This window comes from Pseudomonas sp. SR18 (assembly GCF_023701505.1).
GTDB lineage: Bacteria > Pseudomonadota > Gammaproteobacteria > Pseudomonadales > Pseudomonadaceae > Aquipseudomonas > Aquipseudomonas cyclaminis.
Window position 1 is genome coordinate 112,783 of sequence record NZ_JAMQAU010000009.1, and the last position, 57,671, is coordinate 170,453.

45 protein-coding genes (2 of these 45 only partly in view) are annotated in these 57,671 nt (G+C 61.5%); 14 read left to right on the forward strand and 31 right to left on the reverse strand.

The window, feature by feature from the left end:
* Positions 1 to 92, forward strand: the 3' end of a protein-coding gene (locus tag NDJ82_RS15290; RefSeq protein WP_191958226.1) for an OpgC family protein. Its footprint begins 1,033 nt before the window's first position; only the last 92 of its 1,125 coding nucleotides appear in the window; its start codon lies off the left edge, out of view; the stop codon is at positions 90 to 92.
* A 47-nt stretch (positions 93 to 139) separates the two neighbouring features.
* On the opposite strand, the gene NDJ82_RS15295 is transcribed toward NDJ82_RS15290, so the two are convergent.
* Together NDJ82_RS15295 and NDJ82_RS15300 are read right to left on the reverse strand one after the other, a co-directional pair.
* On the reverse strand, positions 140 to 1,552 hold the full coding sequence (locus NDJ82_RS15295) for an amino acid permease (RefSeq protein ID WP_099583520.1): 1,413 nt from the start codon (positions 1,550 to 1,552) through the stop codon (positions 140 to 142).
* A 268-nt stretch (positions 1,553 to 1,820) separates the two neighbouring features.
* Entirely contained in the window at positions 1,821 to 6,443 is a 4,623-nt protein-coding gene (locus NDJ82_RS15300; protein ID WP_250925784.1) for an RNA-dependent RNA polymerase family protein, read from the reverse strand.
* A gap of 184 nt (positions 6,444 to 6,627) precedes the next feature.
* Between NDJ82_RS15300 and NDJ82_RS15305 the strand changes: the two genes are divergently transcribed.
* Positions 6,628 to 9,723, forward strand: a complete 3,096-nt coding sequence (locus tag NDJ82_RS15305) for a transglycosylase domain-containing protein (RefSeq protein ID WP_250925785.1) — start codon at positions 6,628 to 6,630, stop codon at positions 9,721 to 9,723.
* 66 nt (positions 9,724 to 9,789) lie between these two features.
* Here the strand turns inward: NDJ82_RS15305 and NDJ82_RS15310 are convergent, their stop codons facing one another.
* The 6 genes from NDJ82_RS15310 to NDJ82_RS15335 form a co-directional block, all read right to left on the reverse strand.
* Positions 9,790 to 10,272 (reverse strand): CS1 type fimbrial major subunit, encoded by a 483-nt coding sequence (locus NDJ82_RS15310; RefSeq protein ID WP_099583549.1) that lies wholly within the window; start codon positions 10,270 to 10,272, stop codon positions 9,790 to 9,792.
* A 5-nt stretch (positions 10,273 to 10,277) separates the two neighbouring features.
* The gene (locus tag NDJ82_RS15315) at positions 10,278 to 11,039 is read right to left on the reverse strand and encodes a pilus assembly protein (RefSeq protein WP_099583523.1); all 762 of its coding nucleotides are present in this window, start codon (positions 11,037 to 11,039) and stop codon (positions 10,278 to 10,280) included.
* 61 nt (positions 11,040 to 11,100) lie between these two features.
* Positions 11,101 to 12,336 carry a hypothetical protein gene (locus NDJ82_RS15320; RefSeq protein WP_250925786.1) on the reverse strand — a complete coding sequence of 412 codons (1,236 nt, stop codon included), beginning with the start codon at positions 12,334 to 12,336 and terminating at the stop codon, positions 11,101 to 11,103.
* Between the two features lie 36 nt (positions 12,337 to 12,372).
* Positions 12,373 to 13,125: a hypothetical protein gene (locus tag NDJ82_RS27520; RefSeq protein ID WP_352230441.1), complete on the reverse strand. Its 753-nt coding sequence runs from the start codon at positions 13,123 to 13,125 to the stop codon at positions 12,373 to 12,375.
* A gap of 503 nt (positions 13,126 to 13,628) precedes the next feature.
* Positions 13,629 to 16,148, reverse strand: coding sequence for a CS1-pili formation C-terminal domain-containing protein (locus NDJ82_RS15330; RefSeq protein ID WP_250925788.1), 2,520 nt, complete (start codon positions 16,146 to 16,148; stop codon positions 13,629 to 13,631).
* A gap of 119 nt (positions 16,149 to 16,267) precedes the next feature.
* The gene (locus NDJ82_RS15335) at positions 16,268 to 16,768 is read right to left on the reverse strand and encodes a CS1 type fimbrial major subunit (RefSeq protein WP_250925789.1); all 501 of its coding nucleotides are present in this window, start codon (positions 16,766 to 16,768) and stop codon (positions 16,268 to 16,270) included.
* A 501-nt stretch (positions 16,769 to 17,269) separates the two neighbouring features.
* Here NDJ82_RS15335 and NDJ82_RS15340 point away from each other — a divergent pair.
* Both NDJ82_RS15340 and NDJ82_RS15345 read left to right on the forward strand, forming a co-directional pair.
* A complete protein-coding gene (locus NDJ82_RS15340; RefSeq protein WP_112193654.1) occupies positions 17,270 to 17,818 on the forward strand; it encodes a PadR family transcriptional regulator in 549 nt (182 codons plus the stop codon).
* Positions 17,815 to 18,582: a siderophore-interacting protein gene (locus NDJ82_RS15345; protein WP_250925790.1), complete on the forward strand. Its 768-nt coding sequence runs from the start codon at positions 17,815 to 17,817 to the stop codon at positions 18,580 to 18,582. Before NDJ82_RS15340 ends, NDJ82_RS15345 begins: the two co-directional genes overlap by 4 nt.
* Before the next feature lies 1 nt (position 18,583).
* Here NDJ82_RS15345 and NDJ82_RS15350 read toward each other — a convergent pair whose 3' ends face one another.
* Positions 18,584 to 19,207, reverse strand: a complete 624-nt coding sequence (locus tag NDJ82_RS15350) for a Pr6Pr family membrane protein (protein ID WP_191947191.1) — start codon at positions 19,205 to 19,207, stop codon at positions 18,584 to 18,586.
* A 4-nt stretch (positions 19,208 to 19,211) separates the two neighbouring features.
* The gene (locus tag NDJ82_RS15355; RefSeq protein WP_016977534.1) at positions 19,212 to 19,445 is read right to left on the reverse strand and encodes a VF530 family protein; all 234 of its coding nucleotides are present in this window, start codon (positions 19,443 to 19,445) and stop codon (positions 19,212 to 19,214) included.
* 150 nt (positions 19,446 to 19,595) lie between these two features.
* Between NDJ82_RS15355 and NDJ82_RS15360 the strand changes: the two genes are divergently transcribed.
* Positions 19,596 to 21,614: a TonB-dependent receptor gene (locus tag NDJ82_RS15360; RefSeq protein WP_191958218.1), complete on the forward strand. Its 2,019-nt coding sequence runs from the start codon at positions 19,596 to 19,598 to the stop codon at positions 21,612 to 21,614.
* A gap of 382 nt (positions 21,615 to 21,996) precedes the next feature.
* Complete coding sequence (locus NDJ82_RS15365; protein ID WP_250925791.1) at positions 21,997 to 24,408, forward strand: glucose/quinate/shikimate family membrane-bound PQQ-dependent dehydrogenase; 2,412 nt, start codon at positions 21,997 to 21,999, stop codon at positions 24,406 to 24,408.
* A 721-nt stretch (positions 24,409 to 25,129) separates the two neighbouring features.
* On the opposite strand, the gene NDJ82_RS15370 is transcribed toward NDJ82_RS15365, so the two are convergent.
* The 6 genes from NDJ82_RS15370 to NDJ82_RS15395 all read right to left on the reverse strand — a co-directional run bounded on the left by NDJ82_RS15370 (position 25,130) and on the right by NDJ82_RS15395 (position 33,929).
* The gene (locus NDJ82_RS15370; protein WP_099583533.1) at positions 25,130 to 25,549 is read right to left on the reverse strand and encodes a group I truncated hemoglobin; all 420 of its coding nucleotides are present in this window, start codon (positions 25,547 to 25,549) and stop codon (positions 25,130 to 25,132) included.
* Positions 25,549 to 26,406, reverse strand: a complete 858-nt coding sequence (locus NDJ82_RS15375; protein ID WP_250925792.1) for a DUF3034 family protein — start codon at positions 26,404 to 26,406, stop codon at positions 25,549 to 25,551. Before NDJ82_RS15375 ends, NDJ82_RS15370 begins: the two co-directional genes overlap by 1 nt.
* Positions 26,407 to 26,415: 9 nt before the next feature.
* Positions 26,416 to 28,764 (reverse strand): bifunctional diguanylate cyclase/phosphodiesterase, encoded by a 2,349-nt coding sequence (locus NDJ82_RS15380; protein ID WP_112193645.1) that lies wholly within the window; start codon positions 28,762 to 28,764, stop codon positions 26,416 to 26,418.
* Positions 28,748 to 29,416 carry a methylamine utilization protein gene (locus tag NDJ82_RS15385; RefSeq protein WP_502941240.1) on the reverse strand — a complete coding sequence of 223 codons (669 nt, stop codon included), beginning with the start codon at positions 29,414 to 29,416 and terminating at the stop codon, positions 28,748 to 28,750. Before NDJ82_RS15385 ends, NDJ82_RS15380 begins: the two co-directional genes overlap by 17 nt.
* Positions 29,417 to 29,611: 195 nt before the next feature.
* The gene (locus tag NDJ82_RS15390; protein WP_250925793.1) at positions 29,612 to 31,948 is read right to left on the reverse strand and encodes a putative bifunctional diguanylate cyclase/phosphodiesterase; all 2,337 of its coding nucleotides are present in this window, start codon (positions 31,946 to 31,948) and stop codon (positions 29,612 to 29,614) included.
* Positions 31,949 to 33,017: 1,069 nt separating this feature from the next.
* The gene (locus tag NDJ82_RS15395) at positions 33,018 to 33,929 is read right to left on the reverse strand and encodes a LysR family transcriptional regulator (protein WP_112195727.1); all 912 of its coding nucleotides are present in this window, start codon (positions 33,927 to 33,929) and stop codon (positions 33,018 to 33,020) included.
* A gap of 204 nt (positions 33,930 to 34,133) precedes the next feature.
* Here NDJ82_RS15395 and NDJ82_RS15400 point away from each other — a divergent pair, with 204 nt between their 5' ends.
* Both NDJ82_RS15400 and NDJ82_RS15405 read left to right on the forward strand, forming a co-directional pair.
* Positions 34,134 to 34,532, forward strand: coding sequence for a helix-turn-helix domain-containing protein (locus tag NDJ82_RS15400; RefSeq protein WP_099586840.1), 399 nt, complete (start codon positions 34,134 to 34,136; stop codon positions 34,530 to 34,532).
* 58 nt (positions 34,533 to 34,590) lie between these two features.
* Positions 34,591 to 37,353, forward strand: a complete 2,763-nt coding sequence (locus NDJ82_RS15405) for an ATP-binding protein (RefSeq protein ID WP_250925794.1) — start codon at positions 34,591 to 34,593, stop codon at positions 37,351 to 37,353.
* On the opposite strand, the gene NDJ82_RS15410 is transcribed toward NDJ82_RS15405, so the two are convergent.
* Positions 37,300 to 38,769, reverse strand: coding sequence for an ATP-binding protein (locus NDJ82_RS15410; RefSeq protein ID WP_250925795.1), 1,470 nt, complete (start codon positions 38,767 to 38,769; stop codon positions 37,300 to 37,302). The genes NDJ82_RS15405 and NDJ82_RS15410 overlap by 54 nt on opposite strands.
* A 150-nt stretch (positions 38,770 to 38,919) precedes the next feature.
* Positions 38,920 to 39,870 carry a GlxA family transcriptional regulator gene (locus NDJ82_RS15415; protein ID WP_112195733.1) on the reverse strand — a complete coding sequence of 317 codons (951 nt, stop codon included), beginning with the start codon at positions 39,868 to 39,870 and terminating at the stop codon, positions 38,920 to 38,922.
* Between the two features lie 181 nt (positions 39,871 to 40,051).
* Here NDJ82_RS15415 and NDJ82_RS15420 point away from each other — a divergent pair, with 181 nt between their 5' ends.
* The 6 genes from NDJ82_RS15420 (at position 40,052) to NDJ82_RS15445 (ending at position 45,174) form a co-directional block, all read left to right on the forward strand.
* Positions 40,052 to 40,774, forward strand: coding sequence for a pirin family protein (locus NDJ82_RS15420; protein ID WP_158877992.1), 723 nt, complete (start codon positions 40,052 to 40,054; stop codon positions 40,772 to 40,774).
* 146 nt (positions 40,775 to 40,920) lie between these two features.
* Positions 40,921 to 41,229, forward strand: coding sequence for a hypothetical protein (locus tag NDJ82_RS15425; protein ID WP_250925796.1), 309 nt, complete (start codon positions 40,921 to 40,923; stop codon positions 41,227 to 41,229).
* Positions 41,230 to 41,538: 309 nt separating this feature from the next.
* Positions 41,539 to 42,255 (forward strand): winged helix-turn-helix domain-containing protein, encoded by a 717-nt coding sequence (locus NDJ82_RS15430; RefSeq protein WP_099586846.1) that lies wholly within the window; start codon positions 41,539 to 41,541, stop codon positions 42,253 to 42,255.
* A 4-nt stretch (positions 42,256 to 42,259) separates the two neighbouring features.
* The gene (locus tag NDJ82_RS15435; RefSeq protein WP_250925797.1) at positions 42,260 to 42,952 is read left to right on the forward strand and encodes a YuxH family protein; all 693 of its coding nucleotides are present in this window, start codon (positions 42,260 to 42,262) and stop codon (positions 42,950 to 42,952) included.
* Between the two features lie 32 nt (positions 42,953 to 42,984).
* Positions 42,985 to 43,542 carry a winged helix-turn-helix domain-containing protein gene (locus tag NDJ82_RS15440; protein ID WP_191946264.1) on the forward strand — a complete coding sequence of 186 codons (558 nt, stop codon included), beginning with the start codon at positions 42,985 to 42,987 and terminating at the stop codon, positions 43,540 to 43,542.
* A gap of 240 nt (positions 43,543 to 43,782) precedes the next feature.
* Complete coding sequence (locus NDJ82_RS15445) at positions 43,783 to 45,174, forward strand: undecaprenyl-phosphate glucose phosphotransferase (RefSeq protein ID WP_099586849.1); 1,392 nt, start codon at positions 43,783 to 43,785, stop codon at positions 45,172 to 45,174.
* A gap of 57 nt (positions 45,175 to 45,231) precedes the next feature.
* Here NDJ82_RS15445 and NDJ82_RS15450 read toward each other — a convergent pair whose 3' ends face one another.
* From NDJ82_RS15450 to NDJ82_RS15510, 13 genes are all read right to left on the reverse strand, one after another.
* Positions 45,232 to 47,307 carry a YjbH domain-containing protein gene (locus tag NDJ82_RS15450; RefSeq protein ID WP_250925798.1) on the reverse strand — a complete coding sequence of 692 codons (2,076 nt, stop codon included), beginning with the start codon at positions 47,305 to 47,307 and terminating at the stop codon, positions 45,232 to 45,234.
* Complete coding sequence (locus NDJ82_RS15455; RefSeq protein WP_250925799.1) at positions 47,304 to 48,071, reverse strand: capsule biosynthesis GfcC family protein; 768 nt, start codon at positions 48,069 to 48,071, stop codon at positions 47,304 to 47,306. The genes NDJ82_RS15450 and NDJ82_RS15455 overlap by 4 nt, the downstream gene beginning before the upstream one ends.
* On the reverse strand, positions 48,068 to 48,721 hold the full coding sequence (locus NDJ82_RS15460; protein ID WP_250925800.1) for a YjbF family lipoprotein: 654 nt from the start codon (positions 48,719 to 48,721) through the stop codon (positions 48,068 to 48,070). The genes NDJ82_RS15455 and NDJ82_RS15460 overlap by 4 nt, the downstream gene beginning before the upstream one ends.
* 12 nt (positions 48,722 to 48,733) lie before the next feature.
* Positions 48,734 to 49,846, reverse strand: coding sequence for a polysaccharide biosynthesis/export family protein (locus NDJ82_RS15465; protein ID WP_250925801.1), 1,113 nt, complete (start codon positions 49,844 to 49,846; stop codon positions 48,734 to 48,736).
* Positions 49,847 to 49,933: 87 nt separating this feature from the next.
* Entirely contained in the window at positions 49,934 to 50,173 is a 240-nt protein-coding gene (locus NDJ82_RS15470) for a hypothetical protein (RefSeq protein WP_224793926.1), read from the reverse strand.
* A gap of 180 nt (positions 50,174 to 50,353) precedes the next feature.
* A complete protein-coding gene (locus NDJ82_RS15475) occupies positions 50,354 to 51,763 on the reverse strand; it encodes a mannose-1-phosphate guanylyltransferase/mannose-6-phosphate isomerase (RefSeq protein ID WP_250925802.1) in 1,410 nt (469 codons plus the stop codon).
* 25 nt (positions 51,764 to 51,788) lie between these two features.
* Positions 51,789 to 52,247, reverse strand: a complete 459-nt coding sequence (locus NDJ82_RS15480; RefSeq protein WP_099587033.1) for a GDP-mannose mannosyl hydrolase — start codon at positions 52,245 to 52,247, stop codon at positions 51,789 to 51,791.
* A gap of 5 nt (positions 52,248 to 52,252) precedes the next feature.
* On the reverse strand, positions 52,253 to 53,461 hold the full coding sequence (locus NDJ82_RS15485) for a glycosyltransferase WbuB (RefSeq protein ID WP_099586854.1): 1,209 nt from the start codon (positions 53,459 to 53,461) through the stop codon (positions 52,253 to 52,255).
* Complete coding sequence (gene fcl, locus NDJ82_RS15490; RefSeq protein ID WP_250925803.1) at positions 53,461 to 54,438, reverse strand: GDP-L-fucose synthase; 978 nt, start codon at positions 54,436 to 54,438, stop codon at positions 53,461 to 53,463. Before fcl ends, NDJ82_RS15485 begins: the two co-directional genes overlap by 1 nt.
* A gap of 2 nt (positions 54,439 to 54,440) precedes the next feature.
* The gene (gene gmd, locus NDJ82_RS15495) at positions 54,441 to 55,562 is read right to left on the reverse strand and encodes a GDP-mannose 4,6-dehydratase (RefSeq protein ID WP_250925804.1); all 1,122 of its coding nucleotides are present in this window, start codon (positions 55,560 to 55,562) and stop codon (positions 54,441 to 54,443) included.
* Positions 55,563 to 55,631: 69 nt separating this feature from the next.
* On the reverse strand, positions 55,632 to 56,567 hold the full coding sequence (locus NDJ82_RS15500; RefSeq protein ID WP_250925805.1) for a glycosyltransferase family 2 protein: 936 nt from the start codon (positions 56,565 to 56,567) through the stop codon (positions 55,632 to 55,634).
* Position 56,568: 1 nt separating this feature from the next.
* Entirely contained in the window at positions 56,569 to 57,546 is a 978-nt protein-coding gene (locus NDJ82_RS15505; RefSeq protein ID WP_250925806.1) for a nitroreductase family protein, read from the reverse strand.
* On the reverse strand, positions 57,543 to 57,671 hold the final stretch of the coding sequence (locus tag NDJ82_RS15510; protein ID WP_099586859.1) for an LbetaH domain-containing protein. Its footprint extends 423 nt past the window's final position; 129 of the gene's 552 nt are visible here — the last part of the coding sequence; the start codon falls outside the window, past its right edge; it ends in the stop codon at positions 57,543 to 57,545. The genes NDJ82_RS15505 and NDJ82_RS15510 overlap by 4 nt, the downstream gene beginning before the upstream one ends.

Consider the following 57,671-nt stretch of genomic DNA (forward strand, 5'->3'; position numbering starts at 1 on the left):
CTCTGGCAGGCACTGCCTTGATGGCCTTGCTGGGAGCCTGGCTGGAGTTCAACAAACGCCTGAACCAATCTACAAAAATGGCCCAGGCCTGAAAAACAAAAAGCCCCGATCAAGGGGCTTTTTGTTGTCCGTCTGGCTATCAGGCCGCTGAACGCACCGCCGCGTTCGTCGGCTGCAACTTGAACACATAGAACAACACCGTCAGCAGCACCAGGAACACCGGCCCCACATACAGTGCAATGCGCGTGTCCGGGAAGTACGCCATCAAGCCCACCACCAATACCAGGAAGGCCAGTGCCAGGTACGAACTGACCGGGTACAGCCACATGCGGTACTTGAGGTTTTTCTGTTCGGCCGGGCTCAGGCTCTTACGGAACTTGAGCTGGGCCAGCAGGATCATCACCCAGGTCCAGATCGCGCCAAAGGTGGCAATGGAGGTCACCCAGACGAAGACTTTTTCCGGCACCAGGTAGTTGAGCAACACGCCCAGCAACAACGCGCCGATGGACAACAGCAGCGCCTTGCGCGGAACGCCGTTGCTGGAGGTGGTGCCGAACGCGGCCGGGGCCTGGCCGTTCTGCGCCAGGCTGTAGAGCATGCGCCCGGTGCTGAAGATGCCGCCGTTGCACGACGACAGCGCCGCTGTGATCACCACGAAGTTGATGATGCCGGCAGCGGTCTTGATGCCCAGGCGCTCAAAGGTCATCACAAACGGGCTGCCCTGGGTGCCGATTTCGTTCCATGGGTAGATCGACAGAATCACAAACAGCGCGCCGACATAGAACAACAGAATGCGCCAGAACACCGAGCCGATGGCATTGGGAATGGTCTTCTGCGGGTTCTTCGCTTCACCGGCGGTGAGGCCGATCATCTCCACACCCAGGTAGGCGAACATCACCATTTGCAGAGACATCAGCACACCCTGCACACCATTGGGCATGAAGCCGCCGTGGGCCCACAGGTTGGAAATCCCCAACGCCACGCCATCGTTGCCAAAACCGAACGCGATGATGCCCACGCCGCCGATCACCATCGCAATGATGGTGACGATCTTGATCAACGCGAACCAGAATTCGAACTCACCGAAGGCCTTGACCGCGATCAGGTTGATGGTGCCCATGCTGATCAGGGCCGCCAGGGCCCAGATCCAGCGCGGCGTATCGGGGAACCACACGCCCATGTACACCGCCACGGCGGTGATCTCCGCCACGCAGGTCACCAGCCACAGGAACCAGTAATTCCAGCCGGTCAGAAAACCCGCCAACGGGCCGAGGTAATCCTGTGCATAGCGACTGAAGGAGCCGGCCACCGGATTGTGCACAGCCATCTCGCCGAGGGCGCGCATGATCACCAGGATGGCCAGGCCACCGATGATGTAGGAGAGCATGATGGCCGGACCGGCCATTTCGATGGCCTTGGCCGAACCGAGGAACAGGCCGACACCGATACAGGCGCCGAGCGCCATCAGGCGAATATGCCGCTCGCCCAGTTCGCGTTTGAGCGGGCCGCCCGAAGCGGTCTCGCCCTGGGGCAGGTGATTGCCGACTGGCATAGGGATACAACCTCGTCTTGTTATTGGATATGAGCCTGCGACTCCGATACCTCGCGACGGGTCTGTCATGAGGTACGGTTCCCGGTTCACTTCTTGGGTAAACCGGTCTGGCCGGGCCAGATCAGGGAGTGCAGTATAAAAAGCTCAACCCAGTGATTTTCACTCTATAAATGGCAATATTCAGCGGGAGTTCCCGTGTAAATCCGATTGCACAGTTGGAGTATCGCACAGCAATGGTGCGCCATTTCACGCAAATACACGCCTGCGCCTACCACTCCTGCGTCCACAACGGCGCGTCGAAAAACAACTTGCGCGCCATTTTCAGGTTGATCTCGCCGCGATGAATCTCCAGTGTCTGCACCGCCCGCCCGCCTTGCCCGGCCTGAATGCGGGCAAAAGCCTGAGCCTGGACCTGTGCCTGGGTCTGTTTGCCCATGCGATGCTGCGCCGGTGTCTTGAGGTGCGCAGCGGTGAAATGATCGTCCGGTCCGGTCTGGCGCTCATAGTGAAAGTGCCCGTAGCACAAGGCCTGCCGCGTGTGCACATCCATCACCACATAGGTCTGCAACCAATCATTGGCGTTGGCGGCCAGCGCGATCCGCCCGCCTTGGCGCAAAATGCGCGCCTCACGGTGGCTGACCAGCACTTCCAGGCCCGACTGAGTGGGCGCACGCGCCTTGATGGCATTCAGGCGAGCCTGCAAACCCTGCTCCGACAAACGACTGGCCCCAGCTCGCAACTCGTCGGCCACGGTTCTGGCCCGAGCCTGTTGGGTAGCCGCCAGGGGGGCCGGCTCGGTGTGCTGCAGGCGTTGGTGGATGGCGTCGGCACACTGGCGCAACGTGTCGGCGCGCTGCTCCAGAATGTCCTGCAGCGACTGGGGCTCGTTGGCGTTGCGCGCCATTTTCAGCACTTCGGCAATTGCCTGCTCCACTGCCCCCTGCAACGCCTTGCCCTGTTCAATCAAACGGTTGAGGTTGGGCAGCGGGGCAGCACCTTTGGGAGCAGGCTTGGTGACGGGCTCCCACACCCCATCGGCGGCGTGGGTAAACGAAGCGATCACGGTGTCCTGGTTATCCATCACCTCGGCCAGCTCGACCGGCTGTTCGTCCGTCGCCAACGTGAGGCGGGCGACATACATGTCCTGGTTGCGGGTGCGGATGATGCTTTTGCGTACCGCACGAGGGGCGGCAGCAGGGGCCGAGGCAGCGACCGGCTCAGGGTTCGCGGTGGTCAGGGCGGCGGCCAGTTGACGCTCGGTTTGCGCGCGCAGTTGAGTGAACAAGCGTTGCAATTTATCCAGGTAGCCCAGGTGGAATTTGTCCGGCTCCATCGCTCGCCAGAATTCGATGCGGTCATCGGTCAGCGCGTAGACGCGGCTGAAGCTCTCCAACAACTCGATACGCAACTGCGGGCTCTGGGGCGCCAGCTCGTCCAGTTGCGCCAGGGAACTGCTGGCCCAGCGTGCGCGATGAACCGTGTCATCCAGGCTTTGGAAGAAATCATCGGCCAGCCTCGGCCCTTCGGCTTTGAGCGCCACCGCCCACAGGGTCGTCACCTGCAATGACTGCAACTCCAGTACCGTCGGGCCTGTCGGCTGGTCCAACAGCAACGCGCGGGCCTTGTTCTCCCCGTACTTGGGTACGCGCTTCAATTCCTGCAGGAAATCGAGTTCTCGGACGCGCAAGTCGATGGCATTTTCATTGCTGTCCGCCACCTGTCGCATACACTCGCCCAAGGTGCGGTGAGCCTGTTGATTGATATCCGACAGGGCCTCCTCCGCTGTCTCGAACTGCACCTGGTCCAGCAGCGACAAGATCCTGGCATTGATAGCGGCGGTCGTATCACGGGCCAGCGACTGCAACTGCCACAGGTTACGAATCAGCCCCTCAAGCGACGTCGACAATTCACCTTCATAGCCCGGGCGTGGCTTGAGGGCGCGCAAGCCTTTGAGGCTCTGCAACTCCAGCAATGAAGCGTCCAGCTTGTTTCGCAGCTCTTGAGCATATCGGTCGGCGGCCGTGGCGCGCTGCTGTTCGGTCATGCGCGGGTCGGCACTGGATTTCAGCTGACGAGCCACGGTCATTGCACGATTCGCCGCTTCCCGACGCTGAGTGTATTGACGGTACTCCCGTTCCAGTTGCTCGTAGCGCGACGCCGTGTCCGGCACAGCCACCGGCTTGTCAGCCTGCCCTCCCAGCAGGCGCAGGCGCAAATCCACGTCCCAGACGCGAGTGTCCAACAACCTGAGCCATGGCCCCAGCTCGCGACCATCGGCACTGATCACCCGCACACTGTTATCAGTGACCTTGACCCGGTACACATGGCCGCGCACCGGCACCTGCCACTGCGGCGGTTGTGCGGCGGCGTTGAACAACACCCCATCGAGCCGCCCGCCGACCTGCGCCCCCGGCAATCGCTCAGACAAGGGCAGTGCCCTCAGGCTCAGCCGTTCGAGCCGGGCTTGCAGGGGCGGCGTGAGGGTGTCGCGTGCATTGCTCCAGCCACTGGGCGAGCGCAAGGGCACGCCGAGCGGGCCGCGGACCACGGTCGTCGGCGCAACTCTTGGCGGTGTCGGCTCGAAGGCCGGATGTTGCAACGCCAGCGTCGATGGCCATTCGTGGGGCGACGCCCGATGCGCCAGAATCAGCACCAGGTTGGTCAACAGGTCCATGACCCCCTGGGCCTGGGCTGCCGCGTCATCGCTGCTGATGGCGTGCACGTCCTGATAGACACCGTCCATCACCTGAACCATCCACCCCGCCAGCGCCACCGGCCCCCTGACAAAGGGCAAAACGCTGTTGAACAGCAACCACCCAGCTTCTTTCAACGTCATCCAACGCTGCTCGGCGTTGGACACCGACTGGCGCTGCGCCAGGCTGACCAGCGCCTGAACCGTGGCGGCGAACACCTGAGGCAACGGGTCACCGCTCTCCAGGGATTTGCTCAGTTGAGCCGGCGCCGGGCGCTCGGGGGTGCTGAACTCATCGCCGGGCAGAAAGTGCCGCACATGCGGTTCCTGAAAACCGCCATTGGCATACACCGCCCGGCGCGTCGCAGGCAGCCAGGCCAGCACCATGTCCTGCAAGGGTCCCGGTGCCTTGATCGCCTCGAACAAGGCTTGGGCGGATGCAAACTCTCGCAGGCAGGGGCTGAACAACGGTTGGTAGAGCACGTGCGGCCCCAACTCGGAATGCCGGGCGCCAATCACATACATATTCACCACCGTGTCCGGGGTGGACGTGGGCGTGGCGCTGAATGCCAACGGCCATAACGCCGCCTCAGGTTGCTGCGTCACGGCGGCCTGCACCAGGCGATACCCGGCCTCGGTCATGCCGTTCTCGGCGTTGATCTTCATCTGCACCGCCAGCAGCGGCAATTGGGCGCGCACTTGCTGGATAAACAACGCTTCGCGGCGCAACCGTTCGGCGCCATCGTCTATCAATGTGTCCTTGAGCAACTGCGGGTACGACTGGCCAATATCCACTTCGGTCACGCAGCCCTTCAGCAACGTCGCCGTCAGCCAGGCAGGCGCGGGATTGCCCTTGAGGGTGATCGCTGATGGCAAATGAGGGAAACCACCGAGATTCTCCAGGGCCAGGTCCGTAAGGCTCAGGGTCACGTGACGCACGTCACCGCTGGCAAAGCCGCCCGGCGTCATGGCTGCGGTCACAATCCGGTAGGTCAGCTTGATGTCATCCGGCTCGACGCCGTTGGCCCTGCGCTCCTTGAGCAGGCACTGCGTCAGGGCTCGCGCGGCGAAGGTCCGAATCGGCGCGATGCCGTCAAGAAAAGTCCGCCCGCCCGCCGAAGCCTGCGCCACGACCAGAACCTCAAGCGCGCGGGCATAGGCCAGGCTGTCTGCCGTCGACGCATGGATCAGCCACAGCGGCAGTTGGTCCTGCAGCCGTTGCTGAAACGGCGTCAGCACTGATTCGAACCAACGCATAGGGTCCGTCACATAGTCGAGCATCTGCTGGAATTGGCTGGGCGTACGCGGCACGGTGCAGTCGATGGCCAACACATCCGCCCGCTGGCGTTCGGCATAGCTGGCGGCCAGGGCGTCGAACGGATCGCCCCAAGGCTCCTGAACAAACCATTCGAGCGCCTGACCGGCCAGACGCTCGTTCAGGTAGTCGGGGATCAACGCCTCGATGTCCTCCAGGCGCGTAAGCGGCTGAACGCCCGTCGCCAGGCTGAAAAGCAACAACGTACGCAACTCGGCGCCGAACAACCGATGGTCGAGGATCAACAGCGGCAGCATTTGCGGAGTCTGCAGCGTGCCCTTGGGCCGGACGTGTACGGTCCAGACCTGCAACGAAGCGCCGTGAAGGCTCCATTGCCGATCAGGACGAGTGGCACGTAATTCCGTGGCTGGAAAAACCTTGGCGAATTGCTGCGCATCCATGCCCGGTGGTGGCGAGCTGTCATACAGCAACGCCAGGCAATCGTCGGACAGATAGCCCCATCGCGTCATGTTCACCGGCAGCGTCTCACGCCACCAGCCCTGCAGTCGTGCAAGCCAGGCGTCCAACAGGTTCGGCCCGAGTTGGTTGACGAGGTTTTCAATGTCCGCCAATGGCGGGCCACCCTTCACATAGACTTCGCGCTGGTGCAAGAAGACTTGATCGTAACCCTCGACATACCACACTGGCCGTGCGCTGGTGAGGCGCAGCACGACCTCGTCCGCAAGGCGGCTGTAGAGGTGCTGCTCGGCTTGGGTTGGGGTGCCGATGGCGACCCGCTCGGCGAGAAAGTTGCAGCTGCCAAACCGTCGATCCAGCGTGGCCTGTACCTGCTCGATCGCCACCTCCCGCAGTGTTGGGGCGTCAGAAAACAAACTGACGACTTGCTTGATGTGGCCGCGACGTAATGAAGGTGTTTCCGGCATGGGGTGGGCTTCCTTATGACGGCCCCGGAGTTGGGTCCGATAAACCCTGTACGTTAAGGAAGACCGTCGCCCCGACTGTGGTAGCCGGATAGCGCCGCCCACGCCGACAATTTTCTCGGCTGCGCCAATCAGCGTCTAAGCTTCAATCAAGTCCGATCAATCTGCCGGGATGGATCAATCGACTATGGGCGCTTTATGGCAAACCGATTCGACCAAGGCTGCGGCTCCCGCCGACAGCCTGGATGAACAGCCATTGCCACGACGCCCCCGCAAGCCGTTGTATCGGTGGCGAATGGTGTGGCTGCTGCTGGTAATCGCGCTGATCGCTGCGGGTTACGCCGCCCAGCGCGAAATGCGCACGTCGCATTGGCAGGCGCAGCAACTGAGTCACCTGGCCGCGACGCTCGGCTACACGCTGGAGCCCGGCCCCAGCGATGCCATGGTCTATCCCGGTGAAGGCCCCTTCGACAAACGCCTGGGCTACAGCGACCTGGATGAATTCCTGCCGCGCCTGCTCAAGCGCAATTACCTGATTGATCGTCAGGCGCGGTTCTCAGCGCCGTTGATGGCGTACACCGAGCGGGGCCTGTTCGTGCCCTATGCCGAGAAAATCCAGGCGGGCCTGTCGATCAGCGACTGCCGAGCCGAGCCGCTGTACCGCTTCACCTATCCACACCAGTCGTATCAGGACTTCGCCGCGATCCCGCCGGTGGTGGTCAACAGCCTGCTGTTCATCGAAAACCGCGACCTGCTCGACCCGGCGCAACCTGAAGCCAACCCGGCGGTGGACTGGCCGCGTTTCGCCAAGGCAGCCTGGTCACAAGTGGCCAAGCTGCTGCATTTGCCGGGGCAGACGGCGGGCGGCAGCACCCTGGCCACCCAGTTGGAAAAATACCGCCACTCGCCCGACGGCCTGACGTTGTCCGGCGGCGAGAAACTGCGCCAGATGTTTTCCGCCAGCGTGCGCGCGTATCAGGACGGCCCGCAGACCTTGCAGGCACGCCAGAACATCGTGCGCGACTACCTCAACAGCGTGCCGTTGTCCGCCGTGCCCGGCCACGGCGAAGTACATGGCATGGCCGAAGGCCTGCGGGTGTGGTACGGCGCCGACTTCAACCGCACCAACGCGCTGCTCGCCGACAACTCCGCGCAACACCTCGCGCAAAAAGGTGTGGCGCTGCGCGAGGTGTTGTCGTTGATGATCGCCCAGCGTCGGCCTTCCCATTACCTGTCCAAAGGCCACGCCGAACTGGAAACCCTGACCGACAGCCATATCCGCCTGCTGACGCAGAACAACGTCATCGAACCGGCCTTGGCGGACGCCGCCCTGGCCAGCCGGGTGAGTTATCGCGACTGGCAGCAACAGCCGACGATGCAACCGATTGAAACCAACAAAGGCATCAGCGTCGCCCGCAGTCGCCTGGCCGCCCTGCTCAACCGTCCGCTGTACGACCTGGACCGCCTTGACCTGACCGCCACCACGACCTTGCAGGACGATCTGCAAAACCAGGCCACGGCCTACCTCAAGCACCTGGCAGATCCCGCCTTCGCCGGCCAGATCGGCCTGCTCGGCCCGCGCCTGCTGACGCCCGCCAGCACCGCGCAAGTGCGCTACAGCTTCACCCTCTATGAGATGACCGCCGACGGCGCACGGGTACGGGTACAAACTGACAACACCGACCAACCCTTCGACATCAACGAAGGCAGCAAGCTGGAACTGGGCTCCACCGCCAAGCTGCGGGTGCTGACCACCTACCTGCAAATCATCAGCGAGCTGCACGACCGTTATGCCGACCAGACCCCCGCCGCGCTGAAAACCGTCAGCGTCGACGAGCAGGATCGCCTATCGCGCTGGGCCGTGGATTACCTGGCGCAAAACAGCGACCGCAGCCTGCCGAAGATGCTCGATGCGGCGCTCAACCGGCAGTATTCGGCCAGTCCCGGCGAGCGCTTTTTTACCGGCGGCGGCCTGCATCACTTCAATAACTTTCGCAACGAAGACAACGGCCGCAACCCCACCTTGCGTGAGGCCCTGCGTGAGTCGATCAACCTGCCGTTCATTCGCCTGATGCGTGACCTGGTGCGCTACAGCACCTATCAAGGCCCCAACAACAGCGCCGAGCTGCTCAAGGATGACAACGACCCGCGTCGCCAGGAATACCTGGCCCAGTTCGCCGACCGCGAGGGCACTACTTTCCTGCTGCGGTTCTGGAAGCGCTACCGCAATAAAGACACCCAGGCCCGGCTCGACACCTTCCTCGACAGCATGCACCCCACCGCCATGCGCCTGGCGGCGGTGCACCGTTATCTGCTACCGCAGGCCAATCAGGACAGCTTCAACCGTTTCGTGCGCGCGCATCTGCCCACCAAAGCCCCGGAAAAACTCACCGACGAACGCCTGGCCAAGCTCTACAAGGATTACGGCCCCGGCGCCTACGACCTGCCGGACCAAGGCTATATCGCCAAGGTCCATCCATTGGACCTGTGGCTGCTCGGGTACCTGCTCAACCACCCCGACGCCACCTTCACCCAGGCCGTCGCCGCCAGCGAGCACGAGCGTCAGGAGGTGTATGGCTGGCTGTTCAAAAGCCGCCACAAAAGCGCCCGGGACAGCCGCATCCGCACCATGTTGGAGATCGAAGCCTTCCTCGACATTCATCAACGCTGGCAAGCCGTCGGCTATCCCTTCGACCACTTGGTACCGTCCCTGGCCACCGCCATTGGCAGTTCGGGCGACAGGCCCGCAGCCCTGGCGGAATTGGTGGGAATCATCCTCAACGATGGCGTGCGCCAACCGACCGTGCGTATCGACAGCCTGCATTTCGCCGCTGGCACGCCTTATGACACCCGCCTGGTGAACAACCCCGACAAGGGCAAACGGGTGATGCCCAGTGAAGTCGCCAGCGCCTTGCGCTCGGCCTTGTCCCAAGTGGTGGACGACGGCACCGCCAAACGCGTGGCCGGCAGTTTCAAACTGGCGGACGGCACGCCGCTGGTCATGGGCGGCAAGACCGGCACCGGTGACAACCGCATAGAAGCCATCGGTGCCGGCGGGCGCCTGCTCAGTTCCAAATCGATCAACCGCACCGCCACCTTCGTGTTCTACATCGGCGAGCAGCACTTCGGCACGCTGACCGCGTTTGTGCCGGGCAGTTCGGCGCAACAGTTCACCTTCACCTCCGCACTGCCCGTACAGGTCCTCAAGGGCATGGCGCCCTGGCTGACACCTTATCTGCAACCCGGTGGGCACACCTTGTGCCAAGTATCCACGACACAATAAACGTCACAGTAGCCGAGCAAGCCCGCTCACCACAGGGTTCTGTGTCAGCCTTTAAGCGTTGTTTAATTACGGCGCCAGGAAATCGAACACCAGATGCACCGTGCCGTAATAATCCCCGCCCCGGTAGCCGCCTTCGGGCTTGATCGCGGCGATGTCCAATTCGGCACGGCGCCCTACGCGAGCGTCATCGGCATTGACCACTTCAGTGGCGTCCAGGGTCAAGGGCACCCGGTTGAACAGCACTTGCAAGTCGATGCGGTTGCGCCCGTTGAACAGGTAAGGCTCTGCCCCCAAGCGGGCTGCAACGCCGCCGTTGATATTTTTCACGTCGAAGTTCTTGCGCAGGCGACTGAGTTCAGAGGTCACCAGGTTCCAGGCGAGCAATTGGTCCTGGCCCATCCAGTCGGGCTCCGATGGCAGTACATAAGCCTCGTGGACCGGGATCGTCACCGACACATCAAAGGAATGGCGCTCCTGAATCGCTCCGGCATGTGTGCCAACCACCGTCAAGGCGGCCAGCACAGCGAGTCTTGTCAGTTGCTTGAACATCATGATCACCCGTTACGTTTTTCGAACTTCAGCGGTTTTTTGCCCTGCCCTTCAACCAATACAAAGTTGTAGCGCCGGCCCGGTTTTTTCTCGAATTTCAACTGGCGTCCCGGCAGGATGTGGTGCTTGGTAGTCGGCACGCAGTCGGTGGCATTGCTCGCCGAACAGTCATGAAACTCGTCCAGCACCACCACACTGTTACCGGCGTTGCGCAGTCGGTACTCATCCGGGGTTTCATTGATCTGGGTATCGAAGCGGGTGTCCTTGGGGCGCACGAAAAACACCGTGCCGTAGCCGGTCATCACGTTGATCCCGGCAGCCAGGTCATCCTTGTATTCGGCCTGTTCCTCAGAGCTGATCCCGAAGTTGTCGTCTTTTTCCGGCACCACGGGGATAAAGCGCAGGCGGAAATAGCGCTCCTTGTCCCGCGCGCCCATGTACAACAGCCGTGTGCCCTGGCGCCCGTTCACCGGCACGATCAAGCGCGCCGGGCTGGCCATCAGGCCATCGCGGTTGGTGGTCACGCCTTTATCGTCCACCTGCGAACCAACCGGTACTTCTTTAGAGGTGCCGTCCTCGCTGTAGACAATCTCCAGCACATTGACCTTGACGAACGCGGTGCTGGTGCCGCCGTTGAACACACGCTTGAGGTATGAGCTGCGCTCACCCTCCAGGTAGTCGTACACCACCCCGACATTGATCTGCGGCCCGGCATGGGCCGTGAGCGACAACAGGCACAACCCGATCCATAACACTGCACGCTTCATGTTTACTTCACCTCATTGATTGAATGCGGCGGGCCTGGCCCGCCGTTGTTACGGGGCCGACCTAAATTTGTGAATCCCACATCACGGTCGCTACACCTGAGTAGGTACTGCCCGGCTGCTTGAGCATTTCGCCCATGTCGTCACGCAACACTTCAAAGTGCAGGGTGCCGGGCCGGTCGTTGACGTAGAACAGCGGCTGGAACAGTTCGGTACCGCTGCCATCCAGGCGCAGCGGGCGTCTGCGCACCGCCTGGTCGCCCTGGCCGTCGATGCCGCCGGGCAGGGTCACGGCCACCTGCACCGGCACTTCATCGCCGGTGCCGTTGCGCAAGCCACAGGTGTTGCCCATGACAATCGAGCACTCCAGCTGCATCTTGAAACGCGAACTGGCGGCGATCCTGAAGGTTTGATCGCGGTACAACCGTGCCGGTGTGCGGCCGCGATTGAGCCAGGCTTGCCAACCACCTTCGGGGATCAGTTCGATGCGGTTGCCGCCGGGCGGGATGTCGACCCTGAGGGAGTGCTCGACACTCAAGGCAAAGTTGAACGTAATAGCGTTCTGCACGGGAATGACCACATCGCCAAAATCAAAGTCCGCGCGGGGGCCCATCGAATAGGTGAGGCTTCCTCGGTACAGCCCCGAAGACATACCCAATGGGTTAGGGGTCTTGATTTCGTAGGCGTACTCCATCTGTGCAAGGTTTATATAAGAAAGATCCTGCGCAGTTTTTCGGCTGCACGCTCCCGCACCTTCGGGCACCAGCCAAAAATAGGCAGCAGCATTAGTGCTGGCCACCAGGAAGCCGGTACTTACACATGGGCTCGGAGCGTTCGTCCATACTGGCTGCCATGCCTGACCCGGCGGCGCCCAGGCGTTGACTCCTGGAGGACGTGGAACGTCCCATGGCGTACCGATACCGGCCATACGCATCTGGACTGTTTCGGTCTCACCGGTCATGACATGTGTGACCTGTAAGTCCCGCCAGTCGGATGGCACCTTCACCATAAACCCTTGCCGCTCATCCTCATGATTGGCCAAAACCGGCGCAATCGTTCTCGCCCGGAACTCAGGCGCCCTGAGACTGAAAATATTCAATTGCTTGCAGCGGGAGGGCATATGGTTTGCGCAGACCGTGCTCAGAGGCGTGGTGTTTTCGAATTTGTTCTGCATCGGGTTAGCTGGATCCGGCCTGAATACCGCCGTGATTTCCCGGGTGATACCGACCGCTGATGTGCTGAACAACAGCGCTGCGCCGATGACCCCCAATTGCTTGATCACTGTGTTGCTGCGTTTCATCGTGAGTTGTCTCGTCATTGATTGATCGTGGCCGCTCTAGACCTGCGAATCCCAAATCACGGTCACCACACCTGAGTAGGTACTGCCCGGCCGATTGAGCATTTCGCCCATGTCGTCACGCAACACGTCAAAGTGCAGGGTGCCGGGCCGGTCGTTGACGTAGAACAGCGGTTGGAACAGTTCGGTACCGCTGCCATCCAGGCGCAGCGGGCGTCTGCGCACCGCCTGGTCGCCCTGGCCGTCGATGCCGCCGGGCAGGGTCACGGCCACCTGCACCGGCACTTCATCGCCGATGCCGTTGCGCAAGCCACAGGTGTTGCCCATGACAATCGAGCACTCCAACTGCATCTTGAAACGCGAACTGGCGGCAATCTTGAAGGTTTGGTCGCGGTACAACCGGGCCGGTGTGCGGCCACGATTGAGCCAGGCTTGCCAACCGCCTTCGGGGATCAGTTCGATGCGGTTGCCGCCGGGCGGGATGTCGACTTTGAGGGCGTGTTCCACGCTCAGGACAAAGTTGAGGGCTACCGTGTCGATACTCGGGATCAGCGCATCCCCCATATCAAAGTCCATCCCCCGCCCAATGGAGTAAGACAGCGAGCCACGGTACTCACCGGCGCGCATGCTCAACGGGTTGGGGGTACGCAGTTCATACACGTAGTCAATGCCACTCCAACGGAAGTAAGGAATCGTCAGCGACGGCGTTCTTGCACAAGCCCCGCCCCCCTCGGGCATCAACCAGAAAAACTGGGCATAAGAGGCACCCGCCGCCAGGAAATTGGTACTCATGCAGGGGGCAGGTGCCGATTGCCACATCGATTGCCAGCTAGCCCCAGGCCGGGCCCAGGCACTCACCCCGGGTGGATAAGAAAGGTTCCAACTACCACCGATACCGGCAATGCGTATCTGGACGACTTCCGTCTCACCTGTGCTGTGGCGCACCTCCACATCCCGCCAATCTGAAGGTAGGGTGAGCATGAACCCCTGCCGGGGGTTTTCATGATTAGCTTCAATCGCCTGTTTCGTAACGAACGAAAGCCCTGGAAGCCTCAGGCTGAAAATACCCAACGCCTTGCAACGTGCAGGCATGAAGGAGACGCAGACACCCGCTTGGGGCGTTTTATTCTCAAAGCGGTTGACCATCGGGTTAGACGGATCCGGGACAAACGTCGCCCGGATCTCCTGAACCGCAGCCTGCGCCGACAAACTGAACAACAGCGCCGCGCCCATCGCCCCGATCTGTGTGATCACTGTATTGATGCGTTTCATCGTGAGTTGTCTCGTCATGGCACTCAACCGGCGGTCTGCGCGCTGAGTGTGTTTTCAGCCAGGGTGTCCGGCGTGCAACGCAGGTCGCCGATCATCAACACATCGTTTGCATTGGCGGTGGTGGCCGGGTCCAGGCGGAACTGACACAGCAGTTGGTTCTGGTAGCGCACTTCCAGCGTCGGCGCGCTGGCACTCATTTCCATCGAGAAGAACCCGTCCGCTTCGCTCACGCCACGGCTGGCGTGGTTGATCACGTGGTGGCCTCTAAGCGGCTGCCCCTGGGCATCGAGCAGGCGCCCGAGCACGCTGACGGTTTTCATCACGGTGATTTTTCGGTAGTCCACCCCGCCTTTGTTCAGGTGGTACGTGGCGCGCGCCGGCTGGATGTTGGCGGCCGGCGGATGGTTGCCTTCAAAGTCGAAGTTCACGGTGCTGCTCTTGTAGGCCGACACCGGCACAAAGTTGCGCCCAGGCCGTAGGATCGCGCCGCCGCCACTGAAGTCATCGGCGCGCAGGGCAATGCTGTCCAGGTCGGTCTCGACGTCGATGATCATGCCCGCGCCGTTGCTCTGGTATTGGCTGGTCAGCAGCATCTTGTCGGCGCCGGCAACGAAGGTGCTGTTCAGGTTCAGGCCGCCGCTGATATCACCGTTGAACGAGCTGCGCTGGACAAAGCCGTCGCCGCTGACCACATCGGTGTCGAAGCTGGCCATGCCGGACAGCCCCACCCCGTAGGTGTCGGTGATCGCCGTGGCCGAGACGCTTTGCAGTACATGACCGTTGAGGTCCTGGCGGTAGGTGACCGAGGCGTTGTTATCGCGCCCCCCTTCACGGGCGGTACGGCTGCCGATGCTGCCGGATATTTGCCGCCCATCGCTGCCCAGGGCCAGGCTCAGGCTCAGGTCGACGCCGCGATTGCGCTCGTTACCGGTGCCGGCGCTGGCGGGACGGTCGAACACCGAAAGCCGCCAGTTGGCGTCGCTGCCCATCAAGGTATCGCGACGGCTCCAGCCCAGGTCCACACCTGCGCCCTCGGTATTGCCTTCGCTGTGGGACAGGCGCACGTTCCATGAGTTTTTGGTGTCGACATGGTGGTTCACCGAGAGCGCCGAATTGCTGGTTTGCCCCACGAAGGTATTGCGCCGCAGGCGGGTGCCGTCCGGCAGGGTTTCGTAGGTGTCGCGGGTATCGAGCCAACTGCGGTTGTGGCTGAACACCAGGTTGGTGGCGCCGAAGCTATAGAGCCCTTGCAGGTCCATGCCGGTGCCGTGTTCGCGGGTCTGGTAGACATTGGCGTAGAGACTGGTATTGCTGGCTACTGTCCAGTCCGCCGAGCCGCCATATTGCAATTGCTCGCGCACTTCACGGGCCGACAGACCGAGAATTACCCGTGGATGCACCAGGTAGTTGACGGAGGCGCCGGCGGTGATCGCGCCACTGGCCTGTTCGTCCCAGTTGCTGAACAACTTGGTTTCACGCCCGGCGAACACGTTGTAGCGCCAGCGATCATCAGCGTTGCGCCAGTTACTGGGCTTGTACACCAGCTCCTGGGTGGTGCTGACGGTCAGGCCGTCTTCCACCAGACGCACCTCCACTTCATAGATGCCACCGGGCAAGGGGCGCGTGTCCAACGTCTGCAAGCCGGCCGACACCGCCTGAGTGTTGATCAGCAGGCCATTGCGGTAAATCTCCACGGCGGCCTGGCGGTTGGCGGTGACGTAGATCGGGTACACGCTGGGTTTGCCGCTGTTGATGGACAGGCTGTCAGAGCTGCCATACATGACACCCAGCGCCGTGTCGGGGCTGGCGCCAAAGCTGCGCAACTGCCGCGTCAGGCCATCGGAATTGGGGGTGAAATGCCCCAGGCGCAAAAACTGGCCTTCCAGTTCACGCTGGGTATACAGCTCATGGATCGCGTGGCGCAGTTGCTCTTCGTCGCCACTCTGGCGCGCCAGTTGCAGGTTGAACACCTGGGTCCAGTTACCCAGGCTGGCGCTGGCCTGCAAGCCATAACGTCCGCCCAGGTCTTCGTCCTGGCCGCCGTTGAGGTTGAGCTGATTATTGATGATCAGGCCCCGGCTGCCGCCTTCGGGCTGCTGGTAGTAACGCGGCGCATCACCGGTGCGTTCGACGTTTTGGGTGATGATCGACAACTGCGAGCTTTCCAGGCTGTAGTGCATCGACACCAACTGCTGCGGGCACGATTGGGTACACGCACCCAGGGGCAGGCCCTTTTCCAGCAAGCCTTGCCAGGTATCACGGGTAGCGGCGGGCACCTTGCTGTCGCCCGACTCAGTGAACTCAAGCAGCGTCACGCGCTCATCGCGAGACAGGACAATCAGCGCCTCTCCCAGCAATTGCTGATCAAGCTCGACCCGCACAGCCAGTGGCACATCAAAGAAATGGTCGACAAACCCCGCCGGCAAACCCTGGGACTGGGTGAGCAAGTTGGCGGGCGTCACGGCGATGGGTGTCGGCGCAGCCAAGGCACTCGTACAAATCACTAGCGCAAGCGCAACCGCGATGGGCGTCATCGGGAACATGAAAGCAATACTCTGAGAGCCAAGAGACAAAGTGATAAACAGGCCGGACTCCCGGTGGACAGAAGCCCGGCCTGAGCGCCAATGCCCGAGAGCGCAAGGCTCATCGGGCACTTACGCCATCAGGGAGCAGGCGTTGGCAGTACGGCGTCGAACACCAGCGCCACGGCGGAGGTGTAGGCACCGCGCTGGGTCTCCGTAGGCTTGGCGGCCGCGATGCGCAGTTGAGCCCCGACGCCTGGGGTCGAATCAGCCTCGTTCACCACTTCTTTTGGCGTGCCATCCAGCTCCACGCCGTGCAGGGTGGTAGTCAGCAGGATGTTTTGTGCAGGGGTACCGTTGAACAACACCGCCGGGCCACCTTCGATATAAGCGTGGACCGAGCCGTTGGTGTTCTTCAGGTCGTAGATGGCGGTCAACGGTGCCAGCTCACCACTCACCAGGTTGTAGCTCATGGTTTCGTCCCGACCAAAGTTGGGATCACGTGGCTGAGCATGGAACACGGTGGTCGGAATGTTGGCCTTGATGTTGACGGTGTGGTTGGCCTCGCCGGCTGCGAATGCAACCGACGAACTCAGTGCCAGAACGGCCAGGGGGGCAGCAATCACAAACTTCTTGAACATGGTGGATACCTGTTTCTTGGGTATTGGATTAACCACCACAAGTTGAACTTGACGTTAACAAACAAAATCAACCTGCAATGAGAGTCATGACTGCCCGCAAGTGGTCAGCACAACACCCAGGTATGATCCACCGATTTCAATTTCAAATATGCCAGCAACTTCCCATAAACACGTAGCCCTTACACTACGCGGCTTGCGTGAATTTTATGGCAATTTGCCAAAACTTTAAAAGTATCCGTAAGATTTGTACTACACAACTACCCGACACTAAAACAACTTGAATAGCCTGTAAGAACAGTACCACAAAGATAATAAAAAACGGCCAAGCCTTGCATAAAAAACTAGAGCAGCAACTCTAATCAATAGTTATAGCGCAAACGTTAAAAGTTGCACTGCACTTGCCCCATGCACCTAGGCGAATGACCGTTGGTCGCCCAGGCATACCCAAACCATAAGATATATCTTACGTTATGTCTAAACCTGCAAAGAGAGCGCACAGAAATGAGAGACCCTCATCACCACCGAGACCACGGTGACAGCCACGACGGCTTCGAAAAACGCCCCGGCCGTGAACGCGGCGGGCGTGGCCCCCGCGTCTTCGCACCGGGCGACCTGAAACTGCTGCTGCCGGCGCTGATTGCCGACCAGCCTTGCCACGGCTACGACCTGATCCGCCAGATCGAAGCCCTGTTCGACGGCGCCTACAGCCCCAGCCCTGGAGTGATCTACCCCACCCTGACCTTTCTTGAAGAAAGCGAATTGATCACGGGCGACGCCGAGGGCGGAAAAAAACGCTACACAATCACCGACGCCGGTCGTCTCTTCATCAGCGAACAGGCGATTGCGCTTGAGGGTATCCGCATGCGCATGGATGTGAGCAAACGCTCGCTGCGCGGCCATGACCGCCCGCCGCAAATCCATGAGGCGGTGCATAACCTGCGCCACGCTCTGCATTCGCACCACGGGCGCTGGAGCCCGGAAGAAATCCAGCGTGTCGCCGCGTTGCTCAACAGCACCGCCCAAGCCATTGCCGACGGGAAAGCCCAATGAATACGCAAGTCATCCATCGCGTTAGCCACGAAATCAAATTACGCCGCCTCGACGTACTGCGCGTGGTCGACATCACGCCGCGCATGCGCCGCGTCACCGTGGGCGGGCCGGAGCTGGCAGGCTTTATCAGCCTGGGCAGTGACGATCACATCAAGCTGCTGTTTCCGCAGACCGCCGCCGAACGGGATGCCCTGGAAAGCCCGACGTTCAGCCTCAAGGGCGACGGCCCGCAACCACCCATGCGCGACTACACGCCGCGCCGCTATGACCTGGGCATCGGCGAACTGGACATCGACTTCGTGCTGCACGGTGATGGCCCTGCGTCGACCTGGGCCGCACAAGCCGCAGTCGGTCAGCGCCTGTACATCGGCGGGCCGCGCGGCTCGATGATCGTGCCGGATATCTTCGACAGCTACCTGCTGATCGGCGACGAAACCGCGGTGCCGGCCATCGGTCGCCGCCTGGAAGAACTGCCGGCGGGGCGCAAGGTCTTGGCGGTGATCGAGATCGAAAATGCCGCGGAGCAGCAAACGCTGCGCAGTGCTGCCGATGTGGACGTGATATGGGTGGTGCGCGGCCAGGACACCCTGCTGGAAGTGGTGCAGAACCTGACGCTGCCCGGTGGCACGCTGTACAGCTTTGTCGCCACCGAAACCAAGCTGTCGCGCCAGGTACGCCGGGTGCTGCTGGACACCCACAAGGTCAATGAAGAGTTCCTCAAGGCCGTCGGTTACTGGCGCGCCGAAGGCAGTGAAGAAGATTGAATCAAGTAGGGGGCTTGATGACTTTATCCAGCCCCACCACTGCCAGCGCAATCGCCACAAACCCCGCCAGAATCCCTCCGGCATTCACGAACACCTGTGGATAACCGAGGGTGCCGACGTCAATGAACGGGTACTGATACTGCCCGAGCAAATCCCCGCGCAGCAGCGCATAAGCGAAATACACCAGCGGGTACAGCACCCAGGCGCCGATGTGCTTGAAGCGCAACGTACCCTTGGGCACACACCGCCACCAGTAGATAAAAAACAGCACCGGCATCACGTCGTGGAGCAGTTCGTCGGCGATGAACTGAAAGCCTTCGGGCTGCCATAAATGCCGCAGCAACAGGCTGTACGCCAACCCCACCACCAGGATGCTCACAGCGATCCCACTGCTGATCGCCGGCCTGAGAAAAAACCGCTTCGCCGCTGAATCCCGTTGGACCAGGGCATAACTCAATACCACCACCGCCAAGGTGTTGGTGAGCACCGTGAAGAAACTGAAAAAGTTGATCAACCCGCCCAGCAGGCTGGCGCCGGCTTCCCAGCGCGAATAGAAAATCAGGTACTGCTGAGTCGCCAACCCCATCCAACCGGCCAGTGCCGCTGCCGCTATAAACCGCTTCATGGGTTCAATCCAGCGGGCGTTTGGTGCGCATCAGCTTGACGTACAACCCTTCGACTTTTTCCCGCGCCCACGGCGTTTTGCGCAGGAACGTCAGGCTCGACTTGATACTCGGGTCGCTCTTGAAACACCGCACATCAATGCGCTCGGCCAGGCCTTCCCATTCGTAGTGTTCCACCAGGGTAGTGAGGACGTGCTGCAGGGTGACGCCGTGAAGGGGGTCGTTGCTTGTCGCGGTCATGCCGGGCCTATGAAAAAAGTAATCACGAAGGCGCACACCTTATCACCCCGCCCACCCACTGATAAAAAGTTCCCGTGGATCACGAAAAAGAGATGTTATATTGTAACTATAACTTTCAAATCTTTTCGTCGTTTTGCCAAGGAATGTCCGATGTCCCTCTCTTCCCTGTGGCGCTTGACCCCGCTTGCCGCCGCCCTGCTGATCTGCTCCGAAGCCCACGCGCTGGAACTGCAACCCCAAGTCATCACCGGCAACCCGCTGGGCAGCGAGCAGCTCGCCTCACCGACCACCGTGCTGGAAGGCGACGACCTGACCCTGCAACAAAAAGGCAGCCTTGGCGAAACCCTGAACAAGCAGCCGGGCGTGTCGTCTTCGTACTTTGGCCCAGGCGCCAGCCGGCCGATCATTCGTGGCCAGGACGGCGACCGCATTCGCATCCTGCGCAACGGCGTGGGCGCGCTGGATGCCTCGTCGCTGTCTTATGACCATGCGGTGCCGCTGGACCCGGTCAACGTCGAACGCATTGAAATCGTGCGTGGCCCGGCCGCGTTGCTATATGGCGGCAGCGCCATCGGCGGCGTGGTCAACACCTTCGACAACCGCATCCCCACCGAGGCCATCGAAGGCATTCACGGTGCCGGTGAATTGCGCTACGGCGGCGCCGACACCACCCGCAGCAGCGCGGGCAAACTGGAAGCCGGCAACGGTACGTTTGCCTTGCACCTGGACGCCAATGCGCGGGAATTCAACGACCTGAAAATCCCAGGGCAGGCCCGCAGCCGCCACGCACCGGACAGCGAAGACGGCCCCGGCAAGAACGGGCGCCTGGGCAACAGCGACGGGCGCCAGGACGGCGGCGCGGTGGGCGGTTCCTACACCTGGGATGACGGTTATGCCGGGCTGTCCTACAGCAGCTACGACAGTAACTACGGCTCGCCTGCCGAACAGGCAGTGCGCATCCGCATGAAGCAGGATCACTACGCCTTTGCGTCCGAGATCCGCAACCTGCAAGGCCCGTTCACCTCGGTGAAACTCGACGCGGGCTACACCGACTACGAGCACCGCGAAATCGAAGGCGGCGAAACCGGCACGATCTTCAAGAACAAGGGCTATGAAGCCCGCGTGGAAGCGCGTCACCAGCCCATCGGCCCGTTCAACGGCGTGGTGGGCGCCCAGGTAACCCGCAACGAATTCTCGGCCCTCGGTGAAGAAGCCTTCGTGCCGCAGACCGACACCAACGCCGGCGCGCTGTTTATCCTTGAAGAAATGCAGGCCACCGAGCGCCTCAAGCTCAGCCTCGGCGGGCGCCTGGAACACACCAGCGTCGACCCGGACGCCAAGGGCAACGCACGTTTTGCCGGTGCCGACACATCCAACGACTTCACCGCCGGCAGCCTGTCGTCGGGCGCGGTGTATACGCTGACGCCGATCTGGTCCCTGGCCGCGACCCTGGGCTACACGGAGCGCGCGCCGACCTTCTACGAGCTGTATGCCAACGGCGCCCACGTCGCCACTGGCACCTATGAACTGGGCGACGCCAACCTGAAGAAAGAAAAAGCCGTGTCCAGCGACCTGGCCCTGCGCTTTGACAATGGCACCCACAAAGGCAGCTTCGGCGTGTTCTACAGCCGCTTCTCCAATTACATCGGCCTGCTGGGCACCGGTCGTACGCTGAATGATGACGGTGAAGAAGACGCGGGTGGCATTCCCGAGTACGAATATTCCGGCGTGCGTGCACGCTTCGCCGGCTTTGAGGCACAGGATCACATCAAGCTCGGCGAAGGCGCCTACGGCAAATTCGCCCTGGAGTTGTCGGGCGACTACACCCGTGCCACCAACCTGGATACCGGCGAAGCCTTGCCGCGCATTGCACCGCTGCGCTTGAACAGCGGCCTGCTGTGGGAACTTGACCGCTGGCAGGCGCGCATCGACGTGGAACACGCAGCGGGCCAGGGCCGAGTACCGGATAACGAAAGCGGCACTGATGGCTACACCACTTTGGGCGCGAGCGCGGGTTACCACTTCAACATGGGCGGCAGCCAGTGGCTGGCGTTTGTGAACGGTGAAAACCTGACCAACCAGACCGTGCGCTATGCCAGTTCGATCCTGCGCGATGTGGCGCCCGCCCCGGGCAGGAGCGTGCAAGTGGGCCTGCGCACCAGCTTCTAAAAACACTGGAAATCTCCTGTGGGAGGAGGCTTGCCCCCTCCCACATTCATTTTTTGCAGCGACACTTCGTCACTGTTACCAAATCTGAAATGATGCATCTTGCGATTCAGGCTTTCTCTAAACGCCTCCGCGCTTTATCCTTCGCAACAATCTGAAACGTTTCACCTCCCGGTCGACCCCATCTTGCTGAATATTCCTAGCCATCAAGACAGCGCTGTCTTACACCGAGCTGCGCCCAAGGATAAATCGCCGGCCTGTGGATAACCCTCCCGATCCTCAGAAAAACCGAATTAACGCTGAACCAAGCCTGTGCCGAATCGTCATCTACAGTGAGTGAAGCACGGGGTTACACAATTATTCCAACGTCACGGAGAAACACACTATGAGCACTGATGGTGCTTCAAGCCCAAGCCGCCTGCTGCCCAGGTTGCTAGGCGTCTTGCTGCTGATCATGGGCCTGGCCCTGCTGGCCGGCGGTATCAAGCTGACAATGCTCGGCGGGTCGCTGTACTACCTGCTGGCCGGTATCGGCATCGCCCTCACCGGCGTCCTGCTGCTGGCGACCCGCCGTGCGGCGCTGGGTCTGTACGCGCTGGTGCTGCTCGCCAGTACCGTGTGGGCATTGTGGGAAGTCGGCCTGGACTGGTGGCAGTTGGTGCCACGCCTGGCGCTGCTGTTCGCCCTGGGCATCGTCATGTTGCTGCCGTGGTTTCGTCGTCCGTTGCTGCGTGGCCAACCTGCCCCGCTGGGCACTGGCGCGCTGAGCGTGGCCGTGGTGTTGGCCGGCGCTGCCGCCCTCGCCAGCCAGTTCACCAACCCTGGTGAAATCAAAGGCCAACTGGACCGCGACGCGGTGCCGGGCATGGCCAATGCTGCGCCGTCCCAGGCTGATGGCGACTGGAATTCCTACGGTCGCTCGTCCTTCGGTGACCGTTACTCGCCGCTGGCGCAGATCACCCCGGAGAATGCCCACAAGCTGGTGCCGGCGTGGACCTACCGCACCGGCGACATCCCTGGCCCGAACGATCCAGGCGAGACCACCGCGGAAAACACCCCGCTGAAAGTCAACGGCATGCTCTACGTGTGCACCCCGCACAGCCAAGTGATTGCCCTGGACCCGGACACCGGCAAGGAAATCTGGCGTTTCGATCCGAAGATCAGCAGCCAGGGCGCTGAGAACTTCAAGGGTTGGGCGCACATGACCTGCCGTGGCGTGTCGTATCACGATGACGCCGCCTACGCGTCCGAGCAGAGCCCGACCGGCAGCGCCAGCCCGGCCGCCGCGCCGAATGCCTGCCCTAAACGCATCTTCGTGCCGACCGCCGACACCCGCCTGATCGCCCTGAACGCCGACACCGGCAAGATGTGCGAAGACTTCGGCGACAAAGGCCAGGTCGACCTGCGTGCCAATATCGGCAGCTTCGCCCCAGGCGGTTACTACTCCACCTCGCCACCGGCCGTGACCAAGAACCTGGTTGTGATCGGCGGTCACGTGACCGATAACGTCTCCACCGACGAGCCAAGCGGCGTGATCCGCGCGTTCGACGTGCACACCGGCAAGCTGGTGTGGAACTGGGACAGCGGCAACCCGGACGACACCACCCCGTTGGCCGAAGGCAAGACCTACACCCGCAACTCGCCGAACATGTGGTCCATGTTCGCCGTGGATGAAAAACTCGGCATGCTCTACCTGCCGATGGGCAACCAGATGCCCGACCAATACGGCGGCGACCGTACCGACGATTCCGAGAAATATTCCGCCGGCCTGACCGCCCTGGACATCGACAGCGGCCACGTGAAGTGGACCTTCCAGTTCACTCACCATGACCTCTGGGACATGGACGTGGGCGGGCAGCCGTCGCTGATCGACATCAAGACCGACGCCGGCGTGAAGCAGGCCGTCATGGCATCGACCAAGCAAGGCAGCATCTACGTGCTGGACCGTGCAACCGGCCAACCGGTGGTGCCGGTCCATGAAGTGGCCGTGCCGCAAGGCGCAGTCGCGGGCGACCGTACCTCCCCTACCCAGCCGAAGTCCGAGCTGAACTTCATGCCGCCGCCGCTCAAAGAGCGCGACATGTGGGGCGTGACGCCGTTCGACCAACTGCTGTGCCGCATCGATTTCAAATCCCTGCGCTACGACGGCGCGTTCACCCCGCCATCGCTGCAAGGCTCGATCGTTTACCCAGGTAACTTCGGCGTGTTCGACTGGGGTGGTATTTCCGTCGACCCGGTACGCCAGATCGCCTTCGTGAACCCTAGCTACATGGCGTTCAAGTCCAAGCTGATCCCAGCCGCCGACATCGCCAAGCAAGGCCCTCGCGTCAGCGAAACCGAAGGCGTACAGCCGAACAAAGGCGCGCCGTACGGTGTGATCCTCGAAGCCATGCTGTCGCCAATGGGCCTGCCGTGCCAGGCACCGGCGTGGGGTTATGTGGCGGCGGTCGACCTGACCACCCACAAAACCATCTGGATGCACAAGAACGGCACCGTGCGTGACAGCTCGCCGGTTCCGATCCCGCTGAGCATGGGCGTGCCTAGCCTGGGCGGCACCTTCACCACTGCCGGTGGCGTGTCCTTCCTGAGCGGCACCCTCGACCAGTACCTGCGTGCCTACGACGTGAAAAACGGCAAGCAACTGTGGGAAGGCCGCCTGCCAGCCGGCGCGCAAACCACACCGATGACCTACACCGGCAAGGACGGCAAGCAGTACGTGCTGGTCGTGGCGGGTGGTCATGGTTCCCTGGGTACCAAGCAGGGTGACTATGTGATGGCGTTTAAACTGCCGGATTAAGCTTTATCGGCGGTAAAAAAAGGCGGCTACCCTAAACAGGTAGCCGCCTTTTTCATAAACAACACAGATCAATATGTGGGAGGGGGCTTGCCCCAATGCCAGTCAGTTAAGGACGAACACCGTACCTGTGGCGAGGGAGCTTGCTCCCGCTGGGCCGCGAAGCGGCCCCAAGAATGGGACTGCTGCGCAGTCCAACGGGAGCAAGCCCTTATCAAAAATAAAATAAGTTACTGATTTTAAAGAGTTAAAAATCACCTCTAAAACTGGGGTTTTGTAGGCGGCCCCAGTTTGTTGCGCGACAGCGCTACGTCGAAGAGGTAGTGCCCCTCACATTTTGAATGGTCACTGGCATGAAATACCGGTCGGCTCTAAGGCCGCCGCGCTCTTGCTTTTGATCTCGGGTCGCCCCGTTAACCACGCTGGCCGAACGCAGGCTTTGGAGCGTGGGTAACCCGGCAGGACGCCGGGTTAGCCGCGCTGGGCCAAGGATGGCCCATCGCGGCGGCCCACGCTCCAAAGCCTGCGTTCGGGCATGCCGAGCCTAGGCGAGGCACCGAGTGGTGGGGCGAGAGCCTTTTGCTTACTTTTGGGCTCTTCCAAAAGTGAGCCGCTGTAAGAGCGGAACCGTAGGTGGTCGTTACCTAAACAACGGATATGTACTCAGACCCATCGCCATCGGGGGCAAGCCCCCTCCCACATTTGAACCGTGGTGTTCAGGTGACTAGTGCTCGATCACTTCCCCACGCATCACCGCCAACCGGGCAATCAACCGATTCTGCACCGGCACCGCAATGCCTTCGCTGTCCATCGCCTTGATCAAATCCTCCACCAGCGCATTGAAGTCACTGCGGCTCACGTTCTGGCCCTTGTGACTCTCGGCCATGCTGTCGCCGGTGTAGGTGCACGGCCCGCCGGCTTCGACGCAGAACTGTTCGATCAATTTGTTGCGCAGGCGCTGGATATCGACGCGCCGGAAGCGTTCGACGATGCGCTCATCCCGGGCGATGTTGAGCAGCATGCCTTCGACAATCCGGGTGATGCCGGGCATGGCGCCAAGGTCGCGGTACAGGCTGTCGTCCTTGGGCGGTTGCTGGGCGCAGGCGCTGAGCAGCAGCACCAGGGCGATCGGTAGGAAACGCATCAGAAACTCCCTTGCACCGACAGGTAGGTGCCGTTCTGGTTATCCAAGGTGGCGATCTCCCCAAGCCGGGCATAGGCCAGCACAAACGACAGATGCTTGGTGGGAAAGTAGCCGACAAACACATCGGCCCAGTCGCTTTCGCCTGCGAACGACAGGTTGTCGGGTTTCTCGCGGTACTCCACGCCCACCGCCCAGCGCGGGTTGAACAGCAGCGCCACCGAACCTTCCTTGAGCAGGCTGCGACTGTCACGGCGGTCGCCGCCAAAGCCTAGCAGACCGGTTTCGTTGGCGCGGCTGTAGCGCAGGCTGCCGTTGACGAGCACGTTGTAGCCGAACGCGGCGCCCATGAACAAACGGCTCGCGGCCAGGTAGCCTTCCACGTCGCTGTCGCGCCTGGCACCGACCAGGCTGGGGATGTCGAAGTTGGTCTGGTGCTTGTATTCCAGGCCGAGGGACACCTGGGGCAAATGGTCGTAAATCACATCACCGAACAGGCGCACCTTTACGCCGAGCACATCCTGACCAAGATTGTCTTCCGGCAGATTGAGCTTGTGCACCAGGCTGCCAAGGTCAAAGCGCTGGCGGGCGAAAGACACTTCGACGCGGTTGTCATAGGCCAGCGCCAGCCCCGCCACGTCCAGCCGATAGTCCGGCAGGTTGACCGTGGTGGCGAACGCCGTCGCGCCCCATTCGTGCTGTTCACCGTAGCCGGCCAGTACCGCCCACGGCGTGATACCGCCGCCCGCCGTGCCCTCGATGCTGCTGGCACCGCCGGTGGCGATCAGGCGGCCGTTATCGGCCAGGGTGGTTTGCACAGTCAGGGCGACCAGGCAGCCGAGCAATAGAGAAAGACGCACGTCAGCCACTCAATGAACCAGGGAAGTTTGCGCACTGAGGGGCAACGCCACCCAGGCTTCGAAAGCGTCGGCGCTCAAGGGCCGGCTGATCAGGTAACCCTGGGCCGTGTCGCACTGCCAGCGCTCCAGCAGACGCAGGCTGTGGGCGTATTCAACGCCCTCGGCGACCACTTTGAGGCCCAGGTTGTGGCTCATCTCGATGGTGGAACGCACGATCACCGCATCCTCACTGGTTTCATCGAGGTTACGGACAAAGGATTGGTCGATCTTCAACTCTTGCACCGGCAGGCGCTTGAGGTGAGCCAGCGACGAATAGCCGGTGCCGAAGTCATCCACCGACAGACTGATGCCGCAATCACGCAGCAGGTGCAGGACTTTCAGCGCTTTTTCCGGCTCACGCATCACTGCGCTTTCGGTGATTTCGAACACCAGTTGCTCCGCCGGCAAACCATAGCGACGCAGCAACGCCGAGACGCGGTGGGCCAGCTCATCGCCGAGTAAATCGTCCGCCGAGATGTTCAGCGACAACTGCAGGTACAGGCCACGGCGGTTCCATTCACACAGCTGACGAATGCCCTCTTCGATCACCCAGTGAGTCAGCAGTTGAATGCTGCCGGAACGTTCGGCCAGGGGAATGAATTCCGCCGGCGAGACCATGCCGAACTGCGGATGCTGCCAGCGCAACAGGGCTTCAGCCTGACGTACGGTGCCCTGGCGAATGTCCAGCTTGGGCTGGTAATGCAGCAGCAACTGGCCCTGGTTAGGCGCGTGGCGCAGGTCGCGGATCAGGGTGATCTGGCGACGGTGCGCCAGGTCACGGCCGTGCTCGTAGATTTGCAGGCGACCGGGCATTTGCGCGGCGTCTTTCATGGCGATGGCCGCACGCTCAAGCAGGGTGTGCGGGCTTTCGCCGTCGGCCGGGAATGCCGCGATACCCAGGCGACAGTCCAGCGCCAAGTCATGGCCGTTGATGCGCTGGGGGCGCAGCAACAGTTGTTGGAGTTTGTCGGCCATGCCCACCGCCTCGTCGCTGCCGGCGCCTTCGAGCAATAGCAGAAACTCGTCGGCGATCAGGTGCGCCAGGGTATCGCCAGGACGCAGTACCGCCTCCAGGCGACGGCAGACGGCCAGCAGCAATTGGTCCACTGCATCCGGCCCGGCGGTTTCGCTGGCGGCGCGCAGGTTGTCGATGCCCAGGTAGATCAAGGCGACCGGTCGATTCAACGCAATGGCACTGCCCAGGCGCTCCATGGCCAGTGCGCGGTTCGGCAGGCCGGTGAGGCGATCATGCAGGGCATTGTGGGCAAGCTGCTGTTCGCGCTCGGCGATGCCGCTTTGCATGGAGTTGACCGCACTGGCGAGCAAACCCAGCTCGTCGCTGCGGGCCAGGGCAACGGGCGTCTGGTAATCGCCCTGACCAATACGCTCGGCCGCCAGCGCCAAGGCCTGTACCGGACGCGACACGCTACGCGCCAGCAGCAAGGCACCCATCAGCGACGCCAGTAACGCGACCAACGCAATGACCAGGATCTTTTCATCCAACGGCACAAAGGCTTGCATCGCCGCGTCCAGCGGGCTTTGCAGCAAGGCCAGGACTTTGCCGTTTTCATCACTGGCCAACACCAGCGACTGACTGAGGAAGCTCTGTTCCAGGTGATCGGTGGTGGACACGCCTCGGCGCGTGGAATCGCCCTGCATCAGTGCCTGGATGCTCTCGTGCAGCGCTTGGGGTTGGGTGGTGACCAACTCGCCAGGCTGGTCTTTCTCGATCGCCAGGAACGACACTTCCAGGTTGCTCAACGAACGCAACTCACCGGCGAACGCGCCGTCCATGCTGAAGCCCATCACCACCCGCGCAATCGGCAGCGGCGCCAGCACCGAGGCTTCCACCAGCAGGTGCGGCTTGCCTTGCAGCGGCACGATCAGCATGGCCTGGCGATTGCGCCGGGCTTCGCGCAGCGACTGGTCATAGGTGAAGGTCGAGCCTTCGGGCACTTCGCTCAGAGTACTGGCCAGGACTTTGCCGTCCATGCCCAGCAGGATCATGTCACTGGCGTTGATGCGCTTGCCGTGATTGAGCAGCACCGAGCGCATCGTCGCCGAGTCGCCGCTGGCCACGGCATCGCGAAAACCGAAGTCGGCCGCGAGCAGTTGCACGCCGTCGGCGAGGCGCCGACCGCGTACGTCCAGCAAGCGTTCGAAGACCCGCGCCCCCACATCCAGCTGGGCCAGCGCCTGGCTGCGCACCGCTGAGCTGGTGGCTGCCTTGACGCTGAAATACAGCGCACCGATCACCACCAGCAACAGCAGGATCAGGACGCTGGCGACCCGCGCCTGGAAACTACTGCGCAGTTTCACGGGCAGCTCGATTGAAGGCATCACCAAAGGCGCTTGGCGTGGGCGGAAGGTCTTCGGACGCGGGCTCCAGGGCCAGCACTACGTTGTGGCTCAGGCCTGCGGCGGGCACGTGCAAGGTGCCGCCGTCCAACGGCTGCATATCCTTCAGTTGCGGGTGCCACAGGGTGGCGTGGTAATCACCGGGCGCCAACTGCTCAAGGTGTACCTGGCCCTGGGCGTTGCTGACGCCAAAGTGCGGGTCGTCGGTGACGTAGATGTAGCCGAGCATCCAGTCATGAATATTGCAGCCGAGCACCACCACGCCGGGTTTGTCGAACAGCAACGGCTCGGCGGGCGTGCCTTCGTACAGGCGCAATTCGAAACGTTTGGCCGTAGAAAAGGAATACACCTGATGCCGGATGTTATCGCTATTGGGGAAACGCACCTGGGTGCCGGTATGGACCGCCAGCACATGGGGGGCGAAGCGCTGGCCACGTTGGTCCATATTGGCCGTGAGCACGCCGGCCGATGCGGCGGGCGGGCCTTGCAGTGTGACTATCGCATCCGCCACCGGGCTGCCATCGGCCTGCTTGAACGACAGGTCCAGCGTGGCCGCCGAGGCAGAGCCCGCCAGCATCAGCATCAGGGAGATCGAAGGAAAAATTCGGGCCATGGTCGATCCGCAAAAAATGGAAAATGAGCGGCCAGCCTTGGCACAGCGATGTGCGGTCATGATGCCGCAATCAAGGCATAATGCCATCACTCAATAGCGCTGGATACTTGACCGTTGGTCGGTAAATAACTGTGCAAACGGTCAAGCCTTGTAAAGCCTATCGGCCTGGACCATAGAAACTGTAGCAGCGGGTCATCAGACCTGCGCGTGCTCGCAGCGCATCCACCTCTCGAACGCCATTGCATTCAGTGGCCGGCTGATGAGGTAGCCCTGGGCCGTGTCGCAGTTCCACTGTTTGAGCAGCTTGAGACTCGGCTCGAACTCCACGCCTTCGGCCACCACCTTGAGCCCCAGGTTGTGGCTCATTTCGATGGTGGAGCGCACGATCACACCATCGCCCGTGGCGCTGTCGAGGTTGCGCACGAACGACTGGTCGATCTTCAACTCCTGCACCGGCAGACGCTGTAATTGCGCCAGCGACGAATAGCCGGTGCCGAAGTCATCCACCGACAGGCTGATGCCACAGTCGCGCAGTTGCTCCAGCACGCTGAGGGCCTGCTGCGGGTTGTGCATGATCGCGCTTTCGGTGATCTCGAAAATCAGTTGCTGGGCCGGCACGTTGTAGCGCGTCAGCAAAGTGGTGACACGGACCGCCAGTTCATCATCGGCCAGGTCGTCCACCGAAATATTCACCGACAGCTGGATAGGCAGTCCGCGCTGCGCCCATTCGCCGATCTGGCGGATCGCTTCTTCAATCACCCACTGGGTCAGGCCGCCCATGCTGCCGGTGCGTTCGGCCAGGGGGATGAATTCGGCGGGCGACACCAGCCCCAGCGTCGGGTGCTGCCAGCGCAGCAAGGCTTCGGCCTGGCGTACCTGACCGTGCAGCAGGTCGAGCTTGGGCTGGTAGCACAGGTACAACTGACCTTCGACGACCGCACGACGCAGGTCGCGGATCAAGCTGATCTGGCGTTGGTGTGCCAGGTCGCGGTCCTGTTGGTAGACCTGCAGATAGCCGGGCAGCGTCGTTGCATCGTGGCGCGCAATCGCGGCGCGGCTGATCAACTCTTCCACGTGCTGGCCGTCGGCGGGGTACGCGGCGATGCCGATACTGACCTCGTGGCGCACTTCGTGACTGCCGATGCGCTGGGGTTCGGTGAGCAGCGCGTAGAGGCGGTCGGCGCGGGCCACGGCGCGGTCGATCTCGGTGTTTTCCAGGAGCAACAGGAATTCGCTGCCGGTGATGCGTGCAGCCGTGTCGCTGGCCAACAGGCTCATGGACAGACACCGGCTGGCTTCGCGCATCATTTCTTCCACGCCTTGCGGGCCGAAGCCTTCGTTGATGACGCGGTAGTTCTCGATGCCCAGATACAGCAACACCACCGGCCGCCGCGCACTGATCGCACTGCCCAGGCGCTCCATTGCCAGAGCGCGATTGGGCAGGCCGGTCAGTGGGTCGTGGAGGGCGTTATGGGCCAGTTGCCGTTCGCGCACGGCAATGCCGCTTTGCATGGCATTGAAGGCACGGGCCAACAGGCCGAATTCATCGTGGCTGCGCACCCGTACCGGCGTGCGGTAGTCACCCGCGCCGATGCGCCCGGCCGCCTCCACCAGCGCGTTGAGCGGGCGCGACACCCGCCGCGCCAGGAACAACGCGCCGGCCAACGACACCAGCAGCACCGCCAGGGCAATCCCGAGGAACTGCCGATCCAGTGGCGCAAAGGATTCCAGTGCGTGGTCCAGCGGGCTTTGCAGCAGTACGCGCACGTCGTCGCCGTCACCGGAATTGGCGAGCGGCAACACTCGGCTTAGCACGCGCTGACCGTAAAACAACTGGATCTGCGCCTGCGGGTTCAGCGGCGCATCGTGCAGCAGGCTGAGGATGGCGGCCTGATAAGCCTCAGGCTGGGTGCTGAACAAGGGACCAGGCTTGCCGCCCTGCACGCTGAGGAACGAGACCTCCAGGTTGCTCATGGAGCGCAGTTCATTGGCAAACAGTTGGTCCATGGGAAAGCCCATGACGACGCGGGCGATGGGCAATGGATCGAGTACTTGATCCTGCACCAGCAAGTAAGGTCGCCCGTCCAGGGCCACAATCAGCATTTGCAGGCCGTTGCGCCGTGCCTGGCGCAAGGCGTTGTCATAGGGAAAAAGCTGCCCGCGCGCAAGGATGGGCAAGGTGCTGACTACGACCTTGCCCTCCAGGCCCAGTACAAACACTTCGCTGGAGCGGATGCCGGTGCCATGCCGCCGCAGCGCGGCCAGAATCGGCACCGTCTTGCCTTCGGCCACGGCCTGCTTGAACGGGCCGTCGGCGGTGAGCCAACCGAGGCCGTATTGCAGGCGACGCCCGCGCAGGTCCAGCAGGCGTTCAAACACCTGGGTTCCGGTTTTCAATTGGACCTGTGCCTGGTTCTCCACCGCGCGGGTGGTGGCGGCCTTGACGGCGAAATAGGTGGCGGCGACCACCACCAGCAGCAGCAACGCCAGCACCCCGGCGATACGGGTTTGGAACGTATGGCGCCACGTCATGGCGGTGCCCTCTGGCAGTGTTCGCCGCTTTCTGCCACTCCGTCGTTGTGTCATGTGCATTCCTTGCGACAGCTGACCCGGCGTCAAAAAAACATCTATTTGGAGTGAGTATTTGGTTTGAGGAGATTAGCTGGGAGTTGGGGGGAGTGCATCCAATAAAATCGGGGAGTTGGGTGGCGGTTTATTGGCGACCCTTGGGTTGATTGTGGGCATATCCGTTATTTGGGTGATGGCGGATATTGGTTCCGCCCTTACGGCGGGTCACTTTGGAAAAGCCCCAAAGTAACCAAAGGGCTCTTGCCCCAACACTCGGCACCTCGCCTAGGCTCGGTGTGCCCTCACTCCGGCTTGAATCCGTGGGCCGCCGCGATGGGCCATCCTTGGCCCAGCGCGGCTAACCCGGCGTCCTGCCGGGTTACCCACGGATTCAAGCCTGCGTTCGGCCAGCGTGTTTGACGGGGCGCCTGAGATCAAGATCAAAAGCGCAGATCAAAAGACCGCTGACTTCGTCAGCGAAAAGGATGTAAGAGCCAGAGCAAAAGCAGATCAAAAGCAGGTCCAAAGCAGGTCCAAAGCAGATCCAAAGCAGATCCAAAGCAGGCTGAGATCTATCTGATATATGGAGATCAAAATGTGGGAGGGGCTTGCCCCCGATGGGGGAGTGTCAGCTGATGCAGCTGTGACTGATCCACAGCTATCGAGGGCAAGCCCTCTCCCACATTTTTAACCCAGTACATCTGACACAACACCGGTCGGCTCTAAGGCCGCCGCGCTCTTGCTTTTGATCGGGAATCGCCCCGTCAACCACGCTGGCCGGAATCCGATATTGATTTGGGGGGTAAACCGGCAGGGATGCCGGTTTAGCCGCCCTGCGCCATGGATGGCGCGTGGCGGCGGCCCCCCAAATCAATGTCGGATTACGGGCATGCCGAGCCTAGGCGAGGCACCGAGTGGTGGGGCGAAGACCTTTTGCTTACTTTTGGGTCTTTCCAAAAGTGAGCCGCCGTAAGGGCGGAACCATAAGCCGCCGTAACCGCAGCAACGGATATGTACTCAACCAATCAGCCAATCAACCAACCCCACCCGCCATATGCTCCGCAATCCTCATCCTCAACCACCGCTCCGCCGGATCATTGTCATGCACCCCACTCCACACCATCGACAATTCCGCCGCATCAATCGCAAACGGCGGATCCTCCGCCCGTAACGTGGTGCCCTCAGTCAACGCACACGCCGCATAATCCGGCACGGTCGCAATGATCTGCGTCCCCGCCAACAACGCGCGCAACCCGCTGAATTGCGGCACCGCCAGCACCACCCGCCGTGCGCGGCCGATGCGGGCCAGGTCCAGGTCGATGTTGCCGCTCAGGTCCCCGGAGAACGACACCATCGCATGGGGCCGCTCGCAGTAATCATCCAGTGTCAGCGGTGCCACCCCATCATCCCCACGCAATACCTTGCACGGAATATCCCGCAGTTTCTTGCGCTTGGCATTCGCCGGCAGTTCGGTGGTGTAGCTCACTCCCACGGAAATCTCGCCGCTGGCCAGCAACGCAGACATCAGCAGGTAATTGGCACGGCGTACCACCACGATGATGCCGGGGGCTTCTTCGCGGAGCTGGCTGAGCAACGGCGGAAACAGGCCAAATTCGGCGTCGTCGGACAAACCGATGCGGAACACCGCACAGCTGGTGGAAGGGTCGAAATCCTTGGCGCGGCTGACCGCGCCGGAGATGGTGTCCATAGCCGGTTGCAGCTCCTTGAGGATCGCCAGGGCGCGTGGCGTGGGTTCCATGCCTCGTCCGTTGCGCAGCAGCAAGGGGTCGTCGAACAGGTCGCGCAACCGGCCCAACGCCGCACTCACCGCCGGTTGGCCCATGAAGAGTTTTTCGGCGACCCGGGTCAGGTTCTTCTCGAACATCAGCGCCTCGAAAATCACCAGCAGGTTCATGTCGACGCGGCGCAGGTCGTTGCGGTTCATGGCGATATCCAAACGGTTGGCAGGCTGCCAGCTAAGCACGCAAAACACTGGCTTGATTGCATGCCTGTGCTGTCTTTTCCGTGACTGCACCTGACGAAATTAACAACGATTAACTCGTCAGCCAGACGGTCCGGCAACAAGATTGACGCCATCTACACTGCACCCATTCACCGGGAACGCTCCCATCGACTGCGGATATTCGTCATGGCCCGAACCGAGCACTGCGCTCCTCGCTTATCCGCTACCGGCGGCCTATGCCCCCGGCGCGAGCGTATCGCCAAGCAATTGATCCTCGCCAACCTCGGCGAAAGCCTGGCGATTGCCGACCTGGCCCAGGCCTGCGCGTTGTCGCGCAGCCATTTTTCCCGTGCATTCAAGTGCACCACCGGGCTGTCGCCCCAGGAATGGATACGCCTGCAACGCATCCAGCGGGCCAAGGAATTAATCACGCAATCGTCCCTGAGCCTGACTCAGATCAGCCTGGAATGCGGGTTCTGCGATCAGGCGCATTTCTGCCACATGTTCACTCGCAGCGTAGGCGTCAACCCGATGACCTGGCGAAACCACCAACTGCGTCACAAGCCTCAAGAGATCGCTGCCTAGTGGTCTGCACGCACCTGGAATATGCTGGCCGCTTACTTTCTCCAGAGCATGGCCACCCATGAGTGACCCACGCGATCAGGCCGTGCACTTCGGGCCCTACCGTATCCACCCGCGCCAGCGCCTGGTGCTGGAGGCCGGTCGCCCGTTGCGCCTGGGACGGCGGGCCGTGGATATCCTGCTGATCCTGTTGGAGCAGGCCGGCAATGTGGTGAGCAAACAGGAACTGATTGCCCGGGTCTGGCCCAAAAGCGTGGTGGAAGACGGCAACCTGCGGGTGCATATGGCGGCGTTGCGCAAGGCGCTGGGCGATGGCCAGGCCGGGCAGCGCTATATCGTCACGGTGGCCCAGCGTGGCTACAGTTTTGTCGCGCCACTGAGCATCGAGCCAATGAGCCTACCCACCGAAGGCGCGCCCCAACGCCCTTGCCACAACCTGCCGCTGCGCCGCACCCGCATGCTCGGCCGCCAGGCGCTGATCGACACGTTGGTGCAGCATTTGCCCGAGCAACGCTTTATCACCCTGACCGGCGCTGGCGGCATCGGCAAGACCACCGTGGCGTTGCGCGTGGCGGAATTGTTGATCGGGCATTACCGCGACGGTATCCGGCTGCTGGATCTGGCGCCCCTCAGCGCGCCGTCGATGATTTTGCCCAACCTCGCCGCCCTGCTCGACGTGCCCCATACCGAGCACGAACCGTTGGCCACCTTCGCGCGCCGCCTGCAAGAGCACCAAGTGCTGCTGGTGATCGACAACTGCGAGCACCTGCTGGACGACATCGCGCTGATCAGCGAAACCCTGCTGCGCCACGCGCCCAAACTGCACATCCTGGCCACCAGCCGCGAAGCCTTGCGCGCCGAAGGCGAGTCGGTGCAACGCCTGCAACCCCTGGCCTGCCCGCCCGCCACTGGCAACCGCGCCCAGGCATTGGGCTATCCGGCCCTGCAACTGCTGATCGAGCGCGCCATGTCCCATCAGGACAGCTTCGCACTCAGCGAAGCAGAACTGCCTCTGGCGATTGATATCTGCCAGCGCCTGGACGGCATTCCCCTGGCGATTGAATTAGTGGCGGCGCAGATCGAGCGCTTCGGCCTGCCGGGGTTGCTGGTGCAGATGGAGGACAATTTTCGCCTGCTCACCCGTGGCCGGCGCAGCGCCCTGCCCCGGCATCAAACCTTGCGCGCGACCCTGGATTGGAGCTTCGACCTGCTCACGGCGTGCGAGCAAATCTGCCTGCGCCGTCTCGCGGTGTTCCGGGGCGGTTTCAGCCTGGCCAGCGCGGCGGCGGTGATTGCCGGGGAGCAGATCGCACCGGCCGAAGTGCTCGGTTCGATCACTCAACTGGTCGCCAAATCCTTGCTCAATGTGGAGCCCGGCGATGAAGAGATGGTCTACCGTCTGCTGGATATCACCCGCACCTACGCCCTGGAAAAACTCAGTGTCGCCAACGAGCTCGACGCCACCCGTGAACGCCACGCCAACCGCTGCCTGGCGTTGATGGACCAGGCGCAGGACGATTGGGAACTGATCGCGACCCAGTCGTGGATCGACCGCTATGCCCCGCTGCGCGAAGACATCCGTGCCGCCCTCGATTGGGGCCTGGGCGACCAGGGCGTGCACTTGCTGGGCATTCGTCTCACCGTCAGCGCCATGCCGTTATGGCAGGAGCTGTCGCTGCTGCGTGAGCATGGCCTTTACGTGGGCAAAGCCCTGGCGCGGCTGGCGCAATCGAGTGCGCCGAGCCAGCGCTTGCACATGGCGTTGCAGCTGGCTTTCGGCAGTTTTTCCTATCATGCCCAAGGGGGGACGTCGCAGACGATCGAAGCCTTTGCCTGTGCACGGCGCCTGGCCGAAGCTGACAAAAACCTGACTGGCCAATTGCGTGCGGTGTCAGGGCAAATGGCGGTCAGCCTGTGCGGCGGCAATTACCGCGAGGCCTTGAAGCAAAGCCTGCATTTCGATCAATTGGGGCCACACGCCGCACCGCTGCTGGACCTCAGCGCCCAGCGCCTGAGAGTGCTGGCGCAGCACTTCGCCGGCCACCAGGCACTGGCGCAGCACAATGCCGAGCAGGTGATCCAGCGCATGGCCCAGAGCGGCCATCTCAATCGGTTTACCCATGGTTTTGGCGTGCAGTACGACCAGAGCGTGGCGTCGCTGACCATCCTCGCGCGTATCCTGTGGCTGCGTGGTTTTCCCGAACAGGCATGGCGCACCGCAAGCCAGGCACTGGCGCTGGCGTTGCAGATCAACCACAGCACGTCGATCTGCTACACCCTGGCCCTGGCCGGAGTGGTGATCGCCCAGTACAACGGCGACACCGTTGTGGCCCGCGATCAGCTGGACCTGCTGTTGCAGCAGGCGCAAAAACACTCGGTGCCGTTGTTCCACGCCTGGGCGCAGTGCTACGAGGGCACGATGCAGATTGCCGAAGTGCAGGGGCTGGGGTTGGTCGAGGACATCCTGGTGACCTTCAATGCCATCGCGGTGAATGACACTCTGTTCGAGCGCGCCAGAAGCGGTGCGGCCGGCTGGTGCACCCCGGAGATTCTGCGCGTGCGCGCCCAGCACATGGCCGATGCACAGGCAGCCGAAACCTTGCTGCTTGAAGCCCTGGGCCTGGCGCACCAGCAAGGCGCGCTGGCTTGGGAATTGCGATGCGCGGACAGCCTGGCGCGGCTGTGGCGCACCCAAGGCCGTGTGCCGGCCGCCCGCGACCTGCTGGGTGGCGTCTATGCGCGGTTTACCGAGGGCTTCGCTACCCAGGATCTAATCCGCGTACGCCGCCTGCTCGACGAGTTGCAAGACAAACGGCCGGCCTGAAAACGGCCCCAGGTAATGCCCATAACCCTGTTGCAAACGCGCCACCTGCTGCGGGTCGCGCAGGAGTGCCAAGGCATAACTGCGCACACTGTTGAGCAGGCGATAGCGCGGGTATCCGGGGCCGGGTTCAAGGTTCAGCAGCGAGGTGTCGACCAGCCGCGTCAGCAAGTAAGTCAGGTCGGCATGCTCCAGTTCTGTGCCGGCCACCAGCTCACTCAAGGTGGGCAAGGTCACCGCCATCTTGAACAGGCTCATTTGCAGAAACAGCCAGCGTTCCGGCAGGCAGAGGCGCTGGTAGGTCCAATCCAGCGCGGCGCTCAGGGATTGGTGGCGCTCCACCGCCGTACGACGACCCCGCGTGAGAACCTGCAAGCCCCGGCACACTTGCATCTGCACACCGCGCACACCGAGGGCATGCACTTGGGCAGCGGCCAGTTCGAGGGCCAGGGGAATACCGTCGAGGCGCCGGCAGATATCCCGCAACGGTGCCAGGTCAGGGTCTCGCAATACAAAGCCCTGTTGACCGGCGCACGCCCGCGCGACGAACAGTTGCACGGCGGGAAACGCCATTGCCTGCTCGACACTGCCCAGTGCCGACGGAGCCGGCACACCCAGTGGGGGCACACGCTGCACCCATTCGCCGGGGGCCTTCAAGACTTCACGACTGCTGACCAGCACGCTGACCTGGGGCGCGTTTTCTTGCAGCACACGCAGCAGATGTCGACAGGCGCCAAGCAGCAAGTCGGCGCCATCGAGTACCAGCAGCAATTGCCGGGAAACCAGTTGGCGGCACAGCTCAGTGGCGCTGCCGCTGGGTTCCAGGTGCAATGCCGTGGCCAGGTGGCGCAGCATCATCAACGGCGACTCGACGGTGGCCAGGTCGACCCACCACACCCCGTCGCGGTAGCGCGGCAATACACGCTCGGCCAGGGCCAGGGCCAAGGTACTTTTGCCCACGCCGGCGCACCCGGTGAGGGTCATCAGGCGCTGTCCGGACAAACGCCGCACCAGCACCCCCAGCAGTTCATCCCGCCCCATCACCGGGCTGAGCCGCGCAGCCAGGTTATGCCGGGGCAGCACCGCCGCAGCCATACCCTGCACGGGCGCGGCAAAGCAATAGCCGCGCTGGGGGTCATTGAGGATGAAGCGTTGCCCGTCGAGGGCACGGCGCAGCGCGGCGATGTGTACCCGCAGATTGTTCTCTTCCACCACGCTGTGCGGCCAGACCCGCTCGATCAGAATGGCCTTGCTGACAAACTGCCCAGGCGCCTCCAGCAGCACCGCGAGGATATCCAGCGCACGCCCGCCCAACGGCACCGGCCAACCCGCCTTGCTCACCAGCCGCTGCTGCCGGTGAAAGGCATAGGCACCGAAGCGCACCGTGCTATCCGCGTCCATCGCCTGAGGGTCGTTCATGTCTGCAATCGCGCTGAAACACCCGGCCTTGGGCGTTCGCGCATCCTTTTCCGTGGGCTCGACGCTATTCTTGCCAGCTACCCATGACAGGACAATGCTGGCACAGGGAGCGATACGGACAATCGGGTGTGCGAGACGGACATCCTGTCGTTAACTGAACTGCTGTCGGTATTGGGTAGGGTTGAGGCCGAGTTTTTCACTGAATAAAAAGCGCATGTGCCGCACGCTGCCGAAGCCTGCGTGAAACGCCACAGTCTTGAGCGGCAGGTCGGTGGTTTCCAGCAATTGCCGGGCACGGTCGATGCGCGCCCCTTGCAGGAAGGCCATGGGCGTCATCTGCACGTCCTTGGCAAACAGCCGGGCAAAGTGGCGCGCACTCATGCCGGCCAACGCGGCCATGGACTCGATGGTGAACGGCTGTTCCAAGTGTGCAAGCACGTGGTTCTGCACGCGGGTGATCGCAGTTTCCTGAGGCGCCACGGCGGCCGTCATCGGGCTGAACTGCGCCTGGCCGCCCTGGCGTTTCATCACCACCAGCAGCACCTTGGCCACCTCCACGGCCACCTGCTTGCCATGGTCCTGGGCAACGATGGACAGCGCCAGGTCGATACCGGCCGTGACCCCGCCCGAGGTAATCAACCGCCCGTCCTGCAGGTAGATGCGGTCGGTCTCGACGATGGCCTTGGGGAACGCTTTGATCAGTCGCTCGGTGTAGTGCCAGTGGGTGGTCACGCGGTGCTCGTCCAGCAACCCGGCGTGGCCCAGCACAAAGGCGCCAGTGCAGATCGAGCCGAAGCGCCGCGCCCGGGGCGCCGCCGCCTTGAGCCAAGGCAGCAGCGCCGGATGGCATTCGTTATAGGCACCGGGGCCGCCGGGCACCAGCAAGAGGTCATAGGCGCCGTTTGCGTGCTCCAGCAACAGGTCGGTCTGCACCACCACGCCATTGGATGCACGCAACGGGCCGGGTTCGGTGCCAATGGTAAGGATCTGATAATGCGCCGCCGCCGGCAGGTAGCGGTTGGCGATGGAAAACACTTCGAGCGGCCCGGCCATGTCGAGCAGGAGGAAGTCCGGGAACAGCGCCATGGCCACGGTTTTCATACAAGAAGGATCCATCGAGGGGAAGAAAGCGGGAGGCATTATGGCATGCCTTTGACTGTCAATCTAAGAGAGACAGTTATTCAGATTTCAGCTTCTTAATGAATATTTCAGTAACCAGTAACCTTCTTCTCAACGCAAGCGCCCTGCATCTCGCAGCCAGCGCCCACTTGAGGACATCACCATGCTGACCCTACGCAAAGCTTCCGAACGCGGCGCCGCCAATCACGGTTGGTTGAAGTCGTTCCACACCTTCTCGTTCGCCAACTACTGGAACCCCAACGAGCAGGGTTTTTCCGACCTGTTGGTGATCAACGATGACCGCGTCGCCGCAGGCAAAGGTTTCGGCCAGCACCCACACCGCGACATGGAAATTTTCTCTTATGTGCTCGAAGGCGCCCTGGAACACAAGGACACCCTGGGCACCGGCTCGGTGATCCGCCCTGGCGACGTGCAACTGATGAGTGCCGGCAGCGGCGTGGCCCACAGCGAGTTCAACCACAGCCAAAGCCGTGGTGTGCACTTCCTGCAAATCTGGATCGTGCCCGCCGTGGCCGGCGCCGAACCGCGCTATCAACAAGAGCACTTCAGCGAGGCACAGAAACGCGGGCGCCTGCAGTTGATCATCTCGCCGGACGGCAGCGACGGTTCGCTGACCGTGCGCCAGGACGCCAGGGTTTACGCAGGCCTGTTCAACGGTACCGAAGCCGCAACCCTCGACCTGCCGCCGGATCGCCACGTGTACATCCACGTGGCCCGGGGCAGCGTGGAGATCAACGGCCAGCGCTTGCAGGAAGGCGACGGTGCCCGAGTGCGTGACGAGCAGCATATTCACGTCAGCCAAGGCCAGGATGCCGAAGTACTGGTATTCGACCTGCGCCCCCAGGAACTGCCGCAGATGCCTTGACGGGCCTGGCGATGGCCCTTCGAAACGGACCATCGCTGGCATCGATAGTCACCATCAGCGCAATGAAGTTCTCTAAAAAAATGCAACGCGTAACATCAAACCCATACCAGGCAACACCCAAACTTAAACACTCGGAGCACACCCTCATGAAACGCCAAATCTTGCTTAGCCTCGCTTTCTCGGTACTCGCTGCAAACGCATTTGCCCACCCTGTTGTTGCTGAAGGCGGTTCGGATCGCTTGATGGAAAACCGTGTTGCCGAAGGCGGTTCGGATCGCCTGATGGAAAACCGTGTTGCCGAAGGCGGTTCGGATCGCCTGATGGAAAACCGTGTGGCTGAAGGCGGTTCGGATCGCCTGATGGAAAACCGTGTGGCTGAAGGCGGTTCGGATCGCCTGATGGAAAACCGTGTTGCCGAACGTGGTTCGGATCGCCTGATGGAAAACCACGTATAACCCTCTCTGTTCGAGGGGCACCCCAAACCGGCCTGATCAGCCGGTTTTTTTTCGCCTGCACTTTCAACCCCGCCCAGCGAAAAACCGTTGGGGCTAAAATACTTACCGAGCTTTAAGAATATGCACTAGCCTATGTGTAAGTTCGCGTAAAGCCCCTTGCAAAAGTCCCAAACTTCCCCGCCCCGACCTCAAAAATAACGTGACGAATGTTAAAATTTGTCACGCTTGGCCGTAATCAATTCGATTAGTATCTAGATGCTAGCAGCGATTGAACTGACGGCCTTGCATGCCGCAAAAGGGAGTAGGGTAATGCATTTTTCCAATGTCCTCGCTATTGCACGGACTCCATCGAAGTCGGAGGACTTTCGGGAACTGATAGTTCGCACTGTACCGAATGATTTAAAAGTCGATACACGCAGCTACGGGCAACTAACCGACAATCAGGAAATTCACGCGCACTACCGTGCCATCATTATAGAAATTGATACACCCTCCGCAAGCAATCAAATTCTGGACATCATCAGAAAAACCAGAACCGAAAACCCAGGCTGCACCATATTTGTGGTGGTGACCTTTGCGTCCACCCTCAGTAAAACAAAATACTATCTGGCCGGTGCAGACTACTGCATCAAGGTGGTAGAAACTTCCCCGGAAAAAAAGTTGAGCCTGTTCGATGCATTTCTCAGCGAGAGCGCTCGGCTGAACCAGTGCGGGCTGGTACTCGACCAAGACCGCATGTGTATCTATGGTGACGGGAAAAAACTGGAAATATCCTTTATCGAAATGAAAGTATTGGAAGCCCTTATTCACAGCCGACTCCTTAGTCACAATGAGATCGCTGGCGTCATGGGGCTTAATACCAAGTATTACGACTCCAGAGCCTTGGAAAAATCCATCAGTCGCCTGCGCGGTAAAATCAAAGCGCACTACGGTGAAAACATTATTCAAAACATTCGCGGCTACGGCTACAAACTCAGCCGCGGCCTTATTTGCGCCAGCCATTTCCAACCCACCAAGGAGAGGTAGCGCCGTGAACAGCGAGAAACGACCAGCGGCAGAAGCGGCGACTGTGCAGTTGGCCAGGCAGGCAATTGTCTCGCGCAGCCATGCATTGTGGGGCAGTGAAGTCAGTGTGCTGTGCCCCGGCAATCGGGAACCACGTGAAGTCGCCTACCGCGCGGCCCTACAGCACATCACCCCACGTCACCCTCCGCTGCAGGCCGCCGGCCACCTATTCCTGCGCCTGGATCAATCGGCCTTGATGAATGAAGACATCTTCACGCAGTTGACTCAGGTCGCCCTGGCCTTGGAAAAACACACGCAATACCTCACGCTCAGTATTGACAACCCACTGGACACATTGCCCGGCCCCGTAGAGCGCCGCGCAATGGTCCGCCAACTGTATAGACTCAAAGACCAACGCAGTATCAAGCTGGCCTACAACAACTACACACTGGATACAAAACATGCCGACCTGCTGATCGACCTGAAACTCTACGACTATATAAAGATGCCGTTTCCGGACGCCGCCCTCCGGCTGAGTTTAAACACGCGCTCCGACCTGTTCGATCGGCTCTACGACCGCATGCTAGAGCTGATAAACGCCACCAAAGCCTGCTTCATTGCCGACCATGTCGAGTTTGCCGACAGCGCAATGATGGCTAAGAACTTGCCGTTCGAATATTTTCAGGGCGGTTATTACTCCCCTGCTGACCGCTTATAAAATCCTGCATCTTCCTGATCTCGGTGGACACTATGAGCTCTTTAAAGAAATACGCGTTCAGCCCAACGCTTCCGGCCATCGCGCTGCAAGACTTCACACCCAATGCAGAGGCGTTCCGCTATGACTTAAACGCTGTACCCACGCAGACCCTTACCCTGCCTTCGCAACCCTTCAACGCGGCGCGGCCAGAATCAAGAACACTCGCTGCCAAAGCCCCCGACAACGCGCCGCATCAACAGAGTGGCGCCGACCGAACCCAGGTGTACCCCCAGGACTTCTGGCTGCTCACCCAACACGACCGGATACTGGTCAAAGGCGGCCTGCGCATCGCACTGACCACCATTGAGTCAGCCCTGATCAAAAAGATGCTGCACCATGAAGAGCGCGTGGTCAGCAAAGAAGAGTTGATCCGCAATATCGGGCGCGAGCCGGAACAGTACCGTGGCCTGGAGATGTGCCTCAGCCGCTTGCAGGAAAAGTTCAAGCGGGCCAACGACGGTGAACGTCTGTTTCGCGCGGTCAGAAACCGTGGTTATTGCCTTACACAAAAAATAAAAAAGCCGCTTGAACAGCACCCTTCGCGTCGATAAAAAAATAATAACGTCAGAGTTATGCATCACCCTGCCTATTACCACACTCTTCTACCTGCCCTTTTATAACACCCACTTTAATACCCCCACCTGACCTTGTTATAAGTCGTCAGCCAATGCCCTCTGCCGTTTATTACTATCAACCGGTACGTGCTCGCGCGTGCCCGTTAATTTAGTGCGGTGAGTGCGCAACTTGATTAAACCCTGCCACCACCTGTTGTTACCCCCGGGAGCAGAACCATGCTGAATAACACTAGAATGCATCGCAACCTGGCCCCCAAGGGTTTGACGTTTTGGGGCCAGTGGACGCTGGCGTCGGGTCTGGTCGTTACGCTGTTATTTATGTTGGTGTTTTTCAAGACTGGACAACTTGAGTACAACTATCGAGTGTTGGCCGCTTTTACCATACTTGCCTCTCTTCCCGCGTATAGCGTGTGCGATGTCTACAGCAAAAAGGATGCGTATGGCGTAGGCCTGGGAAGACTGTTCATGGGCTGGCTGCTGACCGTGGGCATACTGTTGGTTGTCGGTGTGGCTTGTAACGCCAGTGCGATGTTCCCCCTGGAAACGCTGTTGCTGTGGGCGGCGGTCAGTTATCCGTTATTGGCACTGTGTTATATCCCGTTGCACAGCCTGTCCCGGTATTACCATCGCCAACTTCACGAACGGCATAAGTCATTGATTGTGGGCACAGGCAAACTGGCCGTCGACCTGGCCAGGACCCTCTCTCGGCAAAAGCGCTCGCCGCTGGTGGGGTTGGTTGGCAGCCGCGCCGAGGCGAGCGAGGATGCACAACTGCAGATCCTCGGCGAACTGCCGCTCCTGCCCCAACTGATCCGCCAGCACGGCATTCGCCGGCTCTACATCACCCATTCACTGCAGGAGGCCACCCACATCGAGGCGCTGTACCTCAATCTGCTCGACATCAGCGTGGATGTGATCTGGGTGCCGGACCTCAACAACATGCTGCTGCTCAACCACTGTGTGGCCGAAGTGGATGGGTTGCCGGCGATCTTCCTCAATGAAAGCCCTTTGACCAGCCGCCCCACCGCTGCCCTGAGCAAATCGTTGCTGGACAAGAGCCTGGCCCTGCTGGCGATCATCCTCCTGAGCCCGTTGCTGTTGCTGTTCGCCCTGCTGATCAAGCTCACCTCCCCAGGCCCGGTGATCTTCAAGCAGGACCGCCACGGCTGGAATGGCGAGGTGATCAAGGTCTGGAAATTCCGTTCGATGCGCGTGCATGACGATCACGAGGTGCGCCAGGCCAGCCGCAACGATTCGCGTATCACGCCAGTGGGTCGGTTCATCCGGCGCACCTCCATCGATGAACTGCCGCAGTTGTTCAATGTGCTGCAAGGGCATATGGCACTGGTCGGCCCCCGCCCCCACGCCATCGCGCACAACGACTACTACACGGGGAAAATCCGCGCCTACATGGCCCGCCATCGGATCAAGCCTGGTATCACGGGGCTGGCGCAGGTCAACGGCTGCCGGGGCGAAACCGAAACCCTGGAGAAGATGCAACAACGCGTCGACATCGATCTGCGTTACATCAACACCTGGTCGCTGTGGCTGGACATCAAAATCCTGCTGAAGACGCCGTTTACCTTGCTGTCCAAGGATATTTACTGATAACACAGTTCAACTGTGGAAGGGGCGCAAGCCCCCTTCACATTGTTGATCCACGGCCTATTCGGTGATCTTGTCGATGTTCTTGTAGAGCAGATCACTGTCGCGCCCATCGGTCATCGAATGCAGCGAATAGGCACGATTCAAGCGCGCCCCACCGTCACGGGTCAGCGGCGCCCACACCAGATTGGCGCGACGCAGGGTCGACAGGCTCATCAACTCATCGAACGGAATGGACAGGTACAGGCCTTTGTCGAAACTGCCTTCGCCGTACTGTTCGGTGGATGCGGTGGTGCGGGTGATCCACGCGCCAATGCGCACGCCGTTGTTGAATTCCCGCGACAGGTCCAGGGTCGCGCCCCAGTCCCTGGCCAGGTAACGGCCGACGCTCAAGGCGCCCTGCACGTTGAATGGCAATGCGGTATAGCCGGTGACATGCCCGGTGACGGTCCGGTAATCGCGCAAGCTGAAGTCCTGCTCGAAACCGCGTTGGCGCACGTAATTCAGGTCGGCACCCAACGCCCAGCGTTGGCCCATCGGGCGATACAGGACTTCGCTGCCGACACCGGCATACATCGACTCAAGCAACCCCCCATAGACCATGCCGTACAGGTCTTGGTCCAGTTGCACCGCATGATTGAGCTGGAAGGTCGGCAGGGTCACATCCGACGCAGTCATGTACTGGCGCAGGTCAGTACGCACGCGCGGTAAGCCGCTGGGTGCGTCGTAGGTAAACCCGTCGTAGTTGTTCAGCAGGTTGACGCTGAGCAGGCCGCTCCACCAGGTGTTGCGGGTGAAACGGTACTCGGCGTCGAGGTCGGCTGAAACCTGATAGAGCAAACCGTCCGGCCCACCGACGTTCTGCTTGTAGCCAAGGCCCACGCCATAGGTCAAGGGCGTGGGCGGCCGGGTATAGAGCACCGTCTGTGTGCGGTGACTGGCACGATTGACCTCCACTTGGCGATGCAGGTCCTGCACGTCCGCACGGTGGTTGACCACCTCGCGAAACGTCTCGCGTGGCACGCTGGTCTCTTCAATCGGCAGTGCGTAGCGCTCGCTGACCAGGGTGAACCAATCGATCTGGTCATTCACACTGTTATCCAGGATCCGACTGGCACGGCCCACCGCCTTGGCGCTGTAGAAGTAGCGCTGCTGTTCGCCGTACACCAACAGTTCCGGCCCGCGCTGGGCAATACGTTGCACGGTGTAGCCGGCGTTATCGTGCAGGCGCCTGGAGACCTCGGCCCAGTCCACCTGGTCCATCGGCGTGGTCGGGGCCTGCGCTGGCAGCTTGGGCGCCGGCGGATCGTAGGTTTTCGCCGGCGCTTTGCGGCTGACGAAATTGGTGTGCAGGGTGATGCCGAACATGGCGGTGTTGCCGCGCTCCCAGGCCGCACTCAGATCGACCGAGTCGGCCAGTTTGTAGACCAGGCCCAGGTTGATCGGCGAGTCCTGGCGCAGCGGGTTGTCACGGGGCTCGCTCTGGTAGTCATTGCCGTCATACTCCAGCTTGAGGCTCAACGGCGCCCAGGGTGTCTGGTAGGCGATGCCGCCGAACAGCGCGGGACGCCCACGAAAGTAGCCGTTGGAAAAACTGCCGGAGCCTTCGGCGGCAGGCCGTTCGTTGAAGCGATCATCCAGCACGCCCAGCGGGTTGCCGAAGTCGCCACGACTGCCCAGGTAACCCCAGGCGATGCCGGCACTGAAATCCATATCACCATAGCGTTTGTTGGCCACCAGGTACTCGCTGGAAAACAGCCCGGTACCGCCCAGGTCCATGAAGCCCAGCGCCACCTCAGGCAGCCAGTGACTTTCCTGATGCAGGCGCATTTTGGCGTCGACGGCCTTGTCCTTGTAGCTCTGGCCACCGCTGAACGACTCGGCGCCATAGGGCCGATTGGTGATCGCGGTGTAGCGAAAGGTGCCCTCAAGCCAGTCCAGCGGCTGCGCCGAAAAACTGTAGCGGCTGTAGGGTTCGGTGCGGTTGGCGTTGACGCTTAGCTCGCCGGTGGGCACCATGCGGGCGGTGGGTGTCTGCAGCAGCCCGACACCGCCGAAATCGCTTTGGGTGTAACGAGGATCGCCATGCACGACGCCACACGGCACCAGCAGCACGGCCGCAATACATAATTTCAAGGCGTGACCTCAGCCAGGGGTTGGGTGGCAAGAAACTCAGCCAATTGCTGATTGAGTTCAGGGGTGGGCGGGTCCAGGTCGTCACTGCGGATCGGCACCAGCAGCGTGCTGCCGGGTGCGGGTGGGACACCCTCCTCTCGGTTCCAGGGGGCGATGCCCAAGCGCGTGATGTGGCCATCGGGCTGGATCAGCCACAGGTAGTCGGCGTCGGCCTGCGCCGATGGCGGGCAACCGTGGAGGTAATCGCGTGCCGGCTGCATCGGCTGGAACACCAGGCGGCATGCCGTCGCGACGGCGCCGAGCACACGAACGTCATCGGGCCTGGGCGGGTAGATCAGGCGGTCGCCATCGCTGGCCAACGGGTTGGGCGCAAAACCCACCTCCACCGCCACCGGGTCGAGCATCGCCACCTGCCGGCCGGTTACCGGTAACGCCTGCACCTGTTGATAAAGCTGAGCCGCGGCACGTGCCCGCCCTTCGCGCCCGGCGGCCAGTGCGGCCCGATGCAGGATGTCCAGGTCAAACAACACCCCGGCCTTGAGCCGTGTCTGTTGCTCCAGCAAAGGGTGGCGCAACCAGGCTGCGCCCAGCCAGTAACCCTGGGCATCCGGTTGCGACGCGGTGATCACATCCAGCAAGCGAGCCTCGGGCGTGAACGGGATTGGCCCCGGATTGCGGACCTCGCCACTGACCTTGATCGCCGCCTGGCAGACACTCGCGCAGCAGCACAACAGCATCAGCGCGCTGAGTCGTCGAACAGTCATGGGGCATCCTTGCGGGTAGGTTGCAACTGGGTGATGGTCAGGGTCAGGCTGGGTGTGAGGTGCTGTTCGCTGTGCACGATAAAACCGTCTTCAGGGTCGACCCAATAGCGGTTGCGCGCATGAAAATCGGCCGCTTCGATGTCTTCGTCCACCCGCAGCAAGGCATAGGGTTTATCGAGAATATCGAGTGTCTCCATGCCCTTGCGCGTCATGCGACTGTGGACCGTGACGCCGAGGCGATAGCCGTCCACCACGTCGGTCTGCCGCGTACTGCGATAGCCATTCGGTACACGGTGCAGCCCCTGCTGGAACGGCGACCGGCCCTGCCAGCGCGTGCCATCCAGGTCAGCCCCCAGGCCCACCGTGCGCACCACCAGCCCGTCGCGCAGCAGCAGCACCTGCTTGCCGGAAGCGACCCAGAATTGCAGGTCGCCACGCTGGCGAATCAGCGCCATCACCCCTTCGCCGGACACCGTGCCGACCTTGATCTGGGGGAACGGCACCGCGTCCACCTGGGCCTGGGTCAGCACCAGCGGCGCCGGCCCGACCACAGCCGCCTTGAAGGTATCGAGGGAGGCATTCATCAATGGATTACAGCCAGCCAACATCCATGCCACGCCCACACAGGAAGCGATTTTCAGACTGTTCACGCAGGTTCCACCCTATCGGCTGCTGGCTTCGCTCAGGTTGTTCTGGGTGGATGCACCAATGCCGATGATTGAAGCGGACGGCACCAGTTGGCTGATAAAACGGTTCCAGCGCGTGATATTCGCGGGGCCGACAAACACCACATCCTGCGGCTGCACGTCAAAACGCGTGGCCAGGGCCATGGCCGCAGGCGATGCGGCTTCCAGCTGAAACACCTGGGCCGGCGCCACATCGATGTGCTGTGCGCCGCGAATCACGTAGATGGCGTCTGCATTGGAGGTGTTCTGGTTGACCCCGCCCACCGAACCCAGCACGTCGGAGAGGTTCATGCTGCGGGTTTTGAAACTCAGCGCACGGGGTTGCATGACTTCGCCCATCACGTAGATGCGCTTGCGGTCGTTGTAGGCCAGGTACAACTGGTCACCGTCCTTGAGGTAAACCTCGCTCAAGCGCGACGCGTCGAGGTTAAGCGTGTCCAGGTCCAGGCTGTAGCGCTTGCCGCCACGGGTAAGCGTGAGGTTCGACAGGTCGGCATTGATCGGATCGATACCGGCCAGGCCCAGGGCTTCGCTGACATTCATGGCGATGGTAGTGATCGGCACCGGGCCGGCCTTGACCACCGCACCGCTGATCACCACTTTCTGGCTGGCAAAACGCAATACGCTGACATCCACCTGAGGGCTGTCAATGTACTGACGCAGCTTGTCGGTGATCTCGCCGCGCAGCGCTTCAATGCTGCGGCCCTTGGCAACCACCTCACCCACATAGGGATAGAACAGGTTGCCCTCTGGGCTGACCAGCCGGCCGTTGGCATCGATCTGCTGTTGCGGGCCGGACGGCGCGGTGAGCTCCGGGTGATCCCACACCGTGATATACAGCGCATCATTGGCGCCGATCAAATACGGGCCGGGTTTATAACTCAGGAGTTCTGCCGGGATGGAGTAAGGCACTTGAGTGGCGGCGTCCATCGCCAACAACTTCGGGGTAATTGGAATTAACTCCACGCGACTGTTTCCAGCCCCACCCTCTTCAGTCAGGGCGGCGGTGTCCATATATTGACCCGGTGCAAACATGCAGCCTTGCAACACGGCGGCGGCCACGACAGCCATAGAAAAAATACGCATCATAGTGTTGGAACACTCGCGATAAACGACAAGAAAAAAAGACCACTTGGGCGGGGAATCCAAGCGGTCTTAAAAGCGGAAAGTGTGTAACTAGTTGCTGGTACCCGTAGTGCCAGTGGTGCCGGTGGTACCTGTGGTGGTGCCACCATTGGAGCTGCCGCCGCTGTTTGAAGCGGCCGCAACTCCCGCCACGAGGGCAGCGCCAACCAACAGCGTTTGCCCCACCGTCACGCTCCCGACTACTGCGGTATCCAGCCCCAACGGCGTCTCGGCGGCCATCGCCGAAGTACTCAAGACACTGAGCGCTATAATAGCCAGTGATATTCTCATCTCAGACTCCTTATCATCAGTGAGCAGGCAAACCGATAGTGCCATCCAACTAAACAGCACGCCAGACTGATAACTTTTAACCCGCTTAGTTAAAAATAACGTTTTCCCGACGAAGCCCCCGGCGCTCAATGCATTGAGCCCCGCGAAGTTATTTAAAACGTTATTAATTGTCAGAAAACTTCACACCCTGCCGTACTTGTCTTCAAACCGCACAATATCGTCCTCGCCCAAGTAAGAACCCGACTGCACCTCGATCAGCTCCAACGGGATCACCCCCGGATTTTCCAACGCGTGCACTTGGCCGATGGGGATATAGGTCGACTGGTTTTCCGCCACCAGGTAGGTCTGTTCGCCATTGGTCACCTTGGCCGTGCCACTGACCACGATCCAGTGTTCGGCGCGGTGGTGATGCATCTGCACCGACAGCTTGGCCCCCGGCTTCACGGTGATGCGCTTAACCTGATAACGCGGGCCATTGTCCACCGAGTCGTACATGCCCCACGGCCGATATACTTCGCGGTGGTTGAGATGCTCCTGACGCCCGGCCTGCTTGAGCTGGTCGACAATGGCCTTGACCTGCTGCACCTGGTCCTTGTGCGCCACCAGCACCGCGTCCTTGGTTTCGACGATGATCAGGTCTCGCACGCCCACCGTAGCCACCAGCCGACTGTCGGCGTGTACGTAGGTGTCGCGGGTGTCCAGGGCCAGCCCATCGCCGCGTATCACGTTGCCGCTGGGGTCTTTGTCACTGGCCTCCCACAGCGCCGACCAGGAGCCGATATCACTCCAACCGGCCTTCAGCGGCACCATCACCGCGTCGTCGGTTTTTTCCATCACGGCGTAGTCAATGGAGTCATCCGGGCACGCGGCAAATGTCGCGGCGTGCACGCGGGTAAACGGCTGATCCTGGCTGCCGCCTTCCAGCGCCACGCGGCAGGCTTCGAGAATCGCCGGCTGGAAACGCTCCAGCTCTTGCAGGTAACGGCTGGCGCGGAACATGAACATACCGCTGTTCCAGTAATGCGCACCGCTGGCCACATACGCCGCAGCGGTGGCGGCGTCCGGCTTCTCGACGAAGCGCTTGACCCGGTAACCTCCCTCACCCGCCGCCGCGCCCTGCTCGATGTAGCCGTAGCCGGTGTGTGCGCTGGTGGGGGTGATGCCGAACGTCACCAGCTTGCCGTCCCGGGCGAACGCCAGCGCCACTTCCAGGCTGGCGTGAAAGGCCGGGATGTCGTCGATCAGGTGGTCCGCCGCCAACACCAGCAGGATCGGGTCCTGCTGTTCGGCAAGCGCCTTGCATGCCGCCAACGCAATGGCCGGCGCAGTGTTGCGCCCCACCGGTTCCAACAGGATGCTGGCTTGCTCCATGCCTAGATGACGCAATTGCTCGGCCACCAGGAAACGGTGCTGTTCATTGCAGATCAGCTGCGGCAACGCCACGTTTGCCCCGCTCAGGCGGGTGATGGTCTGCTGCAGCATCGACAGGTGCGCATCGGTCAGGCGCAGGAACTGCTTGGGGTTCAACTGGCGAGAAAGCGGCCACAGGCGCGAACCCGAACCGCCTGCCATGATCACGGGTAATAACATCAGGACATCCTCGGGAAACACAGAGTCAGAAATAGGCGCGGGTGTGTTCATGCACCCGCGGGCTGATGCGCAGTTCGTCCTGGGACCACCATCGGTACTGCTGGTGTTGCGCCGTCGGCGGCTGCAGGACTTGGCCCTCGGCCAGCTCCAGGCAGTAGCTGAGCACCACATAATGGGTGTCCGGCCCCGATCCGGCGTTGGCAAACACACTGTCATCGTAGAAGTGCTCGAACACCCCCAGCAGCCGCGCTTCGGCACGCTCGAATGTGCACCCCAGTTCATCGCGGGTGATGCGGCGGAATGCACTGTCGAAGTTTTCGTTTTTCTGGATCCGCCCGCCAGGCACAAACCAGTAACCGTAGGCCGGCCGATTGACACGCAAGCCCAGCAAGGCCTCGCCACGGCCGTTTCTCACCACCAGGTCGATGGCCACCAGCGGCGTCGACGCGACGACCGTATGGAAGGTCGGTAAATCAAGCCACATACCCATCAAACCTGTGCCAGAAAACGTTGCAGAATGCGTTCCTTATCGAGGAACTCCTTGGCATAGTTCAACGCCACCTCATTGCGTGCCGGCAATGCCAGCGCCCGTTCAATGCCTGCGTTCAGGGCCGCGACGGACTCGGGTTCGATCAACACGGCAATACCAGGATGTTCCTCGCACAAACGGCCGAGGGTGGTGCCAGGGTCGGCGGTGATGATGGCGTGGCCGCCCACCGCCAGGATGTTGGTCAACTTGGAGGGCAACACCGAGTCCGCCACCCCGCGCTTCTGGACTACCAGATGCGCGTCGGCCGAGGCCAGCAGCGCCGGCAAGTCCTCGTAAGCCTGCAACGGCGCAAACACCACATTGTGCAGGCCGTCGCGCTGCACACGCTCCAACAGGCGCGCCTTGCCGGTGCCCTGGCCGACGATCAGAAACACCAGCTCCGGGCGATGAGCATGGGCCTGGGCGGCGTCGAGGATCAATTCCACGCCTTGCTTCTCGCCAATGTTGCCCGAGTACAGCAACACCCGCGTGCCGGGCGGCACACCGAGGCGCTCCAGCAGCACACGGTTGCGGGGCACTTGGCGAAAGCGCGTGGTTTCCGACCAGTTGGGGAAGAACAACAGCCGCTGGCTGCGTACACCTTTGCCACGGGCCTTGTCGAGCATGCCGCTGGAGATCGTCGAGACCCGGTCAAAGCGGCGCAACAGCCAGCGCTCAAGCGCAAACGCCATCCGGCGCAACAGCGTGCCGCCGCCGATGCCCAGACCGAACATCGCGTCCACTTCATAGTCCTGGATATGCAGCACCGAACGCGCGCCACTGAGCTTGGCCAACAGCAGCGCCTGGGGTGCACAGAACAGCGTGGGCACCACCAGGATCACCAGATCCGGCCGCCAGCGCAGTTGCCCCAGCACCGCGAAAAACGAGCTGGCGGAGAAGCTCATCAGGTGCAGCAAGCGCGTCAATGCCGTGGGCTGGCGCGGCACATACAGCGGGCAGCGAATCACGGTCACACCGGCATCCTGCTCGGTACAGAAGCGCCACGGCGAATAGCCCTCGCCCACTGCCCAATGCGGGTAATACGGCGGCGCCGTGACGACCCGCACGTCATGCCCCTGACTCGCCAACCAGCGCGCCTGCTCGCCGCTGTACTTGCCGATGCCCGTCAGCTCCGGGCTGTAATTGATGCCATACAGAAGGATCTTCATCACTGGCCCCGCGGCTGTTCGAGCGCTGCAAGGTAGGCGTTATAGGTATCGCGCAGGCCCTCCTCCAGCGGCACGTAGGCCTCCCAGCCCAGGGCGTTGATACGGCTCACATCGAGCAATTTGCGTGGCGCGCCATCGGGCTTGCTGGCGTCGAAGCGCAAGCGCCCCCTGAAGCCTGTGACCCGCACCAACGCCTGGGCCAGATCGGCGATGGTGCAATCCATGCCGGTGCCGACGTTCAAATGCGAACACATCGGCTGGGTGTGCTCGCGGTAGCGTGCCTGGCCCAGCTCCATCACATGCACACTGGCCGCCGCCATGTCATCCACGTGCAGGAACTCACGTCGAGGTTGGCCACTGCCCCAGATCAGCACCTCGTCATCCCCGCGCTGCGTCGCCTCGTGGAAGCGCCGCAGCAAGCCCGCGATGACATGGCTGTTGTGCGGGTGGTAGTTATCGCCCGGGCCGTACAGGTTGGTCGGCATTACGCTGCGGTAGTCACGGCCGTGTTGGCGGTTGTAGCTTTCGCACAGTTTGATGCCGGCGATCTTGGCCACGGCGTATGGCTCGTTGGTGGGTTCCAGGGCGCCGTCGAGCAACACCGCTTCGATCATCGGTTGCGGCGCATGCACCGGGTAAATACACGACGAGCCGAGGAACAACAACTTCTCCACGTCATGGCTGTGGGCGGCGTGGATCACGTTGGCCTGGATCATCAGGTTCTGGTAAATGAAGTCCGCCGGGTACGTGGCATTGGCGTGAATCCCGCCGACCTTGGCGGCGGCCAGGTACACCTGATCCATGCGGTGCTTGGCGAAATACGCGTGCACCGCCGCTGAGTCGAGCAGGTCCAACTCATCGCGGCCCGCCGTGAGGATCCGGGTGTACCCCAAGGCCCACAAACGCCGCACGATGGCCGAACCGACCATGCCGCGATGGCCGGCGACAAAGATCCGCGCATCAAGATCACGAGCCATGCTCAGTTCTCCACGGCAATCGGTGCGTCGTGGCCATGCAGGCGCAACAGTGCATGGCGCTGGGCGATCTTCAAGTCCTCGCGCACCATCTCTGCACACATCTCCTGGGCGCTGATTTCCGGCACCCAACCGAGTAAGCGCTTGGCTTTGGCGGGGTCGCCCAACAGCGTCTCGACCTCCGCCGGGCGAAAGTAGCGCGGGTCCACCCGTACAATCACATCCCCTACCAGAATGCCCGGGGCCAGGTCGCCATTGACCTGCTCCACCACTGCCACCTCCTCCACACCTTTGCCGACAAAACTCAAATGCAGGCCCAGTTCCGCCGCCGACCAGCGAATGAAGTCGCGCACCGAATACTGCACACCGGTGGCGATCACAAAGTCCTCGGGCGTGTCCTGCTGCAGCATCATCCACTGCATGCGCACGTAGTCCTTGGCGTGGCCCCAGTCGCGCAGCGCGTCCATGTTGCCCATGTACAGGCATTGCTCCAGGCCCATGGCGATGTTGCTGAGGGCGCGGGTGATCTTGCGGGTCACAAAGGTTTCACCGCGACGCGGCGACTCGTGGTTGAACAGGATGCCGTTGCACGCATACAGCCCATAGGCTTCGCGAAAGTTCACGGTGATCCAGTAGGCGTACAGCTTGGCCACCGCGTAGGGCGAACGCGGGTAGAACGGCGTGGTTTCCTTCTGCGGGGTTTCCTGCACCAGGCCGTACAGCTCGGAGGTGGAGGCCTGGTAGAACCGGGTCTTCTTTTCCAGGCCCAGCAGACGGATGGCTTCGAGGATGCGCAAGGTGCCCAGGGCATCCACGTCGGCGGTGTACTCCGGTGAGTCAAAGCTCACGGCCACATGGGATTGGGCGCCGAGGTTGTAGATTTCGTCGGGCTGGATCTGTTGGATGATACGCGTCAGGTTCGACGAGTCCGCCAGGTCGCCATAGTGCAGCACCAGGTTTTTGTGCAGGGCCTGGGGGTTCTGATACAGGTGATCGATACGCTGGGTATTGAACGACGACGAACGCCGCTTGAGGCCATGCACGGTATAGCCTTTTTCCAGCAGCAGCTCCGCCAGGTACGACCCATCCTGACCGGTAATCCCGGTGATAAGCGCAACTTTGTTCATGTCTGTCTCCCAATTTATAGGCGAGCGAGGGTCGACACCCAGACTTGGGTGTTTGTTGAAAACGCTCGGTTACTTCGGTGTGGGCAGGTTCAAGTTATGGCCGGTCAACTTCGAGAGTTCCCGGACAATGGCTTCCTTATCGTTTAAATGGGCAATCGCGGTTTCCAGCTCCAACACTTTGGCGCCCACCAGAAAGCGGTACCAATAGCCCTGGAGCAGGTGATAGACCAGGCCGCTGCGGCCATCGAGAAACCCCAGCTGGATGATGTAGCGCCACAGGAAATACGCGGTGGAACTCACAGTAAACGGCACCCGGTTGTACAGGCGGTGCTTGACCAACCGCTTGGTCTTGGCCTGCAACGAACTCTGCCCTGCGTGCAGGTCGTCGCGGATCACAAACAAGCCCAGCCGGGCGTTCAGCACTTCAATCGCTTCGCGTGTGGCGTACTGGTTGTGCTTGTGGGTGAAGAAGGTCAGGTCATGCAGATTGTGGTCGGCAAACCCGCCTTCCAGGGTGATGGTGCGGCCTTCGGCCACCGAGATGTGCTCGTCCATCCAGCGGTCTTCGATACGACCCTTCCCGGTGCGCCACAGCCGCAGCATCTTCAGCGGGTAGCGGCCGCCATGGCGCACCCAGCGCCCCATGAAGATATGCTTGCGCTTGAAGTTGATGCCGGTGACATCGTTTGCCAACAAAGGCAGTCGCGTATTGATCGCGGCGGCCAGGTCAGCCTCGATGATTTCATCGGCGTCCAGGCGCATCGTCCAGTTGCCGGTGATCGGCAGATGGTCCAGCGCCCACTGGAACTGTCTGGCCTGGTTGACGAACGGGTGCTGCACCACCAGCGCGCCGTGGCGCCGGGCGATGTCACAGGTGTCGTCGCTGGAGAACGAATCGACCACCAGCACTTCGTCGCTGAAGGCACGCACCGACTCGATGGCCCGGGCGATGTGCAGGCTTTCGTTGTAGGTGAGGATGATCACACTGACGGTTTCTCGGTTCATCTCAACCACCGTGCAGTTGCAGGACTTCGGTGGTGAGCCGGCGCGGTGAACGCGCGGCCCGGAAATGGCTTTCCAGAGGCAAGCCCACGGCGATCATCATGATCAGCCGCTCGCTGGCCGCTATAGCGCCGATACTGCGGATTTTCCGTTCCACCGAGTTGAGGATCGCCAGGTTCAGCGGGCACGCCCCCAGGCCGTTGGCATGGCAGGCCAGCAACAGCCCCATGGAAAACAACGCGCCGTCGACGTAAAGCTGGTTGCGCTGGCCGGCGCCGCCCCAGGCGGTGACTTCCGAAGTGACCACAAACAGGTTGTCCACCGACTGTGCAAAGCCGCGCGAACCGCCTTGCAACTCAAGCAGCTGCGCGATCACGACGCGGTCCTGGTACACATGCACCCGCGACGACTGGCGGTTGCATTGCGAAGGCGACGACTGCGCCAGCTCCACCAGCGAGGTGAGCAAGCCACTGTCAATCTTGCCGGCCTTGAACATCCGGCAACTGGAGCGCGATTGCAGGAACGCCTTGGCGTCCAGCCCGCCATTGCCCAGCCATGGCGCGGCGCGCTTGATACCGCCGGTGCCGGCGGTGCCGTCGCGCTTGAGGTGCTCGACATAGGCGTCCAGGTAAAACACAAAATCGTCGCTGATGCCGAGCGTACGATGCAGGTCCAGATAGCCCTGGAACGCGCCGAGGGCCATCTCCAGCGGCAACGCCGAATAAGTGCGGTCATATTCGTTGAGCATGTGGATGATGCCGTTGATCTTGTCCTTGCCGAACAGCGGCTTGGGCTCCTTGAGGGACAGGCCTTTTTCCACGGTGTGGGTTTCGATGAGGATCTTGTAGAACAGCTTCTTGTTGCGGCTCTCCAGCGGCGAATAGCCGTTGTGGCGCATAAACGTGAGCATGTCGCGAAAAAACTCGCTGACGAACAACATCAACTTCCATGCCTTGGCCATCATGCGTTTCACCTGTTTCATAGTGCGATGTCTCTCGGTTTGAGGGCGCGGCATGGCGCACCGACGCAAATCATCCAGGCCGGCAGGTCGGCGGTGACCACCGACCGCGCGCCCACCACGCAGCCCTCTTCCAGCACACAGCCGGG

What these genes read in the sequence shown, in the direction of transcription:
- NDJ82_RS15295 (WP_099583520.1), bottom strand. Translation starts at nt 1,552, where the DNA reads ATGCCAGTCGGCAATCACCTGCCCCAGGGCGAGACCGCTTCGGGCGGC.
- NDJ82_RS15300 (WP_250925784.1), bottom strand. Translation starts at nt 6,443, where the DNA reads ATGCCGGAAACACCTTCATTACGTCGCGGCCACATCAAGCAAGTCGTC.
- NDJ82_RS15305 (WP_250925785.1), top strand. Translation starts at nt 6,628, where the DNA reads ATGGGCGCTTTATGGCAAACCGATTCGACCAAGGCTGCGGCTCCCGCC.
- NDJ82_RS15310 (WP_099583549.1), bottom strand. Translation starts at nt 10,272, where the DNA reads ATGTTCAAGCAACTGACAAGACTCGCTGTGCTGGCCGCCTTGACGGTG.
- NDJ82_RS15315 (WP_099583523.1), bottom strand. Translation starts at nt 11,039, where the DNA reads ATGAAGCGTGCAGTGTTATGGATCGGGTTGTGCCTGTTGTCGCTCACG.
- NDJ82_RS15320 (WP_250925786.1), bottom strand. Translation starts at nt 12,336, where the DNA reads ATGAAACGCAGCAACACAGTGATCAAGCAATTGGGGGTCATCGGCGCA.
- NDJ82_RS27520 (WP_352230441.1), bottom strand. Translation starts at nt 13,125, where the DNA reads ATGAGTACCAATTTCCTGGCGGCGGGTGCCTCTTATGCCCAGTTTTTC.
- NDJ82_RS15330 (WP_250925788.1), bottom strand. Translation starts at nt 16,148, where the DNA reads ATGTTCCCGATGACGCCCATCGCGGTTGCGCTTGCGCTAGTGATTTGT.
- NDJ82_RS15335 (WP_250925789.1), bottom strand. Translation starts at nt 16,768, where the DNA reads ATGTTCAAGAAGTTTGTGATTGCTGCCCCCCTGGCCGTTCTGGCACTG.
- NDJ82_RS15340 (WP_112193654.1), top strand. Translation starts at nt 17,270, where the DNA reads ATGAGAGACCCTCATCACCACCGAGACCACGGTGACAGCCACGACGGC.
- NDJ82_RS15345 (WP_250925790.1), top strand. Translation starts at nt 17,815, where the DNA reads ATGAATACGCAAGTCATCCATCGCGTTAGCCACGAAATCAAATTACGC.
- NDJ82_RS15350 (WP_191947191.1), bottom strand. Translation starts at nt 19,207, where the DNA reads ATGAAGCGGTTTATAGCGGCAGCGGCACTGGCCGGTTGGATGGGGTTG.
- NDJ82_RS15355 (WP_016977534.1), bottom strand. Translation starts at nt 19,445, where the DNA reads ATGACCGCGACAAGCAACGACCCCCTTCACGGCGTCACCCTGCAGCAC.
- NDJ82_RS15360 (WP_191958218.1), top strand. Translation starts at nt 19,596, where the DNA reads ATGTCCCTCTCTTCCCTGTGGCGCTTGACCCCGCTTGCCGCCGCCCTG.
- NDJ82_RS15365 (WP_250925791.1), top strand. Translation starts at nt 21,997, where the DNA reads ATGAGCACTGATGGTGCTTCAAGCCCAAGCCGCCTGCTGCCCAGGTTG.
- NDJ82_RS15370 (WP_099583533.1), bottom strand. Translation starts at nt 25,549, where the DNA reads ATGCGTTTCCTACCGATCGCCCTGGTGCTGCTGCTCAGCGCCTGCGCC.
- NDJ82_RS15385 (WP_502941240.1), bottom strand. Translation starts at nt 29,416, where the DNA reads ATGGCCCGAATTTTTCCTTCGATCTCCCTGATGCTGATGCTGGCGGGC.
- NDJ82_RS15390 (WP_250925793.1), bottom strand. Translation starts at nt 31,948, where the DNA reads ATGACGTGGCGCCATACGTTCCAAACCCGTATCGCCGGGGTGCTGGCG.
- NDJ82_RS15395 (WP_112195727.1), bottom strand. Translation starts at nt 33,929, where the DNA reads ATGAACCGCAACGACCTGCGCCGCGTCGACATGAACCTGCTGGTGATT.
- NDJ82_RS15400 (WP_099586840.1), top strand. Translation starts at nt 34,134, where the DNA reads ATGGCCCGAACCGAGCACTGCGCTCCTCGCTTATCCGCTACCGGCGGC.
- NDJ82_RS15405 (WP_250925794.1), top strand. Translation starts at nt 34,591, where the DNA reads ATGAGTGACCCACGCGATCAGGCCGTGCACTTCGGGCCCTACCGTATC.
- NDJ82_RS15410 (WP_250925795.1), bottom strand. Translation starts at nt 38,769, where the DNA reads ATGAACGACCCTCAGGCGATGGACGCGGATAGCACGGTGCGCTTCGGT.
- NDJ82_RS15415 (WP_112195733.1), bottom strand. Translation starts at nt 39,870, where the DNA reads ATGAAAACCGTGGCCATGGCGCTGTTCCCGGACTTCCTCCTGCTCGAC.
- NDJ82_RS15420 (WP_158877992.1), top strand. Translation starts at nt 40,052, where the DNA reads ATGCTGACCCTACGCAAAGCTTCCGAACGCGGCGCCGCCAATCACGGT.
- NDJ82_RS15425 (WP_250925796.1), top strand. Translation starts at nt 40,921, where the DNA reads ATGAAACGCCAAATCTTGCTTAGCCTCGCTTTCTCGGTACTCGCTGCA.
- NDJ82_RS15430 (WP_099586846.1), top strand. Translation starts at nt 41,539, where the DNA reads ATGCATTTTTCCAATGTCCTCGCTATTGCACGGACTCCATCGAAGTCG.
- NDJ82_RS15440 (WP_191946264.1), top strand. Translation starts at nt 42,985, where the DNA reads ATGAGCTCTTTAAAGAAATACGCGTTCAGCCCAACGCTTCCGGCCATC.
- NDJ82_RS15445 (WP_099586849.1), top strand. Translation starts at nt 43,783, where the DNA reads ATGCTGAATAACACTAGAATGCATCGCAACCTGGCCCCCAAGGGTTTG.
- NDJ82_RS15455 (WP_250925799.1), bottom strand. Translation starts at nt 48,071, where the DNA reads ATGACTGTTCGACGACTCAGCGCGCTGATGCTGTTGTGCTGCTGCGCG.
- NDJ82_RS15465 (WP_250925801.1), bottom strand. Translation starts at nt 49,846, where the DNA reads ATGATGCGTATTTTTTCTATGGCTGTCGTGGCCGCCGCCGTGTTGCAA.
- NDJ82_RS15470 (WP_224793926.1), bottom strand. Translation starts at nt 50,173, where the DNA reads ATGAGAATATCACTGGCTATTATAGCGCTCAGTGTCTTGAGTACTTCG.
- NDJ82_RS15475 (WP_250925802.1), bottom strand. Translation starts at nt 51,763, where the DNA reads ATGTTATTACCCGTGATCATGGCAGGCGGTTCGGGTTCGCGCCTGTGG.
- NDJ82_RS15480 (WP_099587033.1), bottom strand. Translation starts at nt 52,247, where the DNA reads ATGTGGCTTGATTTACCGACCTTCCATACGGTCGTCGCGTCGACGCCG.
- NDJ82_RS15485 (WP_099586854.1), bottom strand. Translation starts at nt 53,461, where the DNA reads ATGAAGATCCTTCTGTATGGCATCAATTACAGCCCGGAGCTGACGGGC.
- fcl (WP_250925803.1), bottom strand. Translation starts at nt 54,438, where the DNA reads ATGGCTCGTGATCTTGATGCGCGGATCTTTGTCGCCGGCCATCGCGGC.
- gmd (WP_250925804.1), bottom strand. Translation starts at nt 55,562, where the DNA reads ATGAACAAAGTTGCGCTTATCACCGGGATTACCGGTCAGGATGGGTCG.
- NDJ82_RS15500 (WP_250925805.1), bottom strand. Translation starts at nt 56,567, where the DNA reads ATGAACCGAGAAACCGTCAGTGTGATCATCCTCACCTACAACGAAAGC.
- NDJ82_RS15505 (WP_250925806.1), bottom strand. Translation starts at nt 57,546, where the DNA reads ATGAAACAGGTGAAACGCATGATGGCCAAGGCATGGAAGTTGATGTTG.